This is a genomic window from Novosphingobium sp. BAM6 (assembly GCF_057784955.1).
Genome location: NZ_JBYNTR010000003.1, coordinates 230687 through 288357, shown reverse-complemented (window position 1 = coordinate 288357; position 57671 = coordinate 230687). Strand labels below are relative to the sequence as shown.

General features: G+C 62.6%; 44 protein-coding genes and 1 pseudogene (2 of these 45 running past the window's edge). 29 read left to right on the top strand and 16 right to left on the bottom strand.

All coding sequences use genetic code 11. The annotated features are described in order from the left end of the window. Positions 1-2790: the 3' portion of an autotransporter outer membrane beta-barrel domain-containing protein gene (locus AC3EC3_RS13110; protein WP_488490058.1), read on the top strand. Its footprint begins 498 nt before the window's first position; 2790 of the gene's 3288 nt are visible here — the last part of the coding sequence; its start codon lies beyond the left edge, outside the window; the stop codon is at positions 2788-2790. Positions 2791-3213: 423 nt separating this feature from the next. Here AC3EC3_RS13110 and AC3EC3_RS13105 read toward each other — a convergent pair whose 3' ends face one another. Then, entirely contained in the window at positions 3214-4104 is an 891-nt protein-coding gene (locus AC3EC3_RS13105) for an AraC family transcriptional regulator (protein WP_488490057.1), read from the bottom strand. A gap of 136 nt (positions 4105-4240) precedes the next feature. On the opposite strand from AC3EC3_RS13105, the gene AC3EC3_RS13100 reads away from it, so the two are divergent. Genes AC3EC3_RS13100 through AC3EC3_RS13085 form a run of 4 tightly spaced genes read left to right on the top strand, consistent with a single transcriptional unit; the run spans position 4241 to position 6886 of the window. Continuing rightward, the gene (locus AC3EC3_RS13100; RefSeq protein WP_488490056.1) at positions 4241-4984 is read left to right on the top strand and encodes an SDR family NAD(P)-dependent oxidoreductase; all 744 of its coding nucleotides are present in this window, start codon (positions 4241-4243) and stop codon (positions 4982-4984) included. 14 nt (positions 4985-4998) lie between these two features. Next, a complete protein-coding gene (locus AC3EC3_RS13095) occupies positions 4999-5415 on the top strand; it encodes a VOC family protein (protein WP_488490055.1) in 417 nt (138 codons plus the stop codon). Beyond that, the gene (locus AC3EC3_RS13090; RefSeq protein WP_488490054.1) at positions 5412-6389 is read left to right on the top strand and encodes a saccharopine dehydrogenase family protein; all 978 of its coding nucleotides are present in this window, start codon (positions 5412-5414) and stop codon (positions 6387-6389) included. The genes AC3EC3_RS13095 and AC3EC3_RS13090 overlap by 4 nt, the downstream gene beginning before the upstream one ends. A 38-nt stretch (positions 6390-6427) precedes the next feature. Further along, the gene (locus AC3EC3_RS13085) at positions 6428-6886 is read left to right on the top strand and encodes a nuclear transport factor 2 family protein (protein WP_488490053.1); all 459 of its coding nucleotides are present in this window, start codon (positions 6428-6430) and stop codon (positions 6884-6886) included. 214 nt (positions 6887-7100) lie between these two features. Here AC3EC3_RS13085 and AC3EC3_RS13080 read toward each other — a convergent pair whose 3' ends face one another. Continuing rightward, complete coding sequence (locus tag AC3EC3_RS13080) at positions 7101-8210, bottom strand: alkene reductase (RefSeq protein WP_488490052.1); 1110 nt, start codon at positions 8208-8210, stop codon at positions 7101-7103. A gap of 103 nt (positions 8211-8313) precedes the next feature. On the opposite strand from AC3EC3_RS13080, the gene AC3EC3_RS13075 reads away from it, so the two are divergent. Beyond that, positions 8314-9204, top strand: coding sequence for a LysR family transcriptional regulator (locus tag AC3EC3_RS13075; RefSeq protein WP_488490051.1), 891 nt, complete (start codon positions 8314-8316; stop codon positions 9202-9204). Between the two features lie 277 nt (positions 9205-9481). Here AC3EC3_RS13075 and AC3EC3_RS13070 read toward each other — a convergent pair whose 3' ends face one another. Beyond that, a complete protein-coding gene (locus tag AC3EC3_RS13070) occupies positions 9482-9862 on the bottom strand; it encodes a winged helix-turn-helix transcriptional regulator (protein WP_488490050.1) in 381 nt (126 codons plus the stop codon). 104 nt (positions 9863-9966) lie between these two features. Between AC3EC3_RS13070 and AC3EC3_RS13065 the strand changes: the two genes are divergently transcribed. Further along, positions 9967-11028 carry an SDR family oxidoreductase gene (locus AC3EC3_RS13065; protein WP_488490072.1) on the top strand — a complete coding sequence of 354 codons (1062 nt, stop codon included), beginning with the start codon at positions 9967-9969 and terminating at the stop codon, positions 11026-11028. 46 nt (positions 11029-11074) lie between these two features. Here the strand turns inward: AC3EC3_RS13065 and AC3EC3_RS13060 are convergent, their stop codons facing one another. Next, positions 11075-11980: a LysR family transcriptional regulator gene (locus tag AC3EC3_RS13060; RefSeq protein ID WP_488490049.1), complete on the bottom strand. Its 906-nt coding sequence runs from the start codon at positions 11978-11980 to the stop codon at positions 11075-11077. On the opposite strand from AC3EC3_RS13060, the gene AC3EC3_RS13055 reads away from it, so the two are divergent. From AC3EC3_RS13055 to AC3EC3_RS13035, 5 genes are read left to right on the top strand one after another with little or no spacing between them, the layout of a single operon-like run. Then, positions 11980-12609, top strand: coding sequence for a (R)-mandelonitrile lyase (locus AC3EC3_RS13055; protein ID WP_488490048.1), 630 nt, complete (start codon positions 11980-11982; stop codon positions 12607-12609). The genes AC3EC3_RS13060 and AC3EC3_RS13055 overlap by 1 nt on opposite strands. Positions 12610-12613: 4 nt before the next feature. Next, complete coding sequence (locus AC3EC3_RS13050; RefSeq protein ID WP_488490047.1) at positions 12614-12871, top strand: tautomerase family protein; 258 nt, start codon at positions 12614-12616, stop codon at positions 12869-12871. Positions 12872-12874: 3 nt separating this feature from the next. Then, the gene (locus AC3EC3_RS13045) at positions 12875-13642 is read left to right on the top strand and encodes an SDR family oxidoreductase (RefSeq protein WP_488490046.1); all 768 of its coding nucleotides are present in this window, start codon (positions 12875-12877) and stop codon (positions 13640-13642) included. Beyond that, positions 13642-14061, top strand: a complete 420-nt coding sequence (locus AC3EC3_RS13040; protein ID WP_488490045.1) for a carboxymuconolactone decarboxylase family protein — start codon at positions 13642-13644, stop codon at positions 14059-14061. Before AC3EC3_RS13045 ends, AC3EC3_RS13040 begins: the two co-directional genes overlap by 1 nt. Then, positions 14062-14484 carry a putative quinol monooxygenase gene (locus AC3EC3_RS13035; RefSeq protein ID WP_488490044.1) on the top strand — a complete coding sequence of 141 codons (423 nt, stop codon included), beginning with the start codon at positions 14062-14064 and terminating at the stop codon, positions 14482-14484. Here the strand turns inward: AC3EC3_RS13035 and AC3EC3_RS13030 are convergent. Then, a complete protein-coding gene (locus tag AC3EC3_RS13030; protein ID WP_488490043.1) occupies positions 14477-14815 on the bottom strand; it encodes a hypothetical protein in 339 nt (112 codons plus the stop codon). The two genes, AC3EC3_RS13035 and AC3EC3_RS13030, sit on opposite strands and share 8 nt — an antisense overlap. Before the next feature lie 255 nt (positions 14816-15070). Here AC3EC3_RS13030 and AC3EC3_RS13025 point away from each other — a divergent pair, with 255 nt between their 5' ends. The 6 genes from AC3EC3_RS13025 (at position 15071) to AC3EC3_RS13000 (ending at position 22148) form a co-directional block, all read left to right on the top strand. After that, on the top strand, positions 15071-15751 hold the full coding sequence (locus AC3EC3_RS13025) for a response regulator transcription factor (protein WP_488490042.1): 681 nt from the start codon (positions 15071-15073) through the stop codon (positions 15749-15751). A gap of 1 nt (position 15752) precedes the next feature. Then, the gene (locus tag AC3EC3_RS13020) at positions 15753-17147 is read left to right on the top strand and encodes a sensor histidine kinase (RefSeq protein ID WP_488490041.1); all 1395 of its coding nucleotides are present in this window, start codon (positions 15753-15755) and stop codon (positions 17145-17147) included. 309 nt (positions 17148-17456) lie between these two features. Then, positions 17457-19892 carry a TonB-dependent receptor gene (locus tag AC3EC3_RS13015; protein ID WP_488490040.1) on the top strand — a complete coding sequence of 812 codons (2436 nt, stop codon included), beginning with the start codon at positions 17457-17459 and terminating at the stop codon, positions 19890-19892. 61 nt (positions 19893-19953) lie between these two features. After that, positions 19954-20685: a tetratricopeptide repeat protein gene (locus AC3EC3_RS13010; protein WP_488490039.1), complete on the top strand. Its 732-nt coding sequence runs from the start codon at positions 19954-19956 to the stop codon at positions 20683-20685. Positions 20686-20727: 42 nt separating this feature from the next. Next, on the top strand, positions 20728-21471 hold the full coding sequence (locus AC3EC3_RS13005) for an energy transducer TonB (protein ID WP_488490038.1): 744 nt from the start codon (positions 20728-20730) through the stop codon (positions 21469-21471). Further along, positions 21468-22148, top strand: coding sequence for a Fe2+-dependent dioxygenase (locus AC3EC3_RS13000; RefSeq protein WP_488490037.1), 681 nt, complete (start codon positions 21468-21470; stop codon positions 22146-22148). The genes AC3EC3_RS13005 and AC3EC3_RS13000 overlap by 4 nt, the downstream gene beginning before the upstream one ends. A 27-nt stretch (positions 22149-22175) precedes the next feature. On the opposite strand, the gene AC3EC3_RS12995 is transcribed toward AC3EC3_RS13000, so the two are convergent. From AC3EC3_RS12995 to AC3EC3_RS12975, 5 genes are all read right to left on the bottom strand, one after another. After that, complete coding sequence (locus AC3EC3_RS12995) at positions 22176-22868, bottom strand: hypothetical protein (protein WP_488490036.1); 693 nt, start codon at positions 22866-22868, stop codon at positions 22176-22178. A gap of 22 nt (positions 22869-22890) precedes the next feature. Continuing rightward, entirely contained in the window at positions 22891-25065 is a 2175-nt protein-coding gene (locus AC3EC3_RS12990; protein WP_488490035.1) for a TonB-dependent siderophore receptor, read from the bottom strand. A 202-nt stretch (positions 25066-25267) separates the two neighbouring features. Then, a complete protein-coding gene (locus AC3EC3_RS12985; RefSeq protein WP_488490034.1) occupies positions 25268-26287 on the bottom strand; it encodes an endonuclease/exonuclease/phosphatase family protein in 1020 nt (339 codons plus the stop codon). A gap of 242 nt (positions 26288-26529) precedes the next feature. Further along, positions 26530-27924 (bottom strand): sensor histidine kinase, encoded by a 1395-nt coding sequence (locus AC3EC3_RS12980; RefSeq protein WP_488490033.1) that lies wholly within the window; start codon positions 27922-27924, stop codon positions 26530-26532. Further along, positions 27914-28588, bottom strand: coding sequence for a winged helix-turn-helix domain-containing protein (locus AC3EC3_RS12975; RefSeq protein WP_488490032.1), 675 nt, complete (start codon positions 28586-28588; stop codon positions 27914-27916). The genes AC3EC3_RS12980 and AC3EC3_RS12975 overlap by 11 nt, the downstream gene beginning before the upstream one ends. A 154-nt stretch (positions 28589-28742) precedes the next feature. On the opposite strand from AC3EC3_RS12975, the gene AC3EC3_RS12970 reads away from it, so the two are divergent. From AC3EC3_RS12970 to AC3EC3_RS12960, 3 genes are read left to right on the top strand one after another with little or no spacing between them, the layout of a single operon-like run. Further along, positions 28743-30161, top strand: coding sequence for a TolC family protein (locus AC3EC3_RS12970; protein WP_488490031.1), 1419 nt, complete (start codon positions 28743-28745; stop codon positions 30159-30161). Next, complete coding sequence (locus AC3EC3_RS12965; RefSeq protein WP_488490030.1) at positions 30158-31204, top strand: efflux RND transporter periplasmic adaptor subunit; 1047 nt, start codon at positions 30158-30160, stop codon at positions 31202-31204. The genes AC3EC3_RS12970 and AC3EC3_RS12965 overlap by 4 nt, the downstream gene beginning before the upstream one ends. Beyond that, positions 31204-34260: an efflux RND transporter permease subunit gene (locus AC3EC3_RS12960; protein WP_488490029.1), complete on the top strand. Its 3057-nt coding sequence runs from the start codon at positions 31204-31206 to the stop codon at positions 34258-34260. Before AC3EC3_RS12965 ends, AC3EC3_RS12960 begins: the two co-directional genes overlap by 1 nt. A gap of 327 nt (positions 34261-34587) precedes the next feature. Here the strand turns inward: AC3EC3_RS12960 and AC3EC3_RS12955 are convergent, their stop codons facing one another. Continuing rightward, positions 34588-35406, bottom strand: a complete 819-nt coding sequence (locus AC3EC3_RS12955; RefSeq protein ID WP_488490028.1) for a hypothetical protein — start codon at positions 35404-35406, stop codon at positions 34588-34590. 58 nt (positions 35407-35464) lie between these two features. Between AC3EC3_RS12955 and AC3EC3_RS12950 the strand changes: the two genes are divergently transcribed. Further along, the gene (locus AC3EC3_RS12950) at positions 35465-35749 is read left to right on the top strand and encodes a helix-turn-helix domain-containing protein (protein ID WP_488490027.1); all 285 of its coding nucleotides are present in this window, start codon (positions 35465-35467) and stop codon (positions 35747-35749) included. On the opposite strand, the gene AC3EC3_RS12945 is transcribed toward AC3EC3_RS12950, so the two are convergent. The 3 genes from AC3EC3_RS12945 to AC3EC3_RS12935 all read right to left on the bottom strand — a co-directional run bounded on the left by AC3EC3_RS12945 (position 35746) and on the right by AC3EC3_RS12935 (position 43809). Continuing rightward, positions 35746-36234: a DUF5681 domain-containing protein gene (locus tag AC3EC3_RS12945; protein WP_488490026.1), complete on the bottom strand. Its 489-nt coding sequence runs from the start codon at positions 36232-36234 to the stop codon at positions 35746-35748. The genes AC3EC3_RS12950 and AC3EC3_RS12945 overlap by 4 nt on opposite strands. Further along, positions 36231-37574: a site-specific DNA-methyltransferase gene (locus AC3EC3_RS12940; RefSeq protein WP_488490025.1), complete on the bottom strand. Its 1344-nt coding sequence runs from the start codon at positions 37572-37574 to the stop codon at positions 36231-36233. Before AC3EC3_RS12940 ends, AC3EC3_RS12945 begins: the two co-directional genes overlap by 4 nt. Before the next feature lie 946 nt (positions 37575-38520). Next, positions 38521-43809 carry a hypothetical protein gene (locus AC3EC3_RS12935; RefSeq protein ID WP_488490024.1) on the bottom strand — a complete coding sequence of 1763 codons (5289 nt, stop codon included), beginning with the start codon at positions 43807-43809 and terminating at the stop codon, positions 38521-38523. 178 nt (positions 43810-43987) lie between these two features. Here AC3EC3_RS12935 and AC3EC3_RS12930 point away from each other — a divergent pair, with 178 nt between their 5' ends. Both AC3EC3_RS12930 and AC3EC3_RS12925 read left to right on the top strand, forming a co-directional pair. Continuing rightward, positions 43988-49153, top strand: a complete 5166-nt coding sequence (locus AC3EC3_RS12930; protein ID WP_488490023.1) for a hypothetical protein — start codon at positions 43988-43990, stop codon at positions 49151-49153. A 199-nt stretch (positions 49154-49352) separates the two neighbouring features. Beyond that, positions 49353-49985: a tyrosine-type recombinase/integrase gene (locus AC3EC3_RS12925; RefSeq protein WP_488490022.1), complete on the top strand. Its 633-nt coding sequence runs from the start codon at positions 49353-49355 to the stop codon at positions 49983-49985. A gap of 78 nt (positions 49986-50063) precedes the next feature. Here AC3EC3_RS12925 and AC3EC3_RS12920 read toward each other — a convergent pair. Further along, positions 50064-51707, bottom strand: a pseudogene (locus AC3EC3_RS12920) (helix-hairpin-helix domain-containing protein); the annotation flags it as partial. Positions 51708-51783: 76 nt separating this feature from the next. Further along, positions 51784-52209: a MarR family winged helix-turn-helix transcriptional regulator gene (locus AC3EC3_RS12915; RefSeq protein WP_488490021.1), complete on the bottom strand. Its 426-nt coding sequence runs from the start codon at positions 52207-52209 to the stop codon at positions 51784-51786. A gap of 128 nt (positions 52210-52337) precedes the next feature. Between AC3EC3_RS12915 and AC3EC3_RS12910 the strand changes: the two genes are divergently transcribed. The 5 genes from AC3EC3_RS12910 to AC3EC3_RS12890 form a co-directional block, all read left to right on the top strand. After that, complete coding sequence (locus AC3EC3_RS12910; RefSeq protein ID WP_488490020.1) at positions 52338-54056, top strand: chloride channel protein; 1719 nt, start codon at positions 52338-52340, stop codon at positions 54054-54056. Further along, positions 54053-54769: an HPP family protein gene (locus AC3EC3_RS12905; protein WP_488490019.1), complete on the top strand. Its 717-nt coding sequence runs from the start codon at positions 54053-54055 to the stop codon at positions 54767-54769. The genes AC3EC3_RS12910 and AC3EC3_RS12905 overlap by 4 nt, the downstream gene beginning before the upstream one ends. Positions 54770-54907: 138 nt before the next feature. Beyond that, entirely contained in the window at positions 54908-55486 is a 579-nt protein-coding gene (locus AC3EC3_RS12900; RefSeq protein WP_488490018.1) for an ANTAR domain-containing response regulator, read from the top strand. Continuing rightward, positions 55486-56694 (top strand): ABC transporter substrate-binding protein, encoded by a 1209-nt coding sequence (locus tag AC3EC3_RS12895; RefSeq protein WP_488490017.1) that lies wholly within the window; start codon positions 55486-55488, stop codon positions 56692-56694. The genes AC3EC3_RS12900 and AC3EC3_RS12895 overlap by 1 nt, the downstream gene beginning before the upstream one ends. 279 nt (positions 56695-56973) lie before the next feature. Continuing rightward, positions 56974-57671, top strand: the 5' portion of a protein-coding gene (locus tag AC3EC3_RS12890; RefSeq protein WP_488490016.1) for a nitrate/nitrite transporter. 559 nt of this gene lie beyond the right edge of the window; 698 of the gene's 1257 nt are visible here — the first part of the coding sequence; its start codon is at positions 56974-56976; the stop codon falls past the right edge of the window.

The window sequence follows — 57671 nt, the reverse complement described above, 5'->3', positions numbered from 1 at the left end:
CTGGTCTCGAAATACGTGATTGGCCTCTATACCGACAGCGACATCGCACACAATTCGGCCGTGACCGGCTGGAGCACGGACACTGCTTCCTATATTTCGGGGACCGACGTCGGTAACGGCGACAACACCATCGGCATCGGCTTCACGATCGGCGACATGGCCGCAGGCAGCACCACCACGCTGAAGTACAGCTATGTCTTCGGTACCGACATCAGCGCCGCGATCGATGACAACGTTGCCGTGACGCCGAACATCACCGGCACCGCCTATATCGGCGATCTGCTGGCCGGCAGCGTCAATCCCACCTTCGACGGCGGAACACTGGAGACCGAGGCAAGCGGCAGCCTTTCGTTCGATTTCACCGTGACCTCGAACAACGGCACCATCGATACCGATGGCAACGACGTGGCGATCATCGGCTCGATCACCGGTGACGGCGGCTTGACGAAGACCGGCGAAGGCACGCTGGTCCTGACCGGTGCCAACACCTATTCCGGCGGAACCACCATCGCCGAAGGCACGCTGGTCGGCAGCACCGACAGCATCCAGGGCGCCATCGTCAACAACGCCGCACTGATCATCGACCAGGATACCGACGGCACCCTTGCCAGCGACATGTCGGGCACCGGCTCGTTCACCAAGGACGGCGCAGGCAACGTTACACTGACGGGTACGAACAGCTATACCGGCGGCACCACGATTGCGGCGGGCACACTGACCGGCACGACCCAGAGCCTGCAGGGCAACATGGTGGACAACGCCACGCTCGTCTTCGATCAGGCCAGCGACGGCACGTTCGCGGGCGACGTCTCGGGCACCGGCTCACTGACGAAGCAGGGCGATGGCACGCTGACGCTGACCGGTACGAACAGCTACACCGGCGGCACCACCGTCACGGCAGGTACGCTCGTCGGCAACACCCAGAGCCTTCAGGGCAATGTGGTGGACAACGCCACGCTCGTCTTCGATCAGGGCAGCGACGGTGCTTTCGCGGGCGACGTTTCGGGCACCGGCTCGCTGACGAAGCAGGGCGACGGTACGCTGACGCTGACCGGCACGAACAGCTACACCGGCGGCACCACCGTCGCGGCGGGCACGCTCGTCGGCAACACCGACAGCATCCAGGGCCCCGTGCTCGACAACGCGGCGCTGACCTTCGACCAGTCGTACAACGGCACCTATGCCGACACGATCAGCGGCACCGGCAGCCTGACGAAATCGGGCAGCGGTGCGGTCAACCTGACCGGCGTGAGCGACTACACCGGCGCGACCACGGTGACGGCAGGCCGTCTGGCGGTGAACGGGTCGATCGAGAACTCGGTCGTCAGCGTTGACGATGGCGGCACCATCGGCGGCAACGGCATCATCGGCGGCCTGATCGTTCACAGCAACGGCAAGGCGGCACCGGGCAACTCGATCGGCCAACTCAACGTGGCGGGTAACGTGACGTTCGAGAAGGGCTCGATCTACGAGGCCGAGATCGACGCGGCGGGCCATTCCGACCTGATCGTTGCCAGCGGCAAGGCAAACATCGAAGGCGGCACGGTCAGCGTGCTGGCGCAGAACGGCAACTACAAGCCGCAGGGCACCTATCTGATCCTGACCGCCAATCAGGGTGTATCGGGCGCGTTCGATGCCGTCACCAGCAACCTTGCATTCCTGGTGCCGACGCTCTCGTACTCGACCGATGGCGTGTTCGTCACGATGACGCGCAACGACGTCACGTTCGCACAGGCCGGCACCACGGCCAACCAGCGTACGACCGGTGCGGCTATCGATGGCCTCTTCAAGATCGGCACACCGATCTATGACGCTCTGGTCAGTTCCTCGACGTCTGAAATCGGCAGTGGCCTCGACGCCATGTCAGGCGAGATCCATGCCTCTGCTCTGTCTGCGGTGGCGGACGATGCCGCCGGCCTTCGCCGCACCCTGCTCGACCGTGCCGCCAGCCCGATCGATCCGGACCATCATATCGCCCTGTGGGGCGATGCCAGCGGCAACTGGCTCAAGCGCGACGCCAGCGCTTCGACGGCCAAGGTTTCGACCTCGGGCTATCGCATGATGGCCGGTGTCGATGTCTCATTCGGCAATCACTTCCGGATCGGAGCAGCCGGCGGAACCTCGAACATCACCGCAAACGTGACGCAGCGCGCGTCGCAGGCGGATGTCGACGGCACGTTCGGTGCGATCTATGCGAACGCAGCATTAGGCCCGGTCCGTCTGCGTGCCGGCGCGACCTACGCAGGCCTGACCTTCAAGACCACCCGTTCGATCGACTATCGTACACTACAGGAAACCCTGAAGGCGAAATACGACGGCTCCACCAAGCAGGTGTTCGGTGAGGCCGGCCTTGTCCTCCCGCTCGGTGCAGGTTCGGTCGAGCCGTTTGCCGGCTTTACCGGCATGTGGCTGAAGAACGACAGCTTCACCGAGACTGGCGGAACGGCCGCACTCCAGGCCGATGGGCGAACGCATGGCGGCTATGGTTGGACCACCGTGGGCATGCGCGCAACCGTGGGAGACCAGACCTCTCCGATCGTCGGCCACGCCAAGGTGGCCTGGGAACACGCGACCAGCAGCGTCGATGTGGTCTCGGTCCAGTCGTTCGCGGCAGGCGGGGATGCGTTCTCGATCTATGGCGCCCCGCTGTCGCGCAACGCCATGAATCTGGATGCAAGCCTGGAGTGGCGTGCGACCGGCGCGCTTTCTTTCACGGTCGGTTACACCGGCGTGATTGGCAGCCGCAACACCGACAACGGCATCCGCGGATCGGCTGTTTTCCGCTTCTGACCGCGCGCACCGGTGACGGTGCACGCTATGATACCAAGAGGCGCCCGGCTATAGTCGGGCGCCTTTATTGTGCAGGCGATCCTCTTGTGCATCGAAGACTGCGCGTATTGAACTGCCGCCGCGCTTTCGCAGCAGGCCAATTACGCTGAAGCAGGAGCCATCAGGGCAACGTCTTGTCGAGTTCGCGTGCCAGAAACGTGAAAAGTCAGATGGCTCCGACGCTTAAACTCAGGCGGCGAGTCTTGCTCTCCCAAATTGGCAAAGCAGACTGTCTGCACGTGCGGATCGAGAAATCGCGGCTGAGCGATTTGAATGGGTCGGGGTGCGATGGGCAGGGCTTGGGACATTGCTGCCATTCACCTGCAGTTTGCGAACGACCGCTTCGAGCTGGATTGCCGACGTTGTCACGGTCACAGGTGGCCGTCAGGCCAAGCGGTCACGTAGCTCGCGCTGAACCCGGCGCACGTCCCTTGCGGGCGGCTGGCCAAAGAAACGCGTATATTCCCGAGTGAATTGGGACTGGCTTTCATACCCCACCTCATAAGCCACCGCAGCGGTGCTCTGGGCGCTGGCGATCAGCAGCATTCGCGCCTGAAGCAGGCGGATACGTTTCTGAAACTGCAGCGGGCTCATCGCCGTCGCGGCCTTGAAGTGGCGATGAAAGGCTGAGGTGCTCATTGCAGCGATCTCGGCAAGGGCCTCCACCCGCAACGGCACCTTGAAGTTCGTGCGGATCCACTGGATGGCGAGCCGGACGCGCGACAGGGCGGTGTCGGGCGTGGCGATGTCGCGCAGCATTGCGCCATGCGGCCCCTGCAACACCCGATACAGGATTTCGCGTTCGTAGGCGGGGGCCAGCGCGGCAATGTCGGCCGGATTATCGATCAGTCGCAGCATGCGCAGCCACGCATCGAGCAACTCGGGCGTCACCAACGCTACCGAGAACCCGCTCGAACACGGCGGCGGGGCGACATGGCCGAGATCGGTAAGCATCATGCCCACGATCTGCGGGTCGATCGTGAGGCTGACAGCCAGATAGGGGTTGCCGGCCGCGTCCGGGCACACCTCGCCGACAGCGGGCAGATCCAGCGACATCACGAAATAGCTGGCTGGATCGTAGCGCATCGTCCGCTCGCCGATCGTCATCGCCTTGCTGCCGGTTAGGATCAGGTTGATCATCGGATCATAGACCGCCGCCAGTTCGTGTTCTGGGATCGCGCCCTGGACCATCGCCACGCGCGGAATGCCGGTTTCGGTGCGCCTGTTCTGGGCGTTCGCAGCAAGACGGCGCAGTTCCGCAAGTTGGTTTTCCATGTGCCGCTTGTGCGCCTCTCACGCGGCCGCCGCAAACGCAAAGCAGGAATAGGCAAAATCGAGGGAGGATCGGGCGCAGCCGCTAACTGGCCGGACAGCTATCTCAAGACCACACGAAAAACAGCGGAGCACCCCCATGAAGATTACGATCATCACTGGCGGTAGCCGCGGCCTCGGTCGCGCCGCCGCCATAGCTTGCGCGGCGCAGGGCCAGGGCGTCATCCTCTCCTATAACCGCAATCCGGAGCAGGCGGTCGAGGTGGTTCAATCGATCGAGGCGAACGGCGGCAAGGCTGTCACGCTCAAGCTCGACGTCGCCGATGTCGCCTCCTTTCCCGGCTTTCGGGATGATGTCGTCGTCGCCCTGTCGAAGCTCTGGGGCCGCGGCGACTTCGACCACCTGGTCAACAATGCCGGCTATGGCCTGTTCAACCCGATCGCCAGCGTGAGCGAAGCCGAATTCGACGGCCTGTTCGCTGTCCACCTCAAGGGGCCGTTCTTCCTCACCCAGATGCTGTTGCTGCTGCTTGCCGATGGCGGCGCGATCGTGAACCTGACCAGCGCAACCACGCGCGTGGCGACGCCGGGCGTGGCACCCTATGCTTCATTCAAGGGCGGTCTCGACGTGCTCACGCGCTATATGGCGAAGGAGTTCCGCGATCGCGGCATCCGTGCCAACGCTGTTTCGCCGGGCGCCATTCGCACAGAGTTGGGCGGCGGTCTCAACGATGAATTCGAAGCGATACTGGCCGCGCAGACCGCGCTTGGGCGGGTCGGGGAGCCTGACGATGTGGGCGACGCCATTGCCAGCCTGCTGTCGGACGCCAACCGCTGGATCAACGCGCAGACGATCGAAGTCGCCGGCGGTTACGTCATCTGAACAGGAGATCAGAAATGCTCGATCATGTCTTCATATCGGTCGCCGACCTCGACCGCTCCATCGCCTTTTACACGCGGGCACTCGCGCCGCTCGGCATCACTGATCGCGTCGATTACGATGGCAAGGACGCTCCGGCGGGCCATCCCGATCTCAAGGGCCTTGGCTGCAACGGACGCATCTTCTTCTGGCTGCGACCGGGCGTGGTCGAAGGACGGGCTGCCCATATCGGCTTCGTCGCGGATTCGCGGGAACAGGTTGATGCCGCCTATGCCGCCGCAGTCGCCGCCGGTGCCACCGAAGCTACAGGCGGAGGCATGGGAGCACCCGGTGCGCGGCTCCCTTACGATCCCCGCTATTATGCCGCGAACGTACTCGCCCCCGATGGCTACAGCCTCGAATTCGTGTTCAAGAGCTGGCAGCAGGCGTCGTGAGCCGGCTCATGATCTACGGCGCTACGGGCTACACCGCGCGCCTCGCCACCAGCTATGCAAAGGCCGCCGGGCTCGATCCGGTCCTTGGTGGCCGCGATGCCGCGGCGTTGGCTGGGCTGGACGGCGAAACGCGAGCCTTCACCCTCGACGACCCGGCAGCTATCGACGCAGCGCTTTCGGGCGTAACGGTCCTGCTCAACTGCGCCGGCCCCTTCCTGCGCACTGCCGAGCCGCTGATGCGTGCGGCGATCCGCAACGGCGTTCACTATCTCGACATCGCAGCCGAACTGGACAGCTATCGTCTGGCGGAGAAGCTCGACGAAGAAGCCGCCGCGCGTAGCGTCATGCTATTGCCGGGGAGCGGCGGCAGCGTCGCAATGCTCGGCTGCCTGGCGGCGCGGGCGATCGAGACTGTGCCAGAGCCGACACGCATCCGCATAGCGCTCATGGTCTCCGGCGCGATGTCGCGTGGTTCGGCGATCAGCGCTACCGAGAATGTGACCGTGGACCTCCTCGTGCGGGAAGACGGAGCACTCGTCCCGAGCAATGCCACCGCGCTGCACGAGTTCGACTTCGGCAACGGCCTGGCCGCCTCCTTTCCGCTGACATTGCCCGACCTGATCACGATCTGGCGAGAGACGCAGGTCCCCAACATCGAGACGTTCGCGCACGTAACCGACAATGCGTTTCCCGGCGGCGATCTGACGGCGCTTCCAGACGGCCCCACCGAAGCCGAACGCGCGGCCAATCGCTATGCGGCGGTGGCTGAAGTGACCGGGGCCGATGGCGCGGTGACCCGGCATCGCCTTGAGACGGTCAACGGCTACACCTTCACGCCGATGGCGGCAGCCGAGGCTGCGCGGCGGGTGCTCGCGGGCGAAACTCGACCTGGGTTCCAAACACCTGCCGGCCTGTTCGGCAGCGGTTTCGCTGAGACGATCGCGGATACCAGCATCTCAAGAATCCCGAACTGACCCACGGCCCCACCTCCCCAAGTTCCAAGGATATGACAATGACCTCCAATTCCCCCACCGCCGAGACTCTCGCCGTGGCCGATGCGCTTTATCGCTATGCTGCGGGCATCGATCTGCGCGACCAGGATCTGCTGGCGTCGTCCCTAGCGGAAGACGCGATCTCAGATTTCAGGCCAGCGGCGGCGAAGGCGGGCTTCGAATATCCCGTGCTGCAAGGGCGCGATACGCTGGTCTCGGCGCTGTCCGCTTCGCTCGCTGGGATCGACACGACCCATACGGTCAGCAATCCGCGTGTGTGGCTGGAGGGCGATACCGCAAGAATGGAGGCACTGGTCGAGGCGCAGCATGTGCCGCAGGACGATCACTCGCGGCATTACATGATGAAAAATCGTTACGACGTCGACCTGTCCCGCAATGGCGACGCCTGGGTTATCCAGCGGGTAGTCGTCGACAATGTCTGGCGAAATGGCGATCTGAGCGTCCTCGCTGGGGTGTAAGAAAGCACCGTGACGGCACAGATGCGAAGCGCGAAGGAGCGTTTGACATTGTGCGACTGATCCCATCGGAACTGGGGATTGGGGGGATTGATGCTTGCCACGACCCTCACCGATGTCGGAAATCGGATCACTCTCTATCGAGCCATCGGATCCGACGACAGTTTGTAGTCGCGCAAGCGATGGCCGGTCGGGACAGACCCGACCGGCTTGTGGTTCAGGCTGCTTCGAAGGCCGGATAGTCGATGAAGCCCTCGGCTCCGCCACCATAATAGGTATCGCGATCGCTCGCTGTCAGTGGCCAGCCATTCTGAAGGCGAGCGACTAAATCGGGATTGGAGATGAAGGGCTGGCCAAAGGCAGCCAGATCGATCGTGCCATCCTCGATCAGGCCTTCGGCGCGTTCGCGCGTCATGCCACCGGCCAGAATGATCGCCGTCGCCGGGAGATGCCGTCGGGCGTCGCGGATGAGAGCGTGGATCCGGTCTGACACTGGCACGGCCGAGCCCTCGTCGTAGAAGAAGCCGGACTGGTCCATGATGTGAACGTAGGTGAGCTTCCGTTCGCCAAGCGCCTGCATCAGGGCCGCATAGGTTTCTTCGATCTCGTTGTGGTGGGCCATGTCGAACAGCTTGCCGAACGGCGAGAGGCGGATGCCGACCCGCGCCACGCCGATCCGCGCGATCACCGCGTCGACAACCTCCAAGACGAAGCGCAGGCGGTTTTCTATCGTGTCGGCGGCATAGCGATCGGTACGATCGTTCACGGTCGGGTTGAGGAATTGTTCGAACAGGTAACCGTTGGCACTGTGGATTTCGACGCCGTCGAAGCCGGCTTCCACCGCATTGGCGGCGGCATCGGCGAAGTCAGCCACCACGCGGGCGATTTCTTCGGTGGCCAGAGGGCGCGGGACCGGCTTGCCGTCTTCGTCATAACCAAATGCCGTGGCGCCGTTCGCGATCTTCGAACTGGCGCTCACGGGCGTCGCACCATTCTCCTGGATCGAAGGATGTGACACGCGCCCGACGTGCCAGAGTTGGGCGAAGATCCGCCCGCCCAGAGCATGGACGGACTGGGTCGTCAACCGCCAGCCTGCGACCTGCTTGGCGGAGAAGATGCCGGGGTTGAAGAGATAACCCTGACCCTCGCGCGAAATCGGCGTGCCCTCGCTCACGATGAGGCCAGCCGTCGCGCGCTGAGCGTAATAGAGCGCAATCCTGTCGGTGGCGATGTCATCGGGAGCGCGAGAGCGGGTCATTGGCGCCATGACGATGCGGTTAGAGAGCTTCGTGCCGGCAAGATCAAAGGGTGAGAATAGGTCGGACATAGCCAATCCTTGAACGTGTTGCGGATAGGCCTGGCTATCTAGTGCAAGTTTCAGTGAAGATTGATAGGCTGCAATTCCGATCATTGCAGAGGTTATGGATCTAATGAGCGAGCCGGTGGATAGCCTCATATCGCTCCGCGCTTTTGTCGCGGCAGCAGATGCGCGCAGCTTCAAAGCGGCTGGGCAAGCGCTCGGGGTTTCGTCATCAGCGATCGGCAAGACGATCGCCCGGCTGGAGAGCCAGCTCGCTACGACGCTCTTTCATCGCACCACCCGCACAATCTCCCTGACGGAGGCAGGTGGGCTCTTTCTAGTCCGTGCGCGGCGGATGCTGGACGAGCTTCAAGCCGGGGAAGCTGAATTGGCGGAGGCATCGGGTACGCCGCGCGGCCGGCTGAAGGTCAGCCTGCCGGTCACTGGGGAGTTGTTGACGGACGCCTTGGCGACATTCGTCGAGACCTATCCGCTGGTGGAGCTCGAACTCGATTACAGCGACCGGATCGTCGATGTGATCGAGGAGGGGTTCGACGTCGTAATCCGCACGGGCTCCACGGGCGATTCCCGGCTTCTGCATAAGCCCCTGGGCCAATTCCACTGGCAGCTCGTCGCGTCGCCCGCCTACGTAGCTAGGCGCGGCATGCCGACCTCGCCCGAGGATCTGACGAACCATGTTTGCCTGCGACAACGCTTCTCGTCGGGACGACTCATCCCTTGGACCTTGCGATCGGCGCCGGATTTTCGCGTGCCCGTAAGTCTGACCGCCAGCATCATCGATGCCTTGATGGACCTTACACTCGCCGGGACCGGGATCGGATGCTTTCCTGAGTTTCTCGTGCGCGACGCGCTGAAACGCGGCGCACTTCTTTCCATCCTGCATGGAGACGTTGAACAGAAAGGCGTCGTGACGATGCTCTGGCCCGCTAGCCGCTATCGCGTCCCAAAGGTCCGTGCATTCGTGGACTGCATCTCCCAACACAATCGCCTAGCCCGATGATCGCGCAAACTGACTAAACGGCAGGTCCCACCAACCCGTGGCATTCGAGGCGGCAACGCTGAACGGGGTAATCTGGCCGACACCTGCCGGATTAGCGGACTGTCTGCACGTAGGGAGCGAGATTTGGGTGCCGAGCGTCTTGGAAGGGTCGGACCCGCTGGCTGCTGAGATCGCACGACAGAGATTTTCAGCGGTCTTGTAAGACATGAACCGGCGCTGCGACGCTTCCTCAGTCGCGACCATGATCATCACCTCGATCAATCCGCGACTGAGGATGTCAGTTTCGCCTGCTCGTTGGCCTGGTCCCAAGCTGATCGAGCGCATCGGGATTGTCACGCCCCCATGCATAAAGCAATTCGACCGGCTCAACGAAACGCATGCCCAGCGCAGTCAGGCGGTATTCGACCGCCGGCGGAATAGCGCTCTGGACATGACGGCTGAGCAGGCCAGTTTCTTCCATATCGCGCAGAGTCTGCGTCAGCATCTTCTTGGAGATGCCCGGAAGGCTTCGCTGCAACACCCCAGTGCGGCAAGCGCCACCATGGCGCGCATGCAAGGTGTGCAGCACCATGCTGGTCCATTTGGTCGCGAAGAGCGACAGGACACGGCGCGGTGCGCAGTCCTCGCGCCATTCTTCTTCTGCGGTGCCGGGGAGCATGGCTGGTTACCTCTTGGTGCCTAGTGACCTATTTGGTGCCGTCTAGAACCAAACGCACATCGTGCCTAGTTGCGTTGCTCTTGAACGAGACGAAGGTGATGATCATGGCGAAGACCGCATTGGTAGTGGGCGCTAGCGGTATCGTGGGAAGCGCGACGGCCGCATTGTTAGTCGAGCAGGGCTGGACGGTTTATGGGCTGTCCCGGCGCCCGGTCGAGCAACACGGCGTACTTCCCATCCTCGCCGATCTGCAGGATGCACAGGGTACTTCTGCAGCTCTGGCGCAGATCGAACCTAATGCGGTCTTCATCACCACTTGGTTACGCCAGGACAGCGAGGCTGAAAACATCCGGGTGAATGGTGCCATGGTTCGCAACCTGCTCGCCGGCTTGCCGAAGGCATCCGACCGCCGTCACATCGCGCTGGTCACCGGGCTCAAACATTACCTAGGGCCGTTCGAGTCATACGGTAAGGGCACCTTGCCTCAGACGCCCTTCCGTGAAGAGCAGAGTCGGCTCGATATCGAGAACTTCTACTATGCTCAGGAAGACGAACTGTTTGCGGCGGCACAGCGCGATGGTTTTACCTGGAGCGTTCATCGCCCCCATACGGTCATCGGCAAGGCGGTTGGCAACGCCATGAATATGGGAACGACCCTGGCGGTCTATGCTTCCCTGTGCCGAGATACCGGCCGGCCATTTATCTTCCCGGGTTCGGCGGCCCAGTGGAACGGCCTGACCGACATGACCGACGCCGGGCAACTGGCGCGTCATCTGCTGTGGGCGACGGAGACCGAGGCTGCCCACAACGAAGACTTCAACGTGGTCGATGGCGATGTATTCCGCTGGCAGTGGATGTGGGGGCGTATCGCAGCCTGGTTCGGCATCGGAGCAGAGCCATTTGATGGAACCGTCCGGCCATTGGAAGAGCAGATGGCGAATGATGCCGATAACTGGCGGGCGATCGCCGAGCGTGAAGGTCTGAATGAGCCGGATCTGTCGCGCCTCGCATCGCCCTGGCACACCGATGCCGATCTTGGCCGCCCCATTGAGGTCGTGACGGATATGTCAAAAAGCCGGCGGCTCGGCTTCACGGCATATCAGGCGACCGATGACGCTTTTTACGCGCTATTCGAACGGCTCCGCGCGGATCGTCTCATCCCGTAATGCTGTATCGACAGCCGTTATCCGGCTACGCCTATCCATAGGATATTCATTTTAGGGGGTCTAATTCTCGGATGAGATCGATGAGAAGCCGCAAGGCGGTCGGTACTTGGCGACGCCCGGAGTAATATGCGTGAAAGCCTTCGCCCATAGATGCCCAATCACCCAGCACGAGATGCAGCGCGCCGCTTTGCAAATAAGGCCGGACTATCGGCTCTGCACCGTAAATTATACCGGCGCCGCCAAGGCCAAAGCTTAAGGCTGGGTGACTACTGTCAACGGTCAAGGGACCGGGCATTGTCACGGAGACTGTTTCCTCGCCGCGCTCGAACTCCCAGTCGTATACTTGATCGTTGCCCAGGCGGATGCGGATACAGCGATGATCCTGGAGGTCTTGCGGGACGACCGGCGTGCCGAAGCGTTCGAGATAGGCCGGCGATGCCGCTGCGACCCAGCGGATGTCGGGCGAGAGGCGTTGCGCGATCATATCTTCCGGCACCGTGCCACCGTACCGTATGCCCGCGTCGAAGCCGCTGGCGATGACATCTGTCAACCGATTGCTGACGCTGATGTCGACTTCTACTTCCGGATAGCGGTCGACGAAGATGGGCATCACAGGCCCAAGCAGAAGCGGCACTGCATCTTCGAGGACGTTGATCCTGACCCGGCCGGTCGGCGTATCGCGGAAACGGTTGAGATTTTCTGCCGCATCGTTGACGGTCTGCAATGGCCCCTCGATCGAGGTCCGAAGTTCCTCGCCGGCGGCGGTAAGCGTCACACTTCTTGTGGTTCTATTCAATAATCGCACACCCCGCCGCGCCTCCAGTCCGGAGATGGCGTGGCTCAGCGCGGAGGCGGTAACGCCCATTTCCAGGGCCGCTCGTCGGAAATTACCGTGCCGCGCAATGGCGAGAAAGTAGAGAAAATCCGCGAGGTCGGCACGACTTATCTGCATTGGTCCAGACTACCACGCTGTTGAGCTACATTCATCAGTTCATTGCGTGCCGGGGCGCTAATCCTGCTCGTCCGGGTGGCCTAGATAAGCGTCATGTCGATCGCTCGGGACGAACGATCGCGAACTGGATGCTGGCCATCATGATCGAGCGCGCAATCTTTCTTGCCGGTCTCATGTCGGTCGCAGGCGCTGCATCGGCGCAGAAAGGACCGACCACCATGGACATTTCACGCAAGGATGACCTCAAGTCCGTCGACGGACCATCTGAATACTTCACCGGTAAGGTCACGATCACAGGGCAATTCCAACGCCCGGACCCGTCTCGTATCAGTGGCGGAATCGTCCATTTCGAGCCCGGCGCACGTAGTGCCTGGCACACGCATCCTGCCGGGCAGACGCTGATCGTGACCGAAGGTGTGGGCTGGACCCAGATCGAGGGTGGTGGGAAGTACGAGTTCCATGCCGGCGATATCCTGTGGTGTCCGGCCGATCATAAGCATTGGCACGGCGCCACCGCGCACGAGGGCATGACGCATATTGCCATCCAGGACATGGTCGACGGCAAGAACGTCGTCTGGATGGAGAAGGTGACGGACGAAGAGTATTTCGCTCCCCTGGCCAGCGACTGAGCGCATGCCCCATGTCGTAGTGAAGCTCTACCCCGGCAAGTCCGACGTGCAGAAGTGGGATCTGTCCGCTGCGATCGTCAGCGATATCACCCGCATCCTGAATTACGGGGATGAGGCGGTGTCTGTTGGCTTCGAGGAAATCCAGCCCGATCAATGGTTCTCGCTTGTCTACGATCCGGACATTCAGCGCAGGTGGAGCACGCTGACCAAGGTGCCGGGCTACGGTCCGGGGCCCAGGGGCACGAATAAAGATGAAGGCTGATCCATGAACCCTGTTTATGATTTCAAAGGGCAGGTCGCGCTGGTGACCGGCGCGGCTAAGGGCATGGGGCTGGCCGCAGCGCGCGCGTTTGCCGTAAATGGCGCGTCGGTAGTGTTGGCCGATATCGATGGCAAGCTGGCCGCTCATGAGGCGCAGCGGATCGTCAGCGAGGGTGGCATTGCAATTGAGACGACTTGCGATGTCGTCGACGAGGGCCAGGTGGCAGCGATGATCGACCTTGCGGTCGCACGCTATGGCCGGCTCGACATGGCGTTCAACAACGCCGGAATACAGGTGCCGCCGTCTGACGCGGCCGACGAACCGCTTGAGAACTTCGAGCGCGTCACCGCTGTAAACCAGCGCGGTGTCTGGGCCTGCATGAAACACGAGTTGCGGGTGATGCGTGGGCAAGGCTCCGGCGCGATCGTCAATTGCTCGTCGCTCGGTGGTCTTGTCGGCCTGCCGCAGCGCGCCGCTTATCACGGCACCAAGCACGCGGTGATCGGTATGACCCGTAGCGCCGGGGTCGAATATGCGCCGCGCGGGATCCGCATCAATGCCGTCTGCCCCGGCACGATCGATACGCCGATGGTGCAGGACATGCTGGCCGGGCAACCCGGGGCCATGGCTGATATCATGAGGGAGCAGCCGATCGGCCGCCTCGGCCATTCCAACGAAATTGCCGCCGCCGTGTTGTGGCTGTGCAGTCCGGCAGCCAGCTTTGTGATTGGCGTCGCATTGCCGGTTGACGGCGGCTTTACCGCGCACTGATGACGCTGGCCGCCCAGTTCAGCCGGCGAACCGCTATCTTTATGGCCGCCATGACGACCATGCCATGGCCACTCACTGCAGGAGCAGAAACGATGCCCATCGAACCTACCAACGCCCGCAAATCCTTTGGCGACATTGCGCCGCACCTCGCCGAGATAACTGACAAGGTGTTGTTCGGCGACGTTTGGGAGAACGCGGCGCTGAAGCCACGCGACCGCAGTCTGGTGACGATCACCTGCCTCATCGCGATGTACCGCATCAACGAGATGCCTTTCCACATCAAGAAGGCGCTCGAAAACGGTGTAACCAAGAACGAGATCGTCGAGGCCGTCACCCAGATCGCCTTCTATGCCGGATGGCCGCCTGCGATGACGGCGCTACCGATCCTGAAACAGGCTTTTGAGGACGCGGGCGTCTAGGTGGTGATCACCCGGCCGGCGCGTATATTCGCAGCATTCGTCGGCGCGATTGCGCTGGCCTTGTCAGGAAGCAGTGCCATGGCGGAACCGGTGTGCGAGCCCATCGTTCGCATCGCGGAACTGGACATCGATCCAGCCCAGCTTGATACCTATAAGGCACTCCTGAGCGAGGAGATCGAGGCTGCGGTTCGGTTGGAGCCGGGCGTGCTTTCACTGAATGCCGTCTCGGTGAAGGGCAATCCGGCTCAGATTCGCATTGTTGAAGTCTATGCCGATCAAGCCGCCTATGAGGCGCATTTGAAATCGCCGCACTTTCTCAAGTACAAAAACAGCACCGCAGCGATGGTGCGGTCGCTCAGGCTCGTCGAAACCGTTCCGATCCTTCTCCGCACCAAAAGCCAGGGTGCGGGAAGATTTATGTAATTCTTGCCAAGCGGGAGAAATTTCTCCAGTCCAGCGTCTTGTTTTGCCGGTCGAGAAAGTCGCAGGCCTTGAGCGACCAGGACATGAAATCTGGGCCCATCCCGAAATCGTAGACATCTTTCTTGCGCTGCAACATCGTCAATATGGCGAGGATGGTGGCTTCTCCCTCGGACAGAAAGGCGCAGTCCAGCGGCGCGATGACGATTTTCTGATTGCTGGCCATGTTTCGCAAGATGCTGAATACCAGCATGGCATCGTCGTCGAAGCTGCCCGATTTTTTGCCTCGCAAGACGGCAACGATGCCTCGTTCGACGGCTGCCAGCCGATTCATGCGCGTCAAAGGCATTTGGGCCTCTGGCCGTCGAGGCGTTGGATTGCGTCGGTAGCGAGGCGCCCTATCCGTTGCCAGGACGACGGGAGGCAGAGATGTGGCGCCCTCAAAACTATTGCGTTGCATTTGCATGATGGCAGACTATCCGGCAGAAACAGCTGTGGCGATGTTGCGGATGTGATGTTGGGGTAATTTGTGCTCGTCCCAATATTTTCCCAATCTTCTGCTCAGGTTCAGGGAAAAGGTCTGTTTCAAGTGAATGTGCTTGTGCTCGAGGACGATGAGGAACTCGCGTCATTCATTATTTCAGGATTGGGAGAGGCCGGACACAAGGTCCATCGAAGCCGCGACGGGCACGATGCCTATGCAATCCTGATGGATACAGCGCTGGACGTTGCTGTCATCGACCGCATGGTGCCCGGACTCGACGGGTTGTCGGTCGTGCGCCGCGCGCGCAAGGAGGGGTGCCAGACGCCGGTTCTGCTGTTGACAGCGCTGGGCGGTATCGAGGATCGCGTAGAAGGGCTGCAGGCCGGCGCGGACGACTATCTCGTCAAGCCGTTTGCTTTCTCGGAATTCGAGGCGCGGCTGAATGCGCTTGCCCGGCGTCCCCCGATTACTGCATCTGTGGACGTGCTGGAAGTCGGTGACATCAGGATGGATCTTCGTCGTCGGCAGGTTTGGCGAGCAGGCGGCGTGGTTGATCTGCAGCCGCGTGAGTTCAGCCTGCTCGAGCAACTCATGCGCAGTGCCGACCGTGTTCTGAGCCGGACGATGCTGCTGGATCGCGTTTGGAATTTCGGGTTCGACCCGCAAACGAATATCGTCGAAACGCATATGAGCCGATTGCGCAGCAAGCTGAACGAACGTGGAAACTATAACGCGATCCGGACGGTGCGGGGGGCAGGTTACATCCTGGCCGATGCAGAGGAGTAAGGTGGGCTTGTTGTTGCACCGTATATGGGCCTTGCCGCGTACGTTCCGCGGTTTGACGGTTCTGTTCGCTATTGCGGCGGCCTTGGTGACAGCGATACTGGGCGACACCACCTTGCGCCTTGTCCATCACGAGTTGGAAAGGCGCCTCGATGCCCAGATTCAGCTCGAAATCCGCAACCTGCTCGATATCGAGAAACAGGGCGGCTCTCAGGCGCTTGTCATGGCGGTGCGTGCCCGCAGAACCGACGGTATCAGCTATGTCGCGGCCCATGCGGGGGCGATGCGGCCGATCATGGCCTACATCGTCACCGATGCCGACGGGCGGCGAGTGGCAGGCGATCTGAACGCCGCTATTCCCAAGGCCGGGTATACCGAGTTCATCCATTTCTCTCGGGCGGATGGCTCGCAGGGAATCGCCCAGGGTGTGAACGTGGCGACCGGCAGCGGCGGGCGGCTTGTCGTCGCGGCGGATCGGATCGTGATTTATCGCATCGACGCGCGGATCGAGCATCTGTTCGTGATGGCGTTTTGTGCGATCCTGCTGATCGGTGCGCTTTCGACTTACGCTTTGATCCACGTATTCCGTGGGCGGGTGCAGGCCTTCGAGCGGCTGGCGGTTGCTGTCACAGCAGGACGAATTGAAGAGCGAATGCCGCTGGACGGATCGGGGGTCGAGTTTGACCGGCTTTCCGCCATCGTCAATGAAATGCTGGATCGCATCGCGGCACTTTTGACCAATCTGCGAGAGGTTTCCACGGCGCTTGCGCATGACCTGCGAACACCGCTCAGCCGGATACGCTCGCATATCGAGAGGATGGACAGGGCAGAGACAGACCCCGTGAAGAAGGAGGGTCTGGCTTCGGTGTTGATCGAAATGGATACGATGCTGGAACTGTTCGCTGGGATGTTGGCGCTGTCGGAACTGGACGGGCAGGCCGTGCGCAACCGGTTCGAACCTGTGGACCTGGCCAAGGCGGTTTCCGACATCGCCGAAGCCCATCGCCCTGCTGTCGAGGATTCGGGCCGAGCGCTGGATATCGAGGTCAGTTCTGCGCAGCTTCTCGGCGACAGGGCCCTATTGCAGCGCATGGTCGGCAATTTGCTCGATAATGCGATGGTGCATACACCTGACCGAACGATAATCGAGGCTGCCGTTTGCTGCGAAAATGGCCAAGCGGTCATTCGGGTGACGGATAATGGCCCAGGTGTTCCGCAAGAACATCATGCGCGTATTTTCGATCGGCTTGTGCGCCTCGATCGCAGCCGAAGCTCTCCAGGGCATGGACTCGGGCTGAGTATGGTGGCAGCTATCGCGACGGCGCATGGCGGCGTAGCGGCCGTGCGCCCGACGCAAGGAGGCTTCACGATTGAAGTCCGCTTGCCGTTGTATCCTTAAGTGATCGCAGGCACGCAATTTTCTTTGCCTCTTCGGCGCAATACATTTCGCGCGACATGAAATGCGGAAGCCAACTCGAGGGTTGGGGCAATTTATTGTTATCCCAATAATACCCCAATGTTGATGAAAATGGACGAGGAATTCCAGCATTTCCGCCATTATCGTCGGGTCGAATTTCGATCTTACTGTAAAAATGTCTGCCCATCGTGGCTTTTGGCCAAAGTGCCGCGACATTGATATTGGTTCGCATTACGAATACCCGCGGCTCACGTTTGCAATCGCGTTGCGATAACAACAGGGAGCCGCATTTTGACCAGACCACGAACCCTATCCGCCAGCAGCCCGAGCTTTCTTGCGCTCGGTGCCGTCGGCATCATCTCTTCGGCCGTGCCCGCACAGGCGCAGACCACCGAGCGCCAGTCGGACGAGCAGACGACCGTGCTGGGCGGCGTGACAGTAACAGATACCGCGATCGACGAGAGCGTCTACAAGACCGAGCGGATGGATTCGCCCAAGTATACCGCGCCGCTGATCGATACGCCGCGTTCAATCACCGTCATCCCGCAGCAAGTGCTGCAAGATACGGCGTCCACCACGCTGAGCGATGCACTGCGCACCGTTCCGGGCATCACGATGGGCGCGGGCGAGGGCGGCAACCCGCTCGGCGACCGGCCTTTCATTCGCGGTTTCGACAGCCAGAACTCGCTCTACATGGACGGCGTGCGCGACATCGGCGCTTCGTCTCGCGAGACGTTCGCCGTGTCGTCGATCGAAGTCGTGAAGGGTTCGGACAGCGTGCAGAGCGGCAGCGGTAATGCTGGCGGCTCGATCAACATCGTCAGCAAGGCGCCGACCGCAGACCGGTTCGCCAAGATGGACGCGACCTACGGCAGTGATGACTACAAGCGCGTCACGGTCGATATCAACCAGCCGATCAACGATTTCGTCGGCGTCCGCCTGAACGCGATGTATCACGATCAGGATGTGGCGGGCCGTGGCCCAGTGTTCCAGAAGCGCTGGGGCGTCGCACCGTCGATCACGCTTGGGCTGAACGGTCCGACCAGCCTGACGCTGGACTACTATCACCTGCATACCAACGAACTACCCGATTCCGGCATTCCGTACACGACCACGCTGAACAATCAGCCGACCACCAATGCCCTTACCGGCCCGGCGACCGACTACACCACGGCGGATGGCCAGAGCATTCACGTGCCACGAAATGCCTATTACGGCCTGGTAGATCGCGATTTCCGCCATACGACGGTGAACGAGTTCACCTCGCGCTTCCGGCACGAATTCGACAACGGTTTCGTCATCCGTAATACGACGCGCTATTCGCATAACTATCAGGAATATGTCTGGACGCAGCCCGATGATTCACAAGGCAACGTCTACAACACCGGTACCGTATGGCGCCGCGCCAACACGCGCTACGGCTTCTATGAAAGCCTGACCAACCAAACCGATCTGACCGGCAAGTTCGATACCGGCGGCATCAAGCATAGCTTCTCGGCGAGCCTGGAATACAACTGGCAGAACTCGGCCTATGGCTCGTTCGTGTCCAACGCCGCGACCGGCGCAGCGATTTCCACGGGTTCGACGGTCAGCCCGCGCTGTAACACCGCTACGCTGGAGCGCTATTATTGCACGACGGTTGCCAATCCGAACGCCTACGATGCGTGGACCAGCTACACCAGTGACACGTCGACGACCGAGACCGCCATCGTCAAGAGCCTGCCCAAGACGCAGACGTTGACCAATTCGAGCGACTATTCGGCCTCGCTGTTCGACACCATGACGTTGACCGACTGGCTGCTGGTCAATCTGGGGGGGCGTTACGATCACGTTTCGACCAATGCTAGTGCAGGCCTTACGGCCACCTCCGCAGCATCGCGAACCTGGGTCAACACCAAGAATGATCTGTGGACTTATCAGGCCGGGGTGCTGATCAAGCCGGCATCGAACGGCAGCATCTACTTCTCGACGGCCAAGTCGGCGATCCCGCCGGGCTCGTTTATCGGGCAGGGTTCGGAAGACAACACTGTGACGACCGCGAACATTGATCCTAACGACTTCAAGGTCCAGAAGACGACGTCGTATGAACTGGGCACGAAGTGGGATCTGTTCGACAATAACCTGTCGCTGTCGGTCGATGTCTTCCAGACCAAGACCGTCAATGCACGGACGACGAACCCGGATGGCAGCTTGTCCTATGTCGGCACCAAGCGGGTGCGCGGCGTCGAGGTGAGCTATAACGGCAACATCACGCCGCAGTGGAACGTGTTCGGCGGCTTCGTCTACATGCCATCCAAGGTGCTGAACGCAGGCCTGACCACCACGACAGTGAACGGCGTTTCGTTGACCGCGCCTGCCGCTGCGACCGGGCATCCGTTCCCGAATACCCCCAAGTACAGCTTCACGACCTTCACCAATTACAAGGTGACGCCGAAGCTGACTGTGGGTGGCGGCGCCATCTACATGAGCCGGGTCTACGGCGGTTTCTCCGATAGCCGCACGATCCAGAACGGTGTGGTCGTCATCACGAAGACCCGCGCGACGTATGTGCCCAGCTACTGGCGCTTCGATGCGAATGCTTCGTACCAGATCACGGACATGATCGGGCTACGGGTCAACGCGCTGAACTTGACGAACAAGCGCTACTTCGATCAGGCCTATGCAACGCACTACGCGCATCAGGCCGCAGGCCGGACGGTAATGGGCACGCTCAGCATCACCTACTGATGGCTGCAAGGACGGCGGGGGCGGTGACTGGCTCCCGCCGTTCGTTTTTCAGGAATTTACTATGACCACGCTGGCCGAACTCAATGCGATGGATCGAGAGGATCTCGCCGCTCTGCTGTCGGGCGCGCCGGAGACGGTGCTTGCTACCCTGCAGGCCGCGGCAGAGGGTGGCTCGGCTGAAGCACAGCTTCGTCTGGGGCAGATGCGTCTGGAAGGGCTGGGCGGTGCCGAGCGCAGTGTGATAGAGGCGTTGGCGTGGTTCGGAAAAGCGGCGCAGACCGGACATCCGATGGGCATGAATATGGTCGGCCGGTGTATCGAACATGGCTGGGGCACGCGCATCGACAAGGCGCAGGCCGCTTTGTGGTATCGCGCTGCGGCCGAGCGTGGCCTTGACTGGGGACAGTACAATCTGGCGACGCTGCTGGCCCTGGGCGATGGCGTGTCGTGCGATCTGCAGCAGGCTCTGGCCTTGTTCCGCAAGGCGGCCGAGCAAGGTCATCCCAAGTCGATCAACATGATCGGCAGTTTTTATGAAGACGGTTGGGCCGTTGAACGAGATCGTGCGATTGCCGCGCGGCATTATCGCCGCGCCGCCGAACTCGGCGACTTTCGCGGACAGTTCAATCATGCGCGTATTCTGGTCGAGGATGGTCGCATCGACGAGGCCCTGATCTGGCTGGCGCGCGTCCCCGAAACCGCGACAGCACGTTTCACGGAGCAGATGCGCGGTTGGCTGATGCAGCAGTCCGATCCGCGCCTTGCGGCTCTCGCTGCCGATGGTGCACGGTAAGACTGACGCGAGACCATGGCGGCGAAACTTTCTTTCAGCGCAATGCATGACCAGCATGGCGACAGCGGCACGGAGCATCCCGGCGTAATCCAGTCGGGCGGCTTCGATGGGACGGGCTATCGCCCATCTGCAGGGTCGCGGCCCCTTGCTGCGGCTATGTCGGCTCTGATCGTGCTCGGTGGGGCGGGGGTACTGACGTTGCTGAATATGGTTTCGGCCCGGCACGTACGACGCGAGCCTGCACTGGTGACCCTCAACCTGATGAAGCCCGCTGCCGCTGCGCCAAAGGCGAGGCAGCAGCCCAGCAAAGCGAAGGCCTTGCCCTCCAAGCCCGTGCCGCTAGTGCCGATCCGCGTTGCAACGCGGACGCAGGTGCCGCCGGTCGTGGTGACGGCAAGCCCAAACCCGGCATCCGTGACAGCGCCAATGACGCAGGCTTCCGCGCCTGCTCCAACTGCGGTGAAGAGCGCGCCTGCCCCGGCCGCCGAGCCCAGCATCATGACGGCCAGCGATCTGTCGTCGAGCATGATCTCGGCCGTTCCGCCGGTCTACCCGGTCGACGCGCGCCGCAAGCACGAGCAGGGTACGGTCGTGCTCAAGCTGCTGCTTGGGATCGATGGGCGGGTCTCCTCTGTCGATGTTACCAGAAGCAGCGGATCGGCAAGGCTCGATCAGGCCGCTCTGGCCGCCGTTCACAAATGGCGATGGAAGCCCGTGGTTCGCAATGGCGAGCCGGTGCTGGTCCAGGGTATCGTCACCATTCCTTTTGTTCTGAGGTCGTCATGATTGTTATTCCGTGCGTACTCGATCAGGCTGAGGTCGCACATGTCCGGCAGCTGATGGCGCAGGCTGACTGGCAGGACGGCAACGCCACCTCCGGAGTCCAGTCGGCCATGGCCAAGCGCAACCTGCAATTGCCAGAAGGGTCGGACGCCGCCCGGAGATTGGGCGCGCTGGTGCTCGACGCACTGGGACGCAACCCGACGTTTATCGCTGCCGCGCTGCCGCTCAAGGTTTTTCCACCGCTGTTCAACCGTTACGAGAGCGGCGGTGAATTCGGCAGTCACATCGACAACGCCATCCGCATCCAGCGCGGCAGCGATTTTCGCATCCGCAGCGATCTGTCCGCTACGCTGTTTCTGGCAGAGCCGGACACTTACGAGGGTGGGGAACTGGTGATCGAGACCTCGTTCGGCGAGCAGCGCGTAAAGCCTGCCGCAGGCGACATGGTGCTCTATCCGGCGTCAAGCCTGCACCATGTCACCCCTGTGACTGCGGGCGCACGGCTGGCGTCGTTCTTCTGGATCCAGAGCATGGTGCGAGAGAACGAAGCGCGCCAGTCGCTGTTTGATCTGGACTGTACGATCCAGGATCTGGCGGCGGAAAAGGGGCAGGGCGATGCCCGCGTCATCAAGCTGACGGGGCTCTATCACAACCTGCTGCGCCGCTGGGCCGACGTTTGACGTTTCGGCCCAGCGGGGTTTTCGGTTTTACTTGGCGTCGGTCGAACCGACAGCCCAGGCAATGGCGCTATCGAACAGGGTCATCCCGGCGGGCGACAGGTTCGTGAAGCTGTCGTTACCCAGGAACATCATGACCCGGCGGGCAGGCGCAAGGGTCTCGTAATCCATCGTCGCGCCTTTCTCGTATCCGAAGATCGCGGCCTTTTCAGGCTGGCCGTAGATCGTGGCGATGGTGGTGGCGCCAAGGCCGGGCTTGCCCCAGCTCATCCCGGCCTGTTTGACAAAGACATTGGCGATGCCCGCTGGAAGGCCGCCTGCCATCGGGTGCGGGGCATTGACGATCCACAGGTAACGCTCTTTTTCGACTTCGCCGAAGTCGGTGTCATGGCGTTTGCCCGTCATGGCCAGATCGTCGAGAAAATCGTTTTCCCAGGTCAGCAGGGGAATGGCGACGGTGCGCCAGCCGAGATTGGCGTCCTTGGCCGATACGGTCGAGGACAGGACGATCAGGTCGATATCGCGGATACTTGCCGGATCGGCGTCTTGATTCACAAGCCGAACGTCGTAGCCGAGTGATCCTAGATGCGCGGCGATCCTGGCATCGACCGGCGCGTTAGGTCCGCCCGTCTGGGTGATAAGCAGCACATGCTTCTGCACTGCTGCCTCTGCCGGATTTGCCGACAGCAGCAGGGCGCATAGCGGCGCCAGGAACAGGCTCATGAAAGCGGATTTGAGCATGGGCTTAAAGGTCCACCGTAGCTCGCAGCGAGAACTGACGGGCATCGCCCACCGATACGAAATAGGTGTTCACGCTGGAAGGGTAATACAGCTTGTCGAAGATGTTCTTCACGTTGAACTGGAACGTCACATTGCGGCGGGCAAGGCGGGTCTCATACGTCGCGAAGGCATCTGCGGTGATATAGGAGGGGAGAAAGAAGCTGTTGGCGGAATCGCCTGCACGCCTTCCGACATAGTGGGGCCCACCGCCGAACCGCAGCTTGTCCTGTCCTAGAATCGCTCCTGCGTCATAAACGGCGGACAGCGAGCCGGTGAACTTGGCCGCGTTCCACAGCTTGTTCCCCGCATAGTCCGGATCCTGCGTGATCTTGCCGTCAAGGTAGGCGAAGCTGCCGATGGCGCTGAGCTGCGAGGTAACCTGACCCGCAAGGTCCAGCTCCACGCCGCGGGCCCGTGCCGCGCCCGCCGTTCGATAGTCAGTCAACTGGGTCGCGTCGTTGTATTGAGAAACGAGCACGTTGCGTTTGTGAATGTCATAGACCGCGAGCGTGCCGGAAATGCCGCCCGGAATGTCGATCTTGGCACCGATTTCCCAGGAGCGGGCACGCTCGGGGGCGAACCCGGAATCGAGTACGACACCTGCCGTCAGCGGTGCGATCGTGGAGGCGGGCTTCAGCGACTGGGTGTAGCTGGCATAGAGCGAGAAGACCGGGCTCCACTTGTAGACCAGCCCGGCGCGGGGCAGGATCACGGTATCGCCAGTGTCGGTGTTGGTGGTGAACGGGCGCCCGCGTCCGGCGATCTGGTTCCAGTTGAGAACACGCCCGCCTGCAATCGCGATCAGCTTGTCGGTTACGTGGATGGAATCCTGCGCGAACACCGAATAGTTGTGCAGCTTGTCGGTCTGGTCGCTGTCGCTTGCCGATACCGTGCTGGACGGTTCTTCCTGCCCGTAGACGGGATCGAGATAGCTGAACGTGCTGGTGGTTTTCTGACGCAGCAGATCCTTGCGATAGATCTTGCGCGATTCCGCCTCGACGCCGATTTGCAGATCATGGCGCATGCCGAGAAGATCGACATGCCCGTCGATATAGGCGGTGCCGTAATAGTCGGTGCTGAGCGCCCCGTGCGTGGCGTCGTTGCTGCGCGTCAAGGTGCCGGTGGTGGTGTTCACGCCGGTCACGCGAAGCTGGTTGGCGTCGTAGGTTTCCGAGTTGAAGCTCAGGCTGACGTGCGCGCCCCAGCCGTTGCCCAGTTGCTGATCGATCGACGTCTGCGCGAGGTGCGTCTTGCCCCACATGTTGTTGAAGGGCTCGTCAAGACGGCGGGTCTTGGGAATGTCGAGCGGTTTTTTGGTATCGGGATCGAGTGCCGTGCCGCGATCGAACGGGGTCAGGTAATCGCGATATTCGTACCACACGACGACCTTGGTATTGTCGCCATAATAGGCCAACGACGGCGCGATCAGCGTCTCGCGGTGTTTGCCGAAATTGCGCCAGTAATCCTCATCAACATGATCGATGACGAGACGATAGGCAAGGCCGGTGCTGCCGATCGGTGCCGTGGTGTCGAGCGTCAGGTCATACCCGTTGCGGGCGTGGGCATAGGTCGACCCTGCTACTGAGACGCTGGTGTGGGCTGACAGTTCCGGCTTCTTGCTGACGATATTGATAACACCGCCGGGGTCCATGATGCCGTACAGCAGCGAGGAGGGACCCTTGAGCACTTCGACGCTCTGCGCGGCTGCATTGAAGCCGCGCCCCTGCACCAGCGGCATGCCGTTGTGCATGATCGAACCGTCGCGGTTGCCACCGAACCCGCGCTTCATGATTGTGTCCTGCGTGCCGGCCAGCGTGTTGCCCTGGGTGATGCCGCTGACGTTCGCGAGAGCATCGTCGAGGTAACGCGGGCGCTGGTCGCGAAGGATTTGCGCCGAGACGATGTTCACCGCCTGCGGCACCTCCAGCATCGGTGCCGTGCTGCGCAGTGTCGAAGCGTCGGGCGTTGGCTGATAGCGATCGTCCGCCCCTTTCGCGACAGGTGCCGCGCGGCCGGTGACAACGATCTCATCGGCGTTGGCGGCGGCATCTGCCGGCGCCCTGCCGCTGCTCCGGTTGTCTTGCGCGATGGCAGGCGTGACGAGACCAAGCGCCGGGGCGACAAGGCAGGACGAAAGCAACAAAGTACGAATGGGATGCCCTCCTGTGGATGGTAAGCCGGTCCATCGTCTGGAGGATTGGGGCTTTACCAAGTGCCTCGCTCAATGTGGTCGGAGGCGGATCAGGAGTGGTCCCTAGAAGATACTGATAGTCAGTCGCAAATTGTTTATTTTTAATGTTTGGGGTGCATTGGGAGCAAGGCTTGCCGTGCGCGGAGGTTGCTCATTCCGAAGGCTGGCCCAGTGCGTAAGAGGTGACGAAGCCGAAATGGTCGGACAGCGTCTCGCCGCCGTTGGCCTTTCCGAAGGGGACATGCATGTCGATAAACCTCAGCTTGCTTCCCGTCCCTGCGCGATAGAACTGCTTGTCCTTGGCGTGTTCCAGAACAGCCATGATGTCGGCCGAGGCGGGGCTCTGCCGTTCTACCGATGCGGTGGCGTCCTGCATATCGGAGGCATTGTCAAAGGCCTGCCTTTCGGTCTGGATACGGGTATCGTCATGCCCGATGTTGAAATCGCCGGCGAGGATCAGGTTCGTATGGGGCGATACGGCTTTAGCGAGGAAGCGCTGTGCTTCCCCGATTTGCAGGGCATAGGCCAGGTTCGCCCGCGCCTCCGCTACACCCGAGGCATGGCGCGAATTGAGATGCGTGTCGGCGATGGCGATGGGGTGCCGCGATCCCGGAACCTGAACCCAAGCGACAAGCACGCCCTTGGCGGCGAGGCAATCGTAGCCTGCGCAGACATTCGAGGAATAGGCGATCTTGCGCGTCTGGACAATCGGGTAGTCCGACATGATGACCAAGCCGCTATCCAGCCACTTCCCTTCCGTCTCGCCCTTCGACCATGACGCCTGCGTGGTCAGTGTCCTGACCTTGCTGCCAAGAGAGCCTGCAATGGTGAGCGGTGCAGCAGCATCGGCGTCAGGCCCGAACACGACGTAACGATATCCCGCACGTGCGGCGATGGCCTTGGCATCGGAGGTGAAGGCTTCCTGCAAGGCGATAATGTGCGGTTGCTTGCCGAGACTGCGAAGGCCGGCCAAACGGCGGCCGATCTCCGCCAGCGCGGCGGGCCGCCCGAAAGCGATCGGCGATGGCAGGCCTTTTACGTTGTAGGTCATCACCGTCAGGGCGCCGGAATTTTTGTTCGGATTGTCTGAGGCCGGAGCTATCGAGAACGCGGGCATCACTTCTGCAGGGGAAGGGTGCAGCGGCATCAGGGCGATGATGCCGGTCAACATCGCTGCGGCAAGAAAGCGATTTAGGGCCACATCTGCAACTCCGGATTTCGTTACCGACAAGACATCGCCGAAGTCCCGCTTCCGCATGTCTGGGGGTAGCCATGCGGTTCGGACCGTGGCGTGGCGTCTTGCACCTTGCTGTTGTCGATCGTCGCGGTACCTGCTCTGTCCCCCCGCAGCGGAGAGACGGGCTGCCTCTATCAACCCAAGATGGCATCATGAGGTCAAAGCGGGACGTGGGCTCACCCTATCGACGGGCCCTCATCTCGTGGCGGCAGTGTGAAGCCGATGGCCAGCCCGGGAGCGTTATCCGTCAGGCCGATCTCGGCATGATGCAGTGTTGCAATGGCATGGGCGAGTGCCAGCCCGAGCCCCGATCCCGGCGTGCTGCGGCTGGCATCCAGCCGATAGAAGCGCTCCAGCACCTTGGCCCGCTCTGAGGCCGGGATGCCGGGGCCGTTATCGGCAACGACAATCCGTGCGCCGTACGCTTCGCCGGAAAGCCTGAGGGTGATTTCCGTACCGACAGGGGTGTGGGTCATCGCGTTCTCGATCAGGTTCGTCACGGCCTGGGCGAGCAGTTCCCCATCTCCGATCGCCAGAAGGCCGGGGGTGATCTGCTGGTTCAGCACTCTGCCGGAATCCTCGGCCACAGGCTCGTAAGCGGCGCCGACGCGTGTGATCATTTCGCTGAGGTCCACTGTGGTGAAGCGCGTGCGGCCGACCCCGCCTTCCAGCGAGCCGATCCGCAGTAGCGCGCGGAAAATGCCGAGAATGGCATCGATCTGCTCCAGCGACACGCCGACACCCGCCTCGTAAGCTTCGACCTCGTTCAGTCCGCGCAGCGCTTCCAGCTGTTGCCGCAAGCGGGTGAGCGGCGTGCGCATATCGTGGGCGATGTCGGTGGAAACCTGCCTCAGTCCCTCCATCAGGCCCTGGATGCGATCGAGCATCCGGTTGAGATTGTGGGACAGCTCATCGAACTCGGGCCCCATCCCGATGGTCGGCAGGCGTTCGTGCAGGGCCCCCGCCATGATCTGGTTCACGGCGCTGTTCACGCCATGCAATCGCCGTACGAACAGGCTGCCGACGAAGTATCCGCCCACCAGCGCGAAAAGGGTGATGCCGATGCCGCAGGCTAGTGTGAACCGGTTCAGCCGCTCCATCATTTCGCGCACGTCAAACGTGTCGGTGCCGATCACGAGGTGGCGTCCGTCCGGCAGGGTGACGCCCAGCGTGCGGAAGGTTTCGATGTGGATGCCCTGTGCGTCAGGGCGGGGCTCGCGCACGTTCAGTTTTCCGGGCCCTTGTACCATGACGGTGGAGGGCAGGTTCCCGGCAAGAAGCTGGCCGTCGGCCTCCATCAGGCGAAACCGGAACTGGGGATCATGGCCATAGGAATGGCGGGCGATCGCATCTTTCAGCCCGTCGAGGCCCAGAGCCCGATACTCTGAGGTCAGAATCCGCGCCTCACCGTTCAGGGTGCTTTCCGTCGCGGCATCGGCATAGCCGTGGATCTGCCGCTGGACGGTGAACAGCACGAGCATCGAGCCGATTGCGAATATGGCCGCGAACAGCAGGACGAAGCGGAACGTCCCGCTGCGCAGGACACTGCGGTGAAGCGGCTTAGCCGGCATCGATGCGGTATCCGGCACCGCGTACCGTCTGGATCAGCTCGCGCTCGAAGCCACGGTCCACTTTGGCGCGCAGGCGGCTCATGTGGCTCTCGATGATGTTGCTCTGCGGGTCGAAATGGAACGACCAGACATTTTCCAGCAACATCGTGCGCGTCACTAGCTCTCCGGCATGGCGAACAAGGTATTCCAGCAGCTTGAACTCTTGCGCCTGAAGCTCGACCTTGCGGCCCGCGCGCGTTACCGCGCGGCGGATCAGGTGCATTTCAAGATCGCCGACCCGCAGCACCGTTGTCGTCTCCGAGATCGGCGGGCGACGCATCAGCGCATTAATACGCGCGATCAGCTCGGTGACCGCGAAAGGCTTGACGAGATAGTCGTCGGCACCGGCTTCCAGGCCTTCCACGCGGTCCTCGATCCCGTCCATCGCGGTGAGTAGCAGCACCGGGGTGCGGTCCTGCGCGACACGCAGCGCTTTCATGATGCTGAGGCCGTCCAGCCCGGGAACCATTCTGTCCAGCACGAGCACGTCGTAGGCATTGCTCGTGGCGAGAAATAGCGCATCCGGCCCGGTCGAACTGGTGTCGACAATGTGTCCTGCCGCCATCAGCGAGCGCTCGACATGCGTGCGCAGTTCAACGTCGTCCTCAAGGAGGAGGATCTTCATCGGACAATTCCGTGAGCTTGGATCTGCAAAGGACGACTAGGGCCACAAACGTCGCGGCGGGGCAAGTTGGCAATTCCCAATCTTGCCGTCACCTTGAGCGAAACTTCGTTCGGCTAGGATCGCAGATGTTTCGCCATGAAGGTGTGTCTGTGAAATGACGATTGTTACCCCGATCGGACCACAGATGCCGGTCGCCGCGTTCCACCGGGAGACCGGCATGCGGTCGGTCGCGAGTATTATTGCGATGGGTATCTGCGTGTCGCTGGTGGCAGGTTGCGCCCGGTATACATCCCTGCCGCTGCCGGGTGCCGCGGCGTTGGCTCCCTCGATCGCTGACTTGCCGGTCCAACAACCACACTCCGGTCCGCTTACGGCGGATGAGATCGTGGCGCTGGCACTGGCCAACAACCCGGACTTGCAAGCTATCCGGGCGGGCAGCGCCGTGGCGGCAGGCCAGTCCCGTCAGGCGTCGTTGTTGCCCAATCCCTCTCTATCCGCCGCGCTTCTGCCGCTGCTGTCGGGGCAGGGCACTGTCCCTGCCTGGAACATCGGCCTGTCGCAGGACATCAAGGCGCTGGTGACCTACAAGTCGCGGCAACGCGCCGCCCATGACAGCGAGGGGCAGGTCGCAGCCGACGTCGTCTGGCAGGAGTGGCAGGTGGCAGGCAGAGCGCGCCAGTTGACCAGCGATATCGTCATGGGCGAGCGGCTGCATCCGCTGGCGGCGGACTATTACGCCTTGCTCAAGGATCGCAACGCCCGCTTGGACCGGGCGCTAGCGGCGCGAACCGTCACGCTGGCGACCGTGGCGCCCGAACGGGTGGCGTTGCAGGGCGCGCGCGCAGCGCTCGATACGCTGGAGCAGAACCAGTTGTCGCTTAGGCATCAGCTCAATGCGCTGCTCGGTCTTCACCCGGATGTCGTTCTGAACCTGTCTCCCGATGTGGCGTTGCCGCCTTTCGATCCGGCGGCCATTAAGGCGGGCCTGCCCGACCTTGTGAACCGCAGGCCGGATTTGCTCGCGCTGCGTTTGGGCTATGCTGCTGCCGACGAAAACGTGCGTCAGGCGATCCTCTCGCAGTTTCCCGATCTGGTATTCGGGGGAAGTGTTGCCAGCGATAATGCCAAAGTCATCAATGGCGGTCCAAACGTGACGCTGGGGCTGCCGATCTTCGATCACGGGCAGGGCGCGATCACCATCGCGCGGGCTACGCGGGTGCAGCTTCATGCGGAATATGCCGCAAGGCTTGCCGCGACTACCGGCGAAGTGGCGGCCATGCTGTCCGAAACCCACCAGCTGGCCGACCAACTCGCCGTCGCCGGGCGCGATCTCGCGCCAACCCGCAGCGCTGCAACGAAGGGGCAGTTCGCCTTCGCAGCCGGTCATCTCGACGAGCGCGGCTATCTCGATCTTGTCGGCAACATGTACGCCCGGGAACAGGACATCATCACGATGGAAACGGCACTGCGCGATCGCCAGATCGCCATACAGACCTTGGTGGGAGCAGGCCTGCCGACTGTCGACCTCCCGGCGAAATCTGCGCTTTCTCAGGCCAAAGGAAGCGGAAAGTGACCCTTCGCAGAGCGACCCTGGCCGGTATCCTCACCCTGCTTGCGGGGTGCCAGAGCGAGTCCCCCGATACGGCGGCGACGCCCAGTGTCCAGATCACCGTAGTGCGTGCCCAGCGCGGATCGCTGCCGGTCACGCTCAGCGCGTATGGAACTGCAACTCCAGCGCAGAATGGCGTGACGACGCTGAGCGTCGCGCAACCCGGGCAATTAACATCGCTGGCGGTGACGCAGGGTTCCGCCGTCAAGGCGGGTCAGGTTCTGGCGACCTTCACCGTCGCGCCTTCCGCACGAGGTGGCTATCTGCAGGCCGTCGATGCACTGGCTGCGGCGCGTAAACAACGCGCCGCCACGGCTGCGCTCGTCGCCCAGCAGCTGGCGACCTCCGATCAGTTGGTGCAGGCGGACAAGGCGGTTTCCGATGCGGGAATCGCTCTGAACGCGCTGGGCGCGGAAGGCGCTGGTCAGTCGGTCCAGACGTTGCGCGCGCCGTTCGACGGGGTCGTTACGGCACTGGGCGTATCGCAGGGCGACCGGACCCAACCCGGCGCGCCGCTCGTCACCGTTGCGCGGACGAGCGGTATCGTGGTGACAGTGGGCATCGACCCGACAGACCGGGCTGCAGTTCAGCCCGGCGCGCTCGTCACCCTGCAGCGTCTGTCTTCGGCAACCGGGCCGCAGCAGGCTTCGGGGATTGCCGGCAAGGTGCTACGGGTGGACGATCTGCTTAATCCGCGCACGCGATTGGTCGACGTCGACATTTCGGCGCCCTCGGGCAGTGTGCTGGCAGGTGAGGGCATGCAGGTCGCGATCCGTACCGGCGATGCGACGGGATGGATCGTACCGCATCAATCGGTGGTCACGTCAGGCGGCGGGGCACGTGTGTTTCAGGACGTGTCGGGCAAGGCCATCGGCGTGCCGGTCACGGTCGTGCTGTCCTCGCCGCAGGGAGATGTGGTGCGCGGAGCGCTCGATCCGGCGCGGTCCGTCATCGTCGAGGGCGCCTATCAGGTGAATGACGGCGATGCCGTGAGGCGGGATCGCTGATGTTCGCGCGGTTTCTTGATCGCCAGTCCCGCGCGCTGGTCCTCGTCGCGCTGGCCGTGGCCTTGGCAGGTATCGTTGCGGCGCTGTCGCTGCCTATCGGCCTGTTCCCGCAAGTGTCTTTTCCGCGCGTCGTCGTCGATCTGGACGCGGGAAGCCGACCCGCCGATCAGACCGCGCTGACGGTAACCCGACCGGTCGAGGAGGCGATCCGCGCCGTGCCCGGCGTGCAGGACGTACGTTCTGAAACAAGCCGCGGCTCGGCCCAGATCTCCATCGATTTCGGCTGGGGCCGGGATATGGTGTCGAGCACGCTGCTGGTCGATTCCGCCATTGCCCGCATCCTGCCCGGCCTGCCTGCAGGCACGCAGTACGATGTGCGCCGGATGGATCCCACGGTCTTCCCGATCATCTCCTATGCGCTGGTTTCGGACCGTGCCGATCCCACGGCCCTGCAGGATCTGGCGCGCTATCAGATCACGCCGTTGCTCTCGTCGATTTCGGGGCTGGCGCGCGTCGGTGTTCAGGGGGGCGAGACCTCCGAAGTCCAGGTGCTGGCAGACCCGCGACGGCTGGCCGATCACAACATGGCGATGGCTGATCTCGTCACGGCGATCCGTGACGGCAATGTGCTCAGCGCAGTCGGGCAAGTGCAGGATCGTGGGCGGCTGTCTCTGGTGATCGTCGATCGCAGCGTGACCGACGCGCAGAAGGTCGGCGACATCGTTGTCCGGTCCGATCCTGCCGGAGTGGTGCGGGTGCGCGATGTCGCGACCGTACAGAACGGCAGCGTGCCGCAATGGCAGCGCATCGTCGAGGACGGGCGCCCGGCGGTGTTGTTCAATATCTACGAACAGCCCGACGGCAATGCCGTGCGCATCGCACAGGAAGTGCAGGCCAAGCTCGCCGCGTTCAAGCTTCCGGCAGGCGTGAAGCTGGTCAACTGGTACGATCAGAGCGAGCTGGTGACGCAGTCGGTCGTGAGCGTGCGCGATGCCGTGCTGATCGGGCTGGTTCTGGCGGGCCTCGTGCTCCTGCTGTTCCTGCGCAGCTGGCGCGTGACGCTGATCGCGGCGCTGGTCGTCCCGGCGACTTTGGCCGCGACGGTTCTGGTGCTCAGTATTCTGGGCATGTCGTTCAACATCATGACACTGGGCGGCATCGCGGCGGCGGTTGGCTTGTTGATCGACGACGTGATTGTGATGGTGGAGCACATCGCCCGCCGTGCCGGTGCCGTTGGCGCGGATGGCATGGTTCTGGGAAAGGACGCCGTATTCCCCGCCGCGTGGGAATTCATGGTGCCGTTGACAGGATCGAGCCTTGCGACACTGATCGTGTTCCTGCCGCTGGCATTCCTGACCGGCGTGACGGGCGCCTTTTCCAAGGCGCTGTCGATTACCATGGCCGCTGCCCTTGCGATCTCGTGGGCGATGACCGCTTTCGTCGTGCCGGTACTGGTGCGCCATTTCATCGATTTTGGAAAGTGGCAGGATCCGGGTGTGGCCGGCAAGGGCTGGCTGGCCCGCGCGCACGATGGGGCGATGGATCGCCTCGGTGCCCGTCCGTGGGTGCTGGTCGTGACCCTCGTGCCCCTGCTGGCGATCGGCTACATTGGCTATTCGAATGTGCCGACCGGCTTCATGCCCAGCGTGGACGAAGGCGGTTTCGTGATGGACTATTACACGCGCCCCGGAATGTCGCTTGACGAATCCTCGCGCGAAATTGCGCAGGTCGACCGGATACTGCGTGCCAATCCCGAAGTGCTGACCTTTTCTCGCCGTCTGGGCACCGGGCTCGGCGGCGATCTCGGGCAGAGCTACCACGGCGATTATTTCGTCAAGCTCAAGCCGGATCACGCAACGCGGACGGAGGACCTCGCCGCTGTCGTGGCCGATGAAGTCGCGGTGAAAGTGCCGGGCGTCGAGGTGGAAGTGGCGCAGCTGATGGAAGATCTCATCGGCGATCTCACTGCGGTTCCCCAGCCGATAGAGGTGAAGCTGTTTTCGTCCGATCCTTCGGTGCTGGAGGCGCAGGCGCAGAAGGTGGCGAAAACGATCTCGGCGATATCCGGCGTGGTCGAGGTGAAGGATGGCGTTCAGCTGGCCGGGGATGCCATCGATGTGCAGGTCGATCCGGTTCGGGCAGCCATGGAAGGTGTGACGCCTGCCGAGGTGCAGACACAGCTCTCCGATGCACTGACTGGCGCTGTCGCGACCTCGCTGCCGGAAGCGGCCAAGACTGTGGACGTGCGCGTTCGGTTGCCCGATGCCACAACGATCAGCCAGACTGAGCTGGCCACACTGCCGATCCGCGCGAGTGACGGTCATCTCTTCCCGCTTTCGCGCGTGGCCAGCCTCGATCCCGTGGCCGGACAGCCGCAGATTGCGCGCGAGAATCTGGAGCCGATGGTCGCGGTGACGGGGCGCATACAGGGGCGCGGCATCGGAGCGGCGGTGGCGGAAGTCAAAGCTGCGCTCGACCGGCCCGGAACGCTGGCGTCGGGCGTCCGCTATGAAATGGGTGGTCTCTACCAGCAGCAGCAGATCGCATTTTCCGGACTGCTGCGGGTGTTCGGTGCAGCGCTGATCGCCGAATTCATTCTGCTGCTGGTGCTCTATCGCCGCTTCTGGCTGCCGGTCATTATCATCGGCTGCTCGTTGCTGTCTACGACGGCCGTTTTTACGGCGCTTTGGCTATCCGGCGTCGATCTCAACATTACGGCGCTGATGGGCATGACGATGATTATCGGCATTGGCGCCGAGATGGCGATTTTCTACATATCGGAATTCGAGGAGATGGCGGCGCACATGCCGGTGGCCGATGCGGCGCGTGAGGCGGCCCGCCATCGCCTGCGCCCGATTACGATGACGACGCTAGCAGCTGTGCTGACGCTGCTGCCCCTCGCGTTAGCGTGGGGGGCGGGTGCAGGCATCCAGCAGCCTCTGGCGATCGCGATCATCGCAGGGTTGTTGTTGCAATACCCGTTGGTACTGATGGTGATGCCGGTTATTATAATAACCAATTTAAAGGGTTGGAAGCATTCATTTGGCTTTGGGTAAGTCGTCGAGCAGGGGCGGCCATTGGCATCGATGACTGGGTGCAGCCAGGTATGCATATCACCCAACCCAACACCCCGTTGATCATCAACTCGGTGCTTGCCAAGACGCTTGGGAAACTACGGCAACATATGCGCCATTTGCTCGCCTCCCAGCCAATACAGGTCGCTCATCTTTATTTTACTCACGGATTCTAAGCCTAACAATTAGGCGGTTCGGGTGAAGTAATATGGAGCTACAGATATCGCTACATACCTGCTTCGCTGCAGGGCTCCCAAACGCGAGTAGCCGCAGTATCGTCTGGTCCGCCATAGCACCATCCTTCGTGCGTCAGGGCTTCAGTCCCGTTACGGGCTGCGCACACGGGATCTGAAGGTAAGTGATACTCGCCCTGACATTCATCATTGAGCCTGTCCCATTGATTGAGCAGCATCTGGACACGGGGAGAAGAAGATTGCGGGCGAGGTGCGATATCCTGTTGAAGCTGGGCGCCGTCTGGTTGGGAAATGTTATCGAGACTGGCGGGTAAAGCATGAATGTCCTGCCTGGTGACACCCAATGGCGCAGCCGCGTCGGCCAGAGACACATTGGAGCGGTCAGCTGGGAAATGGACGTATTCTCGCGCAAGGCAGCGAGATCTTCCACCTGACCGCCACTCTTGAGTGCATCCTCAAGTGAGTGGGCGACACTCCATTGTGAAAGATATGCCGTTTCACACTGGCTCAGCGCTTTTGCAAACGTCAGTGCTACCCGTCGGCCCAGGGTTTCCGGAATGACGAGTTCCTTGAGGCTCGTATTCACGTCGATACATGCGCTGTCCTCCCTTTTGGCCTGAGTGAATATAGAGATAGGATCCTCGCTTTTTTGTGCAATCGCGCGAAGCCCTCCGGCGACATCACACGGCTCAGCAATATTGCGAGCCTGCTGATACAGGTCGATGGCGTCCTGGCGGGCTGTGGGGCCCGGCTGTATTGGATACTGGGCTGCGCGCTCTTCGGGCGAGCCCTGCATGCTTTCTGACAGCCCTCCGGCGATGCGTACCAGCATGAAGCCCGCCACAATTATCAGCAAGATCTGACGCAGGGTCGGCCTGTATCTGCGACGGTTGGAGTAGGATGATACATTGTATACGTCGTCATTTACCGGCATCTGGCTGCTCCTTTATGGAGCTTTGGCGTTAGGCCGGATCTGTTTAAAATAACCTAAAATGGGATATTTCGGTGTTCGTTGTAGCGACCGTGGCGTGGCCGGAACACTCTTCACCCCAGAATACAGGCTGTTCGCCCAAAGCCTCGTGGCCGCCCGCCAGGCCGCAGGCCTCACGCAGGAGCAGTTGGCGTCGAAACTGGCCAAGCCTCAATCCTATGTCTCGAAAATCGAACGTAGCGAGCGCCGCATTGATGTGATCGAGTTTGGCTATATCTGTGTCGCTCTGGGCGAAGAGCCTGGAACAATGCTTGCGAAAATCTGGCAACGCCTCAGCCCGGTTTAATTGGCCGGCGGGGCGTCACAGATATCGCCCGAAACTGAGGATGCCTCTTCCGGCAAAGCCGGTTCGGGCGGCGGCAAGCCGGCAAAGAACTGCAGAATGGCATCTGCGACCTCTTCTGTGGTCGGTGGCTCATGGTCGTCTTCAGGTCCTGCATTGTAGCTCGACAGCAGCTCCAGCAGCATTTTCAGGTCCCTGGGTTTACCACTCTTGATGGTCTGATTGAACGTGGACCTTACTGCCAGTTCGAAAGCGGTGATCCATTTCCCATTAACGCGCACCTTTTCATCGCGAATGCGGCGTACGATGTCTTTCCTGGTCTCGCGCAGCTTCTTTTTGCGGCGACCTTTGTTTCCCGACTGTCCGGGCTTGAAGCGCGTGTGGACGGGAGGCTTGCCATAGCCCACGTCGTAGTCTGGGCCAGGCGGAGTGTCCTGGCTGTCGTCGATGTCGGCATCATCGCCGAAAGAGGCCGGATGCTCGCTCATGCTGCGATCTCCTTCGTGTCGACGCATGCCTGAACGGCGCGCTCGTCCGCGATATCCTCGAAGGTTCGCCCTGTAGCCACGAGAGTCGCGCGCTTGCCTGTAAGAGCCTGCCAGCGCCGCACGATCGTGTCGCAGTACAGCGGATCATATTCGATGATACGCGCCTTGCGCCCGGTCTTCTCGGCCGCGATGAGAGTGCTGCCTGAACCACCGAAAGCATCGAGCACGATTTCCCCGCGGCGCGAGCAGTCCCGCAAGGCATCGGCGATCAGGGCAACCGGCTTCACGGTTGGGTGCATGGCCAGTTCCTGGTCACGCTCTGCCCCCATGGAGCTGATGCCGGCATAGTCCCAGACATTCGTGCGATAGCGGCCGGTGTTACCCAGACCGAAGCTGTTGGTGTGGGCAGCTGTGCCGTGCTTGAAGGCGAAGATCAGCTCGTGCTTGGAGCGGTAGAACGTACCCATGCCGCCGTTGGTCTTGTTCCACACGATCAGATTTTTGAGCTCGGTGAAGGCGATGCGGCCTGCCGTCAGCATCTCACTCATATGGCGCCAGTCCATGCAGACAAAGGCAATCGCGCCATCGCGCATATAGGCGGACATGTTGGTCAAAGTGATCGCAAGGAAGGTTGCAAACTCGCGCTCTGACATCTCGCCGCTGGCAAAAGCAAACTCGCGATGCTTGACCGTGCCAAGGCCGCAGACGTTGCCATCGACCTTTACGTTGTACGGAGGATCGGTGAACACGACATCGGCGCGCTCGTCCCCCATCAGCCGGATGAAGTCCTCCTGATCGCGCGCATCGCCGCAGAGAAGGCGATGCCTGCCCAGCAGCCAGATATCGCCGTGCCGGGAAACGGGCTCCTCCGCCACCGTCGGGATCGCATCTTCCGGAGCATCGCGCGCTTCTGGATCCGCTTCGCAGGCGGCATCAATTGCCAGGTCGATTTCTGCAAGGCTGAAGCCTGTATATTCGAGGTCGAACTCGAGGTCGAGCAGCCCCTGCAATTCGATGGCCAGCATATCCTTGTCCCAGCCCGCATTCAGCGCGAGCTTGTTATCCGCCAGAACATAGGCGCGCCGTTCGGCTTCGGTGAGGTTCGAAAGCGTAATCGTCGGCACGGTTTTCATACCGAGCTGTTTGGCGGCCTCGACCCGGCCATGGCCGGCAACGATCTGGCCGTCGTCGGAAATGAGAACGGGGTTGGTGAAACCGAAGCGCTCGATCGACTTGGCGATCTGTTTGATCTGCGCTTTGGAATGCTTGCGAGCATTGTGGGCATAGGGAATTAGCGCGGAAGTCGCTGTCGCGACGACCGCAGTCGAATGATTTTTCATAAACGCTTTCCAGCAAACGGGAAATAATGACCCGCCTCATTCGTATGCCTGCTGCGCCTATGGTGTAAACAAGCTCGTATCGCCTCTGTGCGCATGTAAGTTCTGACAAAATGGCAGAAACGGCCAAATTACACACATTTAAATATACACTTGACTTCGGGTGTCTGACGCAAATCCGTCAAGTGACGAATTCGTTACATTCACCACGATATATAAGAGGCGTCGTCATGGAGTGGGGAAATTATTATTCTTGAAAATGATTTTATCCACAGAACGCATCTTCTATCGATCAGAAGCAAGCGTTTGGGGCAGGGCGGTAGTGCTCGCCAGCGCTGACTGATCGTCACACATCGAGTCGGGGACTCGCTGTTAAAGGTAGAGGACGAAACCGCCGGACAAAGGCCATCACTGCAAGGCGAGGGCGCATCGGTCGGGGGGCGGGAGACTTCGAGTTGGATTATGGCTTCGGCCGCAGTGCCTCCGGCTCCTCTTTCGTCTCACGCCCTCTCCTTGGCACAGGTCGCGATGCCTGAAGCGGGGGTTGCGTTTCCCTGACGGAACGCAAAATTTCCCTAAAGTTGAAACAGGGAATTAGCCGACCAAGGATATGATTTCTGGCGATAATAGTGCTGCAGCGCGGTCTAAATCATCACCATTTTCACGATAATTCCCGATAAAGTCGCCATTTAGGGAATTTTTGCAGGTGAGACTGGTTGCCGCTGGACTGCACCATTCACCATCCATATTTCCGATGTCCTGTAATCTGCGTCCAACCGGGTTGGCGCAGAAAATATCCCGGCTTTCCCGGGACTTTGCGGGGACGGCTGGCGGGATTGCGAGGTCACGGAGACGCGCGGGCCTTGCGTGTGGGGCGAGATTTTCCCGAAAATCTCTGCGGCCCAAAAAGCGACCTACTCTTTTATGATGGTATCAGGCGGCGCCGCTGTCAGCGGGTCGCGAAGCCGAGCAGTTCGCGCTGTGCGCTCCAGACCAACGGAAGCTCTGCGATCCGCCACAAGCTCCGCGCGCTGAGCGTTGCGGGCTGCGTCCCGCCAAGGATCGCCCGCACGATGCCGGGATCGAGATAGCTGAGTTTCGCCACCCGCTGGAGATGGCGCAGCTGGGTTGTCGGGAGCGCGGCAAGCGCCGCCTCGTCCATGTCCAGCAATTGAGTCCGGGCCGCGAAGGCGCGGGCGAGCAGTTCCACCAGCCGCTCATCGCGCGGGGTGGGATGATGGTCGCTCGGCTCCAGTCGCAGACGGGGCTCGTGGCCGTAGTGGACTACGGAGGTCGGGATGACGATCGCCAGGCCATCGGCGCCTCTCGCCGCAAGCCCTGCCATTACAAGCAAGGCGTCCGGCTGGATCCCCGCCTCGATCCGCGAGGGGCTGACGGTGATCGCGATGGCCATGTCCGACAGGCTCTGGCGGGCCTGCGCGACAGATCCCCCGTCAATGTCATTGGCCAGACGGGAGGCTACATCCCTGAGTGCATGGAGATCGCCGAGACTGCCGCCCGGCAGCAGCTGGCGCAAAGTATCGGCATTGCACAGCCAGTCGGCGATCCGGTGCCGGATCCCGGCCAACCCGTTATAGGACCAAAAGCTTTCATCGGGCCCGTGGAGCTGGGTCCAATGCGCCAGCCATGGCAGGAACCAGCGCGCCCGCTGGTCGGAGCTCATGCGTTCGACGATCTGGATCACCGAATAGGCGCCCGCCGGCAGATGCGCGGTCGCGCGCACCCAGCGATCGACCGCGCCGAGCACATCCTCCAGATGGGGCCAGTCCGGGGGCAATGGTGTGTAATAAGGCCCGACGAAACCCGCCGCCCCGGCACCATGCGACAGGTGATCGTGCCGACCGCGACGCTTTGGAATCGCGTGCTCTAGCATCCAGTCCGCGGCAGGCTGCCAGCTCGACCAGAAGCCGGGGTCAGGCCGTTCGCCGCTTTCCACGAGGGATGCCATCGCACCTTCGAGATACTCGCCAACCAGATCTTCGGGCCGGTCGTGACGGGAAAATGCGATCAACGCCTTCCATTCATTCCCGCCGCCATGGGCGACCGTGAACCGGCCCAATTCCTTGGCGAGCCCGTGACCCCATTCATAGGGAAACTGGCGATCGTGCCGATCGGTGTCCTCCGAATAGGCGCGTGTCCATTCGACAAGCTTGGTCAGATAGATCGAAAATAGCGCGTGGTGCTTGCCGCCATCGGTGAGGCGGGCCCAGTCGAGACCCTTGGTCAGCGCCCGCGCCCGGCCCCAACTGAGGACGCGTTTGGCCGGCATATAGAGCCGTCGCAGCGGGCGCGGCCATTTGCCGGTCCAGACCCATTTCCAGCTATCGGGGGCGGGAGGCAGCAGTGGCGCGCGAACCCCGTGAGAAGCAAGCGCCCAGCGCATCGCTCGCCTGCGCTCCCGGGCATTTTGGCGCTTCGCCTTGTCGCGCTGCCGGTCGCCGCGCCACCACCAGCCTATATTGACGACGCAGGTGTCAAGCGCGGCGATGTGCAGCGCCCGCACGAAATCTGGGCGCAGCGACCACTGCAGTCCTTCAAGAGCCCCTTGGGAGATCGCGTGCACGCGGTGCAGTGCAAGGAAAGTGACTTGGACGTCGATGGTCGCGTTCGCAGGCCCTCGGCTCGCCAGGCTTGCCAAGCCCCATGCGGCCAGGACTTGAAAATCGTCGATCAATATCGCATAGTCGACGACATCCTCACGCTCGCCCCCCGATGCACCGAGCAAAAGCCAGTGTTCGATCCAGGCGCGACGGGTGGCCAGTTCCGCTTCGTTCAAATGCCTTGCAGCAACTGCTGCCGTGCCGACGATGGCGGCACCGCCAAACCTGCGCGCAAGATCCAGATGAGCATTATCGGCATCCTCGAGCGCGGCGGCGAGGCGGGTTGCGCGCTCGATCGCGTCGGCAATGGGTATGGCCTGCGAGAGGCTTCGCTTTTCGCGCGTGGCGCGGATCCAGTTCGCAAGTGCGGTGGCCTCGCCGAGCAAGCGGTTGGCCGTGCCCATCGCTTCCATCTCGGGCAGCGCTTCCTCGGGTGGGGAGATGCTGACCTTCACACCTTGCTCGGCTTCTTCGAAGACGAGTTGCCCGGGATCGCCATCCGACCGGTATCGTTCGATTTGCACGGTCCGCTCCGACACGAGCGCCTGGTTATCCAACTCGTCCTCGAAGCTGGCGAGATCATCTGCGGTCCAGGCGAGCCGCGCGGCATCGAAGCGCTGGCGCACCTCGCCGCCGGCCATCAGTCGGAACGGCAGAAGCAGAGCATGGTGGAGCGGACTGAGCTTCATGTGGCGCTGATGATTGCGCTCGTTCGCCTGAAAATGGATATTCTCGGCCGAGAAGAAACCGATCCGATGCGCTCCCCCTTGATCGTCGATGTGCCGGTGGATGTCATATTCCCAAAGGCGGGGCAGTGCGAGGAAGGCGCCCGCGGAGTCCATGGCGCCCGCCGTGTTCACTTGCTCGGTCACGATCGCGATCAGGGGCGCTGCGGTGGCGACAACGCCCTGGTCCTGGAGCACTAGATCGATCAGCTCGGCAACGGGGCGGCCGACTTCGGCCTGACGGCCAAGCCAGTCGTCGAGCGCGAGATAGACCGATCCTAGAACGTTCGATCCGAGAATGCCGCGCGACCATCGATAGACTGGATCGTCGCCCCACAGCGTGACCTTGCGGTGGCCCAGGTCGATGACAAGGGGCCGGGGTCGCCTCCTATCGTAACATTTGGAACGCCACCGCCAATGCACGCTCGCACGCCGCTCGAGCGCATGGAACAGGCGAAGCGCCTGTGCCGAATCCGCTTCGAACAATTGATCGAGGCCAGCCCGCAAGGCTGAGGAGGGCGACATGCCCTGGTCGCTGCCGAGACCAGCACGCTCATAATCATGCCATTGGAACAGCTCCCTGCCGAACGGGCCATCGCGGCGCGCGCGGCGCCGGCGGGGGAGGAACTGGCGCAGGCAAAGGTCGGTCCATGCCTGCGGGAGCTTTGCCGGAACTCTGCCATGCGACTCGATGATATCCGTTCGCGGGCGTCCGAGACTCTTTCCGGTCGTGAGGCGTCGCAGATAGGCGTTAACCGTCGAGGGCGAGGACTCCACGCATGCGACGAGCACCTCGCGGAGGCGGTCTTCGACCTTCTCCCAGCCACGATAGTGGTCAAGCTTTACCCCGAACGGCTCTCGGCGATCGTCAAACGTCTCGACGTAGCAGGCGTCCTCGATCTCGATCAGCCATTCGTGCACGATCTTGGCGAGGCTTTCGGAGAAGCCATTGGGAGTATTCGCAGTGGCCCGCGCGAATATCGCTGCGACCTCCGAGAGCCGCGGCACAAGCTTTCCTGGCCATTCCCGCCAATGCGGTAGCGACCACCTCAGGAACGGAACCCAGCTCGGGTAGTGGGGCTGCCGCCAATAGGCCGCCATGGTGTAGCGGGTCTCTTCATCCCGGTCCGCGAGCAGAGCAAACATCCGTTCGTCGAGGCGCGTTTCGAAGACGATCAGCGTGTCGAGCACGCGCAACAACAGGCTGGCCTTGTCGGATAGGAGGTTGGCGGACAGGCGCGCCAATATCTCGTCGGAGCGTTCCGAATAGAGTGGCGCCGCGAGCACCGCGCGAGCCCAGGCCGGGTCCAGCCCTTCTGCGGCGTCTAGATTGGCGAGCATTTCCCGCCATCCTGCGACGTCACCCGTCTCCAGGAGCAGCTGGGCGCTCAACCTGACGGCCCGGAGCCACCAGAGCGGTTGATCGGCGGCGGCAAGGATTGCCGGGAGTTCGCTGCGCCGGGCATTGAGGTGCCGGGCGAGCAGCCAGTCCTCGTGCACATCATAGACCAGGCGAAATGCATCGCGGTTCGGGAGCTGAAGGACGGTACCTTCGTCGATCAGCGCCTGCAGCCCGTCCGGATCTATCTCGGATCGGCCGGGGAGCCGGACTGGCACCGACACGAGCGCCGCTCCGATTTCGGCCAGCGCCCTGCTTCGCCGCGCCTCCCCAGATGCCCAGGCGTCGGCGATGTCGAGCTCGGTCCAGGTCTCAGCCGGGGGGGTGCCCCGCTTGAGCAGTTCCCGGATCAGGAACAGCGAACGGTTCTGGCGGCCCAGGTCGCGGCGCGCCAATAACGGTGCAAAGCTTGGAAACGCTTCGGCCAGCAGTTTGGTATCAGCATCGGTGATGCCTTCGATGGCGATGGGGGCTCCCGTCTTCGAGATCCCGGCTTCGACGAGCGCGTCCGCGACCAAGTCCCGATCCTGGTAAGAGCGGGCGCTGGTAACGATCCGCCAGCGGTCGCGGTTTTGAGAGCCTGCAATTGCGCGGAAAAGATCGAGGACGGCCCCACGTCCGGCCGACATCAGCAAGCGATCGGCGCCGTCGATCACGCACAATGTCTCGCCATCGCTACTGGCCAGGTCGATCAATTCCGCGGGATCGCTATCGATGCTGAGTTGCGAAAAATGTTGGACGAGGCTGGTCGCGGACACCCGATTGTCCTTGAGGACTATGCGAGGCCCGTCGAACGACTGCGCGAGACGTTTCAGGATCGCGGACTTGCCCGTGCCGCCGTCGCCCGTCAGCCGGACAATGCGTTCCTTGGCAAAGGCCTCACTCGCGCGTCTCCAGGTCTCGGGCCGCTCTATGGTGATCTCGGTTGAGCCAAGCCGGAGGGTATCGTCGATACTGGCCAGCGCGGCGTTCCCGGCCGTCGCGACCCGAGCGAGGTCATTCTCTGCTGCCGGGGCGTGCTCAGGATAGAATTGTCGGATGACGGGGGCGTGCTGCGCGATCAGCGCCAGCAGCGAGCCCCATCCCAGGACTTCCACCGGGAACTGCCCAATAGCAACCCGCGCCGTGCTTGTCTTTCGCGCATGTTCTTGAAGTCTGGCATCGTCGGGCGCAGTGGTGACAAAAATCCAACGGGATAGGTCCGGTTGAAAATTGCCAGCCTTAACAAGCTCCGCATCAAACTCGGCCTTGGTGGCTTTGGATCCGTATCCGAGATCCTTGCCCTTGCATTGAACGCCAATCCAGCTGCCGGGCTGATCCAAGAGCTCGATACAGACGTCAACACCATGCTGAGGTTGTCCCCGGCGACCGTTTTTCGAAGCGAGGGGATTTTTGAAGACAGCTGCAAATAGCGCGCGGCAGAGGTCTTCGAACATCTCCCAGTTGCGCGGTGGCGCGATCTGCTTGTCTAAAAAATCCACTACATCGTCCACTGTTCAAGACGAACTTCCTCACATCGGCGCACAGCTTAGTCCAGTGTATTTTCTGCGAGCCATCGTTTGCGAACGGTGACCGCTGCTGAAACACTATCGGTCCGCGTCGTTACAATCGCGATCCTCGCTATTGCGCGTTTCGCTTGAACGCGCGTGTGATCGGTTGCACATCTGGGGAATGGCAGAAGAGGGGACCAGTATCGACACCGAGCGTGGCTCGAGCCCGGCATCGCGCGGTGCAGCCGGCGCCTATATCGAGGGCGAGCTCGGCGCGACCTATCTGCTGGCGCTCCTGACCGGCAATAGGGCGCCGGGGCTGCCCGATGCGTGCGTCACCAGCGTGCGCTTTCAGGGCGTCGAGCAAGGTTTCAAGCTCGACGACCTCATCATCAAAGGCGTCGGCGTCAGAGGGGATGCGCTGCTCGAAATCCAGTCGAAGCGCGACATCCAGTTTTCGCCAAAGGACGCGGTCTACAAGGACGTCGCCCATCAGATCGCCAGCAGCACGATCGGCGACGTGCCGGCGGAACGCCATCTGTTCGGGATCGCCACGCAGCGGACCAGCCGCAAGATTTCGGGCGCCTATCAGGATGTGCTGGGCTGGGCGCGCAGCGCGGAAACAGCGTACGAGTTCTTCACCCGGCTGGGCGCCAAGGGCGTGGCGAACGACGACATGCGCGCGTTCGTCGCGACGACGCGTGCGCATCTGGTCGCGGGCGGTGTCGCCGATGAGGATGAGGCGATCTGGCGCCTGCTCCGCCGGATGCTGATCCTCGAATTCGATTTCGAGGCAAGTGCGCCAATCGCGCGGACCTATGGTCTGGCGCTTGCTCGGATGGCGCTGGCCGACGAGCAGGTCGCACGCGCGGAGGCGCTGTGGAGCCGGCTGGTCGATCTCTCGATCCAGACGGGCACGCGGGGTGGTGAAATCGACGCTGCTGCTCTCAAGGCCAATCTCGCCGAGGCTGATTTCAAGCTCGCCGGTGAACGCGATTATGGCCCGGCACGGGCGCGGCTCGCCGAACTCGCGCATAACACGCTTGCGCCGATCGGGACGAGCGTCGCGGGCGTGACGCTGCCGCGGCTGGTGGCGGTCGCGGCGCTCGACGAGGCGGCGGAGACGCAGCGCTTCATCGTCGTGCGCGGCGATACCGGTGTCGGCAAGTCCTGGGTGCTGCGCCACTATGCCGAGCGCGTTGCCGCGCGCGCGCCGATCATAGTCCTCGACCGTGAGGCGACACCGCCGAGCGGCTGGCTGTACTTGGCGAACGCGCTCGGAATTCCCGGATCGGCCGACGCCTTCCTGACCGATCTGGCGGCGAGCGGCGGGGCGTATCTCTTCATCGACGGCATCGACATGATCGACGATGTGGGGCGCCAGCGCACGATCAGCGAGTTGCTGCGGGCAGCTTCCGCCATTCCCGGCTTCACGGTGATCGCGACCGCGCGGCGGGGCGGCGCCATCGACGCCATTCCCTGGCTCGACGCTAGAATCGCGACCGCGCTTGGCGGGCTGCATGCGGTCGAGGTCGGGGCGCTGTCGGACGAGGAAGTCGCGATCTTGGTCGACCAGGCGCCCGAACTCGGCATGCTGCTCGATACCAGCCATCCCGCGGCCCAGCTTGCGCGCAATCTCTACCGCCTGTCGCGATTACTCCGCGAGCCGAGCGCGGCGTCGGTGCGGACCGAAGCTGAGCTCGCGCAGCTGTGGTGGACCAGTGCCGATGGCGCGCCTGCGGGCGAGGTGCGGGCAGCACAGCGCATCGTCGAGGCGCTGGCGACCGCCGCGCTCAAGGGCGAGGCCGGGATCGATCTCGCCGAGGATTCGCCAGCCCGCGACCATCTGCTGGCTGCGCAGTCGGTTCGCGAGGCCAAGCGCGACCGGCTCGATTTCTACCATGACGTGCTGCGCGACTGGGCGATCGGTACCTATCTCGTCGAAGACCCGTCCCGCCTGGCCGGGTTCGATCTGAGCGGGCCCGTATCGCCGCGCGTCGCTCGTGGCGTCGAGATCGCCGCACGGCTCCTGCTCGAGACGGGCAAGGATGCGAGCGCCTGGCTCGACCTGCTCGCGCATCTCTCGCCGCCGAGCGCGCACGGGTCGTGGCGCCGCCAGGCGATCCTTGCCCTCGTCCGATCCGAAGTCGCCATGGACGTGCTCGATACGGCGAGCGCCTCGCTCCTCGCCGGGGGAGGCGCGCTCCTCGCCGAACTCTCCACGACGATCGTCGCGGTCGAGACGCAGGCGGCGGCAGACGTCATCATCCTGCCTGACGGATCAAAGGTCGATCTGCCACGTTCGTACCGGACCGATGTGACGGGATCGTCGTTATTGGTGCTGCGCTGGGTTCTTGCCCATGCCGCCAAAGTGCCAATGTCCGCGATCGGCGCGGTGGTCGAGCTGGTCGAGGTCCAGACTTTCTTCCTCAAGATGCTCCCCTCGCTTGCTGAGCGCACAGCCCGGCTGCTGTTCGACTGGCTCTGCCAGCTCGATCTGCGCGACACCCCGGTCACGATCCCGGGAATGGACGGTCGCGCGCGCTGGGCGAGCGACGCACGGCGGCAGACGATCGACAAGCTCCGGCTGATGACGATGCTGCTCGGGTCGTTCGCGCCGGACGCGCTCAAGGCCTATCTCACCGCGATCACGAGCGACGGCGACCATCACAAGATGAAGGATCTGCGCCAATTCTCTAGCGTGATCGCGCCGGTCGCGCCGGCCGAGCTCGCGGCGATGGTCAAGGCGAGCCTGATCGAGAAGAAAGACATTCGGCGCGGGCGGGACCGGGCGGTGGAGCGCGCCTTCAGCTTTGCCGACAGCGACTATCTGCCGCCGTCGCCCGCACAACCGCCGTTTCTCGACCTCCTGAATGCCGCGCCAGCTGAAGGACTGGCGCTGATCCGGGCACTGGTCGAGGAGGCGATCGCGTTTCACACCGACGGGCGCAAGCCCGGCGACGATGGTATCGCAGTCGACTTTGGCGAGGGGCCGCGCTTCTTCCCCTGGGCATGGAGCTATGGCTGGTCGCGGGGCCGCGGCAATGAATATGCGGCCGCCTCTGGACTTTTGGCGCTGGAGGCGTGGAGCCAGAAGCGACTCGATGACGGCGATCCGGTCGAGGCGGTGTTGGCCGACATTCTCGGACCCGAGGGGAGCGCCGCCGCCTATCTGCTGATCGCGATCGATGTTCTCCTGTCGCATGGAACGATCGCGCGCGTGCCGCTCGCGCCGTTCCTCGCCAGCCCGCAGCTGCTCGCCGAGGATCGCACCCGGCAGATCCATGATCAGATGGGGTCGGGGCTCGACACGTTTGGGCTGAAGGAAGAGCCGAAGGGTTCGGTGCGCATGGCCGATCTTCGAGCACGCCCCTCGCGCGGCTATTCGCTGGTCGACACCCTGCCGAATTTCCTCGCCGATGAGCCTGTCGGCAACGGCTTGCGGACAGCGCTCGCGGCCGCGGTCGAGACGCTTGAGCCTTATGGCGCGCACGCGACGTTGAGCGACCCGGAGCTGGCCGGACGGAACGCGCTCAACCTCCTTACCCAGGCGAACTGGTTCGAGCGGGACGACGGCAATCTCGAATATCGCTCTCCGCCGGACGAGGCCGCGCATTTCGCGGCGCTCGAAGCCAAGCGCGACGTGTCGGTCCAGGCAAGCGGCATGGAAGCGCGCATTTCGATGGCCGCCGAGGGCGGCGACTACGCGACTGCCGACACCGCGCGCGACGCGGTCGCCTATGCCGAGGGCGGCGTGCCCGATGGCAGCGATACCGACGTGCTCCAGTCACGCTCGACGCGGCTTATCACGACGGCGCTGCTGGTCGCGCGCGACGGCGACGACGCGCTGCTCGCGGCGAACGAACCCTGGGTCCGGCAAGTGATCGCCATCGCGCTTGAGGAGAAATCCGATCGCGGCGGCGGCTCGCGCGACACGCTGCGCTACAACCGCCCGGCGATCGCGATCCTGGCGCTGATCCATCTCTGGGCGCGGCAGGGCCAGACCGCCGACCGCGATGCGCTGGTCGCGCTGGCGACACGACAGGACCGGACGCCGGCCCCCGCGGTGGCGGCGGCGGTCCAACGCATCCTCGAGATCGAGCCACGCATCTTCAAGGCGATGATGCGCGCGGCTTTTGCCAGCATGACGTGGCGCTGGAAAAGCTACGAGCCGGAAGACGAGGCGCCCCACGCGGCGTTCGAAGCGGAACGTGCCACCGGGATCGATGCGGCGGTGGCGGCCGAGCTGGCCTGGCTTGACGGCGGTGCGGAGCCGGACTGGCCAGCCTGGCCCGACGAGCGTCCAAACCTGCGCCGGGCTAGCCGGATGCGAGTGCCGGGACCGGTCGCGCCGGAGGAGTTCGACGCCGACGACGCGCTCGAGACGGCGATCGACGCGTCGCCGGCGATCCTTCATGCCGATCATCGGGCGGCGGCCCAATGGCTCGCGATGATCCAGTCGGCGCCTGCCGGCGCGATCGGCTGGCGGCAGGAGATCGTCTCGGCCTATGCCGAGTGGACGGGGCGAATGAACGGGCTGGGGTATGCGGCAGATGCCGAGGTTAGCCGCGACCCGAAGGACTGGAATGTGCAGTATTACGCCTTCTACGCCGAGCGGCTGCTTGACGGGGACGATGCGGCGTTCGCGGCCGACTTGCCGTTCGTGACCGACCTGCCGGACGCGCCGTTCGGCGAAGTCGCGCAAACGGTGCAGCATGCCGCCGACGCGCTCTATTTCAACGACAGCGGCCGTGCGGCGGCGCGACCGGTGGCGCTGCGCGAAAAGCTGGTCGGCCGTGTGATGACCCTCAACCGGTGGCAGCATGCCCGCGACCCTGCCGAAGCGCGGATCGACATGGAGAGCGGCGGCGTCATCGCGAAGATGCTGTTCAACACCTATGGGATGATCAACGGGACGCACAGCTATTTGCCGCGCGCCCTGTTCGACAGGGTCGATGCCTTTCTGCCGGTGCTGCGCCCGATGTTGCCTGGCGGGCAGACCGTGTTCGTGGCGCGCTGCACGATGAACCTGTTGCTGGTTGCGCCGCGCTTGCGGCATCTCGACTTCCTGCTTGACGCAGCCGAGGCCTGGTTCGGCCGCACGACATCGCCGGGCCTCTGGATCGCGGCGGGCGTCGGCCGTCAGGTCGTGCAATGGTTCGAGGCGGTGGTGATCGAGGACCCGGGGTTGCTCGCGCCAGCGCATCCGGCGCGTGCGCGGATTGATCGGGCGCTGGGGCAACTGGTCGCGGTCGGTGTCGCGGAAGCGCATGATCTGGAGGGCCGTGTCACGGCGGCGGCCGAAGCCGCGACCGTGGCGCTCGTTCCCCGCACCCCGCCCGATTGAGAGTCGGGTGACCTCGTCCGCTTTGGTTGACCGGATAACGAAAGCTGTCAGTCTTCTCTCGGCACACTTTCAGCAATCGGCAGGCCTGCCAAAGCATGTCCGCTTCTAGGAAGCCGAAACTACGGACGGAGGGACCGGAATGGGTCGACCTTTTCTGAAGCGTTCTACCTATGGCCGTCAGGGCCATAGGAGATGTGTCATGGGATTATCGGAATTTGATCCCGCCGCTCGCGAGCGGGTATCTTGGAACGCTGGGCGCAAAGTTGGTGCAAAGCGCGCGCTCAAACCCCGTCAGATATGGGCGATCCGCTTCTTTCTCGACCAGCATGGGCGGGTAAGAGACCGGGCCCTCTTCGATCTTGCCATCGATAGCAAGCTTCGCGGATGCGATCTGGTGAAGATCAGGATCAGCGACATCGTTTGTGATCGGAAAATTCGAACACGGGCCACGGTCGTACAGCAAAAGACCGGCAGACCAGTTCAGTTTGAACTTATGACCGATGCTCGCGCGAGCCTGCTCAAATGGCTGGAACTGCGGGGAGGATCTCTGGAGGACTTCGCATTCCCCAGCCGCACTGATCACGCTGCTCACATAAGCACACGGCAATATGCCCGCCTCGTCGATGAGTGGGTCACGGGCATCGGTTTGCCCAGCGAGGATTATGGCACCCATTCCTTGCGCCGAACCAAGGCATCAATCATCTACAAGGCGACCGGAAATCTGCGTGCAGTCCAAATTCTGCTGGGTCACACGAAGATCGAAAGCACGGTCAGATACCTTGGCGTAGACGTAGAGGATGCCCTGACGTTGGCGGAGGGCACAGAAATCTGAGATTGCCTGGCTCCTTGCCGATGTGAGGAGCCAGCACTCCTGCGACTGCTACCACTCCCATACGACTTTCGCACCGCCTCAATGGAAATCCCGCGACTTTGGGAGGATACGAACATCGCGAGGGTGCTTGCGCAGTTCACGGGGGGCTTGTGGACGACGGATTTCGTCGCCGGATGCAGAAGGCGCTGCCGTAGCTTGCGTGTGATCGTCGAGGGTGTGCAGCATCGCGCTGCGATCGACGACCCGGCTGGCTATGAGGTGGACCACGCCCTCCTTGCTGTGCTGGATTTCGCCCTCGATCACCATCAGCCTTGCCGCCATCACGGCGCGGCGCTGTTTTTCCATCTCGCGCGACCACATCAGCGCGTTGACGATGCCGGTCTCGTCCTCGATGGTGATGAACACCGCGTTGCCCTTGCCGGGGCGCTGGCGGATCAGCACGACACCGGCCACGCGCAACTTGCGGCCGTCTTTGGCGCGGTTCGCCTCTGCGCAGCGTGTCACGCCTTCGCAGTCCAATGCTTCGCGCAGAAACTGCATCGGGTGGCCTTTCAGGGAGAGCCGGGTGGTCTGATAATCGGCCACGATTTCTTCAGCCGGTGTCATGGCAGGAAGGTTCGCATCCGGCTCGTCGCCCAGTTCAGGTGCCTGTACCGCTGCGAAGAGCGGAAGCTGGGCAGGTGGCGTGCGCCGCGCTTCCCACAAGGCCGTGCGCCGATTCAGGTCCAGAGATCCCAGTGCATCCGCATCGGCCAGCTTGCGCAAGGCAGCGGGGGGAAGATCGCCGCGCGCCGCCAGATCCTCCATCGAGAGGAAGCGAGCGGATCGCCGCCCGGCCGCGATCGCCTCCGCCCACTGTGGGCGAAATCCGTCGAGGCGGGAAAAGCCGAGACGCAGCGCCAGCCCTTCCTTCCTCTCGTCTCTTTCGAGCGTGCAGTCCCATTCGCTTGCGTTGACATCGATGGCCCGCACCTCGACCTCGTGATCGCGGGCATCGCGCACGAGTTGCGCCGGGGCGTAGAACCCCATGGGCTGGCTGTTGAGCAAAGCAGCGGCAAACACCGCCGGATGATGGCACTTGAGCCACGAAGAGACATAGGCCAGCCAGGCAAAGGCCTGCGCATGGCTTTCGGGAAAGCCATATTCGCCAAACCCGCGGATCTGCTCGAAACACCGCTCGGCGAAGTCCTGCGTATAGCCGCGCCGGGTCATGCCGCCGACCATCAGGTCGCGATAGTGATCGACCGTGCCGCGATTGCGGAAGGTCGCCATCGCGCGCCTGAGGCCATCGGCCTGCGACGGGGTAAATCCGGCAGCAACGATGGCCAGTTTCATCGCTTGCTCCTGAAACAGCGGCACGCCCAGCGTCTTGCCCAGTACTTCGCGCAGTTCATCGGGATCGTGCGGCGGGGCGGGGCGAGGGAAGATGACTTTCTCCTCCCCGTTGCGGCGGCGCAGATAGGGGTGGACCATCCCGCCCTGGATCGGCCCCGGTCGCACGATCGCCACCTGGATCACCAGATCGTAAAGCTCTTTGGGCTTCATGCGTGGCAGCATGGCCATCTGCGCGCGGCTTTCGACCTGAAATGTGCCGATGCTGTCCGCGCGCTGCAGCATCCGGTAGGTTTTCTCGTCTTCAAGTGGGACCGTGGCGAGGGCCAGATCGCCGAGGCCATGCTGTCGCATCAGATCGAAGCTCTTGCGGATGCAGGTCAGCATACCGGGCCACCTCTCTGTTGATTGGCGGCACTCGCTTCAAGTGATGAATCCAATCCGGCCCCAGCGAAATCCGATCGCGCTACAACTGCATCAGCAGATTTGTGAGTAGGGGCTTGATTCGCCGTAGTTCCGCCTGATGGGTCGTCGACAGCGCATGAAGCAAGTCTTCGGCCTGCGCTGTCAGCGCCAGTGCGACACGGCGGCGATCGCCTTTGTCGGCCACCCGCACGATCATACGTGCTTGCGCGAGGCGGTCGACCAGACCGGTCACACTATGCGGTCGCAACATCAGGCGCTCGGCAAGTTCTCCTACCGTCATCGGCAAGCCCGCGCCGCGAATGGCCAGCAATGCCTGATGCTGCTGAGGTGTCAGCCCTCGCGCAGCAGCGGCCTCCTCACTGAAATGCAGGAACGCGCGCAGGGCATGGCGAAACTCTGCCAGAAGCCGATAGTCGGCGTCGAGGAGCACGTCGGGCTCTGACGGATCATGTCGGGATTGATTCATATCGTAGTGCGATATATGTGCGCAGCACTTTCTGCAAGGTGCTCATCATGTCCATACAGATTTCTCCAGTCGCGGCGCCGACGCACATACCCCTTCCACGCTTGGCCGATCATACCGCTGACAGGACCATGATCCTGCTTGCGGCAGCAGGTCTCGTCACCGGAACGGGCGGGGCGCTGGCGGCGTGGGTGCTCATCAAGCTGATTGCGCTGGTGACCAATCTGGTCTGGTTCGGACGGGTTTCTGCCGAGGCCTCGGATATGGCCTTGGCGACCCGTGGCCCATGGATGATCGTCGCGCCGGTTCTGGGCAGCATCGCCATCGGTTTGATGGCTCGCTTCGGGTCGGACAAAATTCGTGGCCACGGCATACCGGAGGCAATCGAGGCAATTCTTTATGGAGAAAGCCGCCTTTCTCCCAAGGTCGTCGTGCTCAAGCCGGTGTCCTCGGCGATCTCCATCGGCACCGGTGGCCCGTTTGGCGCCGAAGGCCCGATCATCATGACGGGTGGCGCGATCGGATCGCTGTTTGCGCAATGTTTTCGCCTTAGTGCGGCGGAGCGCAAGACGCTGCTGGTGGCCGGGGCTGCGGCGGGAATGACGGCGATTTTCGGCACGCCGGTGGCTGCCATCCTGCTGGCTGTCGAAGTGCTGCTCTTCGAATGGAAGCCGCGCAGCCTTGTACCGGTTGCAACCTCCGCTGTGACAGCGCTGGTCTGGCGACCGCTGCTGGTCGGGCAGGGGCCGCTGTTTGCCCTGTCCGGACACATACCCGCCATAGCGGGGTTCGTGGCGGGAGCCGTGTTGATCGGCCTGATCGTGGGCGTGGTGGCATCGCTGCTTTCCGCTATGCTCTATCGCATCGAAGACGCCTTCCACCATCTGCCGCTTCACTGGATGTGGTGGCCAGCGCTAGGAGGAGTGGTGGTCGGGATCGGGGGGCTGATCGATCCTCGCGTGCTGGGAGCCGGCTATGGCAACATCCAGGATCTTCTGGCGGGTTCGTTGCTGCTTCAGGCGATCCTGCTGCTGTTGGTTATCAAGGCTCTGGTCTGGCTGGTCGCCTTGGGATCGGGCACATCGGGCGGCGTTCTGGCCCCCCTGCTGATCATCGGCGGCGCAACAGGCGCAGCGATCGGGCAACTTCTTCCCGGCAGCAATGGCGTGTGGGCACTGGTCGGAATGGCCGGTATCCTGAGCGCGGCGATGCGAGCGCCGCTTACCGGGGCGATCTTCGCCATCGAACTGACGGGGCGGCTCGACACCTTGCCCGCCACCATGGCCGCTGCCGCCGCAGGTTATGCGGTTGCGGTCCTCGTGCTGCGCCGTTCGATTCTGACCGAAAAGATCGCGCGGCGGGGACGGCATATTCAGCAGGAAATGACCATCGACCCCTGGGCGATCGCCTGTGTTGGTGACATCATGACACCTTTGCCCGACACCTTGCCCGGCGACATGACCGTTTCTCGGGCACTGGAGCGCTTCGCTCTCCCTGACGCGCATCGCAGCTATCCCATCATCGGTGAGGACGGGCGACCGATCGGCATCGTGTCCCGGTCGGATGCCCTGCGCTGGAGCAGCGAGACTGCGGCTGACGATGTCACCCTTGCAGAACGACAATCGGATCGGGGCCTGCTGCTGGCCACGCCCGATACGCCGGTCACGGTCCTTGCCGACCTGATGATCAAGGACGATGTCGGCCGGGTCCCGGTGGTCGATGCCGGGGCAGGCGCGGTGATCGGCATTGTCGCGCGCCGCGACCTTTTGCGGGTTCGTCTGCATGCCCACCGCGAAGATCGCGAGCGACGCCGGTTCGCCTGGACTGCCCAACCGGGGACGAGCTCGTGAAGGCCCTCCATGATTTGCTTCCGTCCAGATCCTCTGGTGGCATATCCGAGCGACTGAGAGCGAGCATCGGGGGGATCATCGGCATCGCCTTGACGGGGCTGATCTGCTCATGGGGCCTTGGCGACATCAATGCCGCGCCGCTGTTGATCGCCCCGATGGGAGCCTCGGCCGTCCTGCTTTTCGGCGTGCCTGCAAGCCCGTTGGCGCAGCCATGGTCGATCATCGGCGGCAACGCGCTGGCGGCGTTGATAGGCGTGACGGCAGCGCTTTGCATTCCCTCTCAACTCATTGCGGCGGCTGTGGCATTGGGCGTCGCCTTTGCCGCGATGTCCTGGCTGCGTTGTATTCATCCGCCGAGCGGAGCTGTCGCCCTGACCGCTGTTCTGGGCGGCCCGCATGTCGCCAGTCTGGGATACGGTTTCATCCTGGTGCCGGTGATGCTGAACTCTGTGGTGCTGGTAGGCGCCGCCATTGCCTACAATAGCCTTACCGGGATATCCTATCCGCATCGGGCGCATCAGCTTGCTCATGTCCATACGCCTACCATGCCGGTCCGTCTTGATCCGGACATGATCGATGGCGTGCTCGCCGATTATGGAGAGATCATTGATGTCGGACGCGATGACCTGGAAATGCTGTTCAAGGAACTGCTCTCAAGAATGTTCGTCTTAACGGAGCAGGGCGCCGTCGGTACATCTGATCACGTCGAATGACCCCGACGTGCTAAAAGCTCCATTCCGTCCCGTGGTGAACAGGCATTTTCGCCGATAGGAAGATGCCTCCCGATATATTCTCCGCAGCCGTTGACGCCCAATAAAAATCTGCTGCAAATAAGCGCCGAAGGGGCATCCATGCGCATTGTCATCATCGACGACAGCGGCTTGCGCGCGACGGTGCTTGAGGAAGGCCTGCGCGATGCGGGCTATGACGATATTCATATCGTGCCGCCGCGCGGTGCTTTCGTCGCCCGGCTGGAGCGCATGGTGCCGGACGTTGTGCTCATGGATCTTGGCAGTCCGAGCCGCGACACGCTGGAGGAAATGCTCACTGTCAGCCGGGCGCTGGCACGGCCGATCGCGATGTTCGTGGATCAGTCCGATGAGGCGATGATCGGGGCGGCGATTGACGCGGGCGTCTCCGCCTATGTGGTGGATGGGCTGCGCAAGGAGCGGGTAAAGCCGGTGCTGGAACTGGCGGTGCGACGTTTCAATGCCTTTTCGCGCATGCAGACGGAGCTTGAGGAGGCGCGCACCGCGCTTGCCGATCGCAAGCTGATTGATCGCGCGAAATCCATCCTCATGAACCAGCGTGCCTTGTCCGAGCAGGATGCCTATTCGCTGCTACGCTCGACCGCGATGAACCAAGGCAAGAAGATCGTTGACGTGGCACAGGCACTGATCACCGCCAGCGACCTGCTGGGAGGGGTATAATGACGACCAACCTTCGCATCGCCTTCCTGCCGCTCAACGACGTCGCGGTACTCGCTGCTGCGCGTGAACGCGGGTTTGCCGAAGAGGAGGGCCTTGCGCTCGATCTCGTGCGCACGACGAGCTGGGCGACGCTGCGCGACCGGCTGGTCTATGGACAGGTGCAGGCCGCGCATATGCTGGCGCCGCTGGCGGTGGCCGTGACGCTGGGCCTCAGCCAGCAACCGGCTGCGCTGGCGACACCGTTCAAGCTGGGCGTCAACGGGAACATGCTGGTCATGGCGAAGGATTTTGCCGCCGCGCTTGCGCCCGATCCCGCCCCGCGGCTGGTCGATCCGCTCGGTACCGCACACGATTTCGCCACCGCTATCGGGTTGTGGCACAGGAAACCGATCATCGGCGTCGTCCACCGCTTCTCCAGCCACGCGCTGATGCTGCGCTACTGGCTGGCCAGCGCGGGTGTCGATCCCGACCGTGACGTGGTGCTGCGCGTGCTGCCGCCCTCGCTGACGGTGGAGGCGATCCATGCAGGCGAGATCGACGGCTTCATCGCGGGCGAGCCCTGGGGCAGCGCCGCCATCGAATCCGGCCGGGCGGAAGCGGTGGCGATCGGTCAGCGCATCTGGCAGCGCGGTGTCGAGAAAGTGCTGGCTTTCCGCGAGTCCTGGCTTGAGGAAAACCCGGATACCACCGATCGCCTGCTGCGTGCGCTCGCGCGCGCGGCCGTGTGGTGCGACGAGCCGCAGAACCGCGAAGCGCTGGCCGACATCCTTGCCGATCCCCGCTACGTCGGCGAGCCTTCCGACCTGATCCTGCGCGCGCTGACCGGCACGATCGTCCCGCGCGCCGGCGACACGGCGGTGCCCTGTCCCGATTTCGTGCTGTTCTCGCGCGAGGCGACGCCGTTCCCGTGGCGTAGCCAGGCGTTGTGGATATACTCCCAGCTGGTGCGCTGGAATATGGTGAAGCCTTCCGCCGAGACAGCGAGGCAGGCGGCGGCGGTATTCCGTCCCGACATCTACCGCCGCGCGCTTGCGGGCAGCGATCTGCCGATGCCGGGCGCGAGCATGAAGCTGGAGGGGGCGGTCGACGTGCCTCTGGCGGTGGGATCGCGCAAGGGCGATCTCATGCTTGGCCCTGATCGGTTCTTCGATGGGCGCATCTTCGACCCGGAGCGGATCGAGGATTACCTTGCCGGATTCGCCCGGTAGGTTTTTCCGACGGTTTTTGCATCGCAGCATCAGGCCGGACCTGAAAATGCAGCCGCGCTGAAAAGCCGCGCAATTTTATATCTTGTCAGATTTGGCGAATCGCGGGACTATAGAAACGTCGCGCGATGATGCGCGCCCAGATTGGATAGGCTGTCCCAAAGGCGGGACGCCGTCCTCACCGAAATTCGCAGCAAAGCCGCTGACCGGGCTCACCGCAAGGGTGACGTCCGGCCTGCGGCTTTTTTCGTGTCCGCTTTCATGATCTATGGGGGACGTTCCATGGCAACCGCATTCTTCCGACCTCACGAAGACAATGACGTGCCTGTACCCGAGCAAAAGGCCGCAGCCGGCTTCTGGCAGTCCGGTCACACGCCGACTCTGATTGCCGCATTTCTGTATTTCGACCTGGCCTTCATGGTCTGGGTTCTGCTCGGCCCGTTGGCACCCGAGATATCCAGGACGCTGAGCCTTACGCCTGCGCAGAAGGGCCTGATGGTGGCGCTTCCAACGCTGGCGGGCGCTGTCTTGCGCGTCGTCAACGGCCTTCTCGTCGATCGTATCGGACCCAAGCGGTCAGGGGCGATCAATCAGGGGATCGTCATCACCGGCCTGTTCTTCGCCTGGTCGATGGGCGTCACCAGCTTCGGGGGAACGTTGGCGCTGGGCGTGATCCTGGGCTTTGCCGGGGCGAGTTTCGCCATCGCGCTGCCGCTCGCCAGCCGCTGGTATCCGGCTGAGCACCAAGGCAAGGCGATGGGCCTTGCTGGCATGGGCAATTCTGGCACTGTCTTTGCAGCCATCTTCGCGCCGACCCTGGCCAGGATGTTCGGCTGGAACGCGGTGCTGGGTCTGGCTTGCATTCCGTTGACCATAGTTCTGGCGCTTTACCTCCTCATGGCAAAGGATGCACCCAATCCGCCCGCGCCGCGCAAGCTGGTGGACTATGCTGCACTGCTGAAGCAGGCGGATGCATGGTG

Coding starts and splice junctions, on each gene's coding strand:
- AC3EC3_RS13040 (WP_488490045.1), top strand. CDS start 13,642: ATGACGCTGGCCGCCCAGTTCAGCCGGCGAACCGCTATCTTTATGGCC.
- AC3EC3_RS13000 (WP_488490037.1), top strand. CDS start 21,468: ATGATTGTTATTCCGTGCGTACTCGATCAGGCTGAGGTCGCACATGTC.
- AC3EC3_RS12995 (WP_488490036.1), bottom strand. CDS start 22,868: ATGAGCCTGTTCCTGGCGCCGCTATGCGCCCTGCTGCTGTCGGCAAAT.
- AC3EC3_RS13100 (WP_488490056.1), top strand. CDS start 4,241: ATGAAGATTACGATCATCACTGGCGGTAGCCGCGGCCTCGGTCGCGCC.
- AC3EC3_RS12980 (WP_488490033.1), bottom strand. CDS start 27,924: ATGCCGGCTAAGCCGCTTCACCGCAGTGTCCTGCGCAGCGGGACGTTC.
- AC3EC3_RS12925 (WP_488490022.1), top strand. CDS start 49,353: ATGGGATTATCGGAATTTGATCCCGCCGCTCGCGAGCGGGTATCTTGG.
- AC3EC3_RS12970 (WP_488490031.1), top strand. CDS start 28,743: ATGACGATTGTTACCCCGATCGGACCACAGATGCCGGTCGCCGCGTTC.
- AC3EC3_RS12930 (WP_488490023.1), top strand. CDS start 43,988: ATGGCAGAAGAGGGGACCAGTATCGACACCGAGCGTGGCTCGAGCCCG.
- AC3EC3_RS13085 (WP_488490053.1), top strand. CDS start 6,428: ATGACCTCCAATTCCCCCACCGCCGAGACTCTCGCCGTGGCCGATGCG.
- AC3EC3_RS13050 (WP_488490047.1), top strand. CDS start 12,614: ATGCCCCATGTCGTAGTGAAGCTCTACCCCGGCAAGTCCGACGTGCAG.
- AC3EC3_RS13105 (WP_488490057.1), bottom strand. CDS start 4,104: ATGGAAAACCAACTTGCGGAACTGCGCCGTCTTGCTGCGAACGCCCAG.
- AC3EC3_RS13060 (WP_488490049.1), bottom strand. CDS start 11,980: ATGCAGATAAGTCGTGCCGACCTCGCGGATTTTCTCTACTTTCTCGCC.
- AC3EC3_RS12900 (WP_488490018.1), top strand. CDS start 54,908: ATGCGCATTGTCATCATCGACGACAGCGGCTTGCGCGCGACGGTGCTT.
- AC3EC3_RS13095 (WP_488490055.1), top strand. CDS start 4,999: ATGCTCGATCATGTCTTCATATCGGTCGCCGACCTCGACCGCTCCATC.
- AC3EC3_RS13080 (WP_488490052.1), bottom strand. CDS start 8,210: ATGTCCGACCTATTCTCACCCTTTGATCTTGCCGGCACGAAGCTCTCT.
- AC3EC3_RS12915 (WP_488490021.1), bottom strand. CDS start 52,209: ATGAATCAATCCCGACATGATCCGTCAGAGCCCGACGTGCTCCTCGAC.
- AC3EC3_RS12940 (WP_488490025.1), bottom strand. CDS start 37,574: ATGAAAAATCATTCGACTGCGGTCGTCGCGACAGCGACTTCCGCGCTA.
- AC3EC3_RS12955 (WP_488490028.1), bottom strand. CDS start 35,406: ATGCCGGTAAATGACGACGTATACAATGTATCATCCTACTCCAACCGT.
- AC3EC3_RS13010 (WP_488490039.1), top strand. CDS start 19,954: ATGACCACGCTGGCCGAACTCAATGCGATGGATCGAGAGGATCTCGCC.
- AC3EC3_RS13070 (WP_488490050.1), bottom strand. CDS start 9,862: ATGCTCCCCGGCACCGCAGAAGAAGAATGGCGCGAGGACTGCGCACCG.
- AC3EC3_RS12975 (WP_488490032.1), bottom strand. CDS start 28,588: ATGAAGATCCTCCTCCTTGAGGACGACGTTGAACTGCGCACGCATGTC.
- AC3EC3_RS13075 (WP_488490051.1), top strand. CDS start 8,314: ATGAGCGAGCCGGTGGATAGCCTCATATCGCTCCGCGCTTTTGTCGCG.
- AC3EC3_RS12895 (WP_488490017.1), top strand. CDS start 55,486: ATGACGACCAACCTTCGCATCGCCTTCCTGCCGCTCAACGACGTCGCG.
- AC3EC3_RS12985 (WP_488490034.1), bottom strand. CDS start 26,287: ATGTTGACCGGCATCATCGCCCTGATGCCGCTGCACCCTTCCCCTGCA.
- AC3EC3_RS12950 (WP_488490027.1), top strand. CDS start 35,465: ATGGGATATTTCGGTGTTCGTTGTAGCGACCGTGGCGTGGCCGGAACA.
- AC3EC3_RS12910 (WP_488490020.1), top strand. CDS start 52,338: ATGATCCTGCTTGCGGCAGCAGGTCTCGTCACCGGAACGGGCGGGGCG.
- AC3EC3_RS13030 (WP_488490043.1), bottom strand. CDS start 14,815: ATGAATCGGCTGGCAGCCGTCGAACGAGGCATCGTTGCCGTCTTGCGA.
- AC3EC3_RS13045 (WP_488490046.1), top strand. CDS start 12,875: ATGAACCCTGTTTATGATTTCAAAGGGCAGGTCGCGCTGGTGACCGGC.
- AC3EC3_RS12945 (WP_488490026.1), bottom strand. CDS start 36,234: ATGAGCGAGCATCCGGCCTCTTTCGGCGATGATGCCGACATCGACGAC.
- AC3EC3_RS12960 (WP_488490029.1), top strand. CDS start 31,204: ATGTTCGCGCGGTTTCTTGATCGCCAGTCCCGCGCGCTGGTCCTCGTC.
- AC3EC3_RS13005 (WP_488490038.1), top strand. CDS start 20,728: ATGCATGACCAGCATGGCGACAGCGGCACGGAGCATCCCGGCGTAATC.
- AC3EC3_RS13065 (WP_488490072.1), top strand. CDS start 9,967: ATGGCGAAGACCGCATTGGTAGTGGGCGCTAGCGGTATCGTGGGAAGC.